Below are 53,202 nucleotides of genomic sequence, written 5' to 3'. Positions count from 1 at the left end.
CTTTTACTCCGCCGTTGACATTGCGTACCTCCATAATGGCGCGATTGATGACAAGTATGGGCCATTCCACCCCCGGATTGTCATTCTGGAATCTGTAGAACATCAAACAGTTGGGGAACGCGACGCTTAGACAGTTGTAATCTCTTCTGTTGTCTAACCGCATATCATCGTTAGCTGCGGCCGCGACTTGTCCACTGTCAATCTGTGCTCGCGGCACTAGCCCATTCGCCATGATGCTTGGTAGGTTCTCTGCTCTAGTGAAATGAAGAAGATATGGGATGCTGCGCTCAACCGCAAAATCCCGAATGTCCTGCCGCACCGTGAAGCTCCAACTTAGTCCGTTCATTGAAATGGGTAATTGCGCGACTTGAATGCTGCAATCCTCTCTGACCTGCTTACATTTTTTTCATGCCCAAGGGGCTTATTCATGACTTAGAGGCGGTGTGGGGAGGGAGGTGATATGGGGTGGCTAAACATCTTTTTCGCGCTCTTGGCACTTCCTGTGACCTGTGGGTGTGCGTTTGCACATCCGGGTGGGTTGAATGCCGAAGGTTGCCACAACAACCGCAAAACTGGCGACTACCATTGCCATCGTTCTACCGGCTCTAGTCAGCAACAGAATCCGCCTAACAAGCCGCAATCGCTTTTTGGGCAACAACGACAATCAGGGGCTTATCGGAACTGTACGGAGGCCAGGGCTGCTGGCGCAGCGCCAGTCTATATCGGGCAACCAGGCTATGGACCACATCTAGACCGTGATGGCGATGGTATCGGTTGCGAACCTTACCGTGGACGATAGAGCACGGGATTTTTAGGCAGGCGTTAAGGGGAACTGATGCGGGAACTATTTAGCGAGGTGCTGGCGCTTCAACTAGAGTACTCTTCGGAAAATACGCCAGCGATGGCGCGGAGGGGCGACCTCATACGAAATATCATACCAACGGAAATGCGCGATTGGGCAGCTGCTGCGCCAGGCGCTCTCTTACCGTTCCGAGGTAGGCTTAATGTTCAAGGTCGCGATGGCACCGGCTTGAAGACATTTGTTCCATGGGTCCGTATCCATTCGCCAGAGTTATCGCCGTCTGCCCAAAGCGGCTGGTATGTCGTTTATCTGTTCCGAGAAGATGGTTCAGGAGTGACGCTGGGCATTAGTCACGGTTCTACCCGGTTTGACGGTGGGGACTTCAAGCCTCGTAGTGCAACCGAGGCAGCTTCGTTAATGCGCTGGGGGAGAGGTCTTCTAGGTGATGAGGCATCCTTGCTCGGGTTTAACGAGGGCGTAGACCTTGGTTCTGCCCAAAAGCTCTCTAGGGCATATGAAGCCACAACAGCATTCTCAAAACTGTATCCAACTAACGACTTGCCCAGTGATGAGACGTTGCAGCGCGATGCGGAGAATGCCGTAGGACTGCTAGGGCAGATTTATCGGGCGATAGAACTTGGGCGTTCGCCCGAAGCTGACCCGCCGGAAATTGCAGAGGCAAGGGAGGCAATCACTACCATTGCGCGACCAAAGTCGCCCTCTGCAAGGTTAAGTGGGCAAGGATTCGGGCTAACGGCAGCGCAGAAGCAAGCCGTCGAAGCACGGGCCATGGCAATGGCCTATTCCTGGTTACAAGCAAATGGCTTTGATAACATTAAGGATGTGCATCAAACGCATTCCTGCGATTACCTCGCTAGGCGCGACAATGTGGAGCACTGCATCGAGGTCAAGGGAACCACTGCGGCGCTGGGTAAGGTGCTGCTTACAGCCAACGAAGTCGAACTACACCGGAAAAGCTACCCCCATAACGTTTTGATTGTTGTGCACGATATTAACTTGCTCGACTTGCGAACGATTGCCGATGGGGGGGTGGTCACAGCTTTTGAGCAATGGAGCGTTGCAGAGGCGCAGTTGGTACCGCTTAGCTACAGCTGCATTCTTTCAATCTTAGAATAAGCCACTACGTCGGGCCTTGCCTACCGAAACTCGCGCGTTCATTCGCGAAGTGCCTTCTGCGCGGAAAACAGTGTCGCCATGGTGTGTTGAACAGCACGGACTTGGATTCGTCTTCTATGTTCGTCCCCCTAGGCCGTTGGTTCATGCCAAAGCGATGGGGTGATCAAAACCCTAGATATGGTCCGACATGCCAAAAGTTATCCACAGCCTGAATTGCTACGTTCAGGTGCTACGTTGCTATTGGAGGAATGACATTAATCCATTGATTTTCAATGGAAAAAAGAAGTTGGTCGGGGAGACAGGATTCGAACCTGCGACATCCTGCTCCCAAAGCAGGCGCGCTACCGGACTGCGCCACTCCCCGACCTCTCGGGCGTCGATATCAGGCGATGGTGGGCCCGGCAGGATTCGAACCCGCGACCTAGCCGTTATGAGCGGCCAGCTCTAACCGCTGAGCTACAGGCCCCAAATCGCCGACCCAGCTTCAATCGACATAGCCGGGCTGAGGCGCGTTAGCTTGCATCATCGAACTACGCAAGCTCCACGCTCGACATGATTTGTGCAACACTTGTCGGCTTGACGCCTCGATGGTCGAGATGGGCGAAAAGCGTGCGCCACCAGGCGTAAAGGGCGTCGAGATCCTCGTCCGTGCGCACGTAGGGGGTATGGCCCGGCGCCAAGGAAGGGCTGTGGAACGAAAAGACGAGGACAGGCAGGCCTTCGTCGATGGCGATGTCGACGCCGCGCAGGGCCTCGTCGGCCGTCACGCCCTCCGGCGTGAGCGGGATGCGCTCCAGCAGTCCGGTGCGGGCCAGCACGCCGCGTGCGGTCGGCGTGCGCCAGAGCTGCGGATAGATTACGTTACCGAGCTGGCGCAGCGGGCCCCAGTAGACGGTCGTGAGAGGCAGTTCGAGCAGGCGACGTTCCCGATCGACCCAATAGGGTTTGAGGGGATGGCTGCGATAGTTCGGCCCGCCATTGCCGCTGTAATCGAAATGCGAGCGCACCGATGTGTCGATAGCGATGCCGAACTCAGTCAGGATCTCGCTGGTGCGCGGACCCAGGCCGTAGCGTCCGGCGCGATAGATCTGCGGGGCCGTACCGAACACGGTCTCGATCTTCTCGCGCAGTTGCAGGAATTTCTGGCGCTCGAGTTCGAAGTCAAGATTCCCTGCGTAGCTGTTGAATTCGCTGATTTCTTCTTCGAAGGGCGGATTGACCCAAGGATGAAGCTGTACGCCCACTTCGGCGCGGCCCGAACTGACGGCTTCGCCAAGGACCTGACCGGTGAGAGCCGCATTGGCGACCGGGTAATCGATCAGGTAGGTCGGCACGACGCCGAAACCTTCGCAGAACTGCTGGAACTTGCGCAGGGCTGGAACCGTCGCGACGCCATGGCGATCGCGGTTGAGGGGCGCATCCCAGTCGAACTCTTCCTCGGTATCCACGGTGACGATGAACCGCTGTCCGAAATCGCTGGAAAATGTTGCAAGGTCAGCCGCTGTGGGCGGTTCAAGCAGGTTTGACGCCGGCAAAAAGAATTCCCCCTCGATCCGCCTGCGCCTGCCAGTCGTCGCAGGTGTCAGCGCGAATGATTGACTGCGGTGCTATGGCTAGCCGCAGCAGCGGTCAACCCGGGCAGGGTTAAATGGAGGTCATTGCCTTCCCGCCGCAAAGCACCGCCCACTGCCACTGCTTCGGCTGCGGCCAGCCGCAGGGTGAAGCCCAGGCCGAACATGCCGGCAGAGAGCGTCTGTCCGCGCTCGCCGGGGGGCGTATCGAACAGGTCGTCATTGTCGCGCGCGGCGAGCGCGGCCGGCAGGGCGATGCGCATAACCACGCAGTCCCCGGCTTCGCGCGAACAGGCCAGTTCGAGGATTTCGTCTGGTGCGGTCGATCCGGCCAGGGCGGCGAGCAGGCGCCAGACGAGACGTTCGGCCTCGATGCGGTCGACCTGGATCGGATAAGTGTTCAAGTCGATGTCGACCGGCAGGGCAAAGCCGCTGCGGCGCGGATCGGTCCATGTCCGCAGCCGGGCAACGGTCTGGTTCAGGATTTCGCTGATGTCGCAGTCGCCGGTTTCGACCTGCATGGCGCCCGATTCCAGCTTTACCAGCCGGTCGAGTTCCTCGAACCCGGCAAGAATGTGCGCGCAGTCGCCGGCGATGGCGGCGGCGAGGGCGCGATATTCGTGCGGCGCTGGGCCGTAGAGCTGCTGCTGGATGATTTCTGCAGCCACCTGGATGGCATTGGCCGGAGTGCGCAGCTCGTGCAGGATCTGGCGCATGCGATCGGCTTCGCTCAGGTTGCCGCCCGAACGTGCCTCGTGTGGCCGGGGACGGGCAGGGCGTCGCAGCCTTCCGAGGTAGCCGAGGAAGCGGCCGGTCTGTTCATCGAAACTGGCAATCGCATCGACCTGCCATTCGCCGGCGACGCGCGGCGCACCTGCGATCCGCACATGCGCGGCGCGCAAGGGCAGACGGTGGCGAATCGTCGTGGCCATGTCCTGGTCGGGCAGGGTTTGTCGTTCTGTCACTTCGTGCGCGGATAGGCTGAGGCCGACCAGCGACGGCGCATAGGCGCTGTCCGCCCAGGTGATGCGGCCTTCCTGATCGGTTTCGAAATCGACCGTAACGGGCAGGCGCGGCGCGGTTGTAGCCAGATCGCCTAGCGGCAGGCGCGGATCGTCGTTCGCCACTTCGAAAGTGGAGTGCGATTGCCGGGCCCTGCGGAACTCTTCGATGCGCCGGACGATGGCGCCGATTCCTGCCTCGGAATTGCGCGGCCGTTCGGCCTGGACGGCTGCGGCAGCGCGGGCCCATTCCGCCGCATGGTCCGGCGTGATCGGGGAAACGGATGGAGTGGGGGCAGGCTGTACGCCCGGAGTCGGTGCCGCAGGTTCGGGCGAGGCTGTCGCTTGCGCCTCTAGTGCGGATTCGTCTGCAAGGTCGAGGATGTCCTCAAGGCTGGGAGCGCTCGGTTCGACTTCCTGGGGTGCCGGATTGGATGCCGGAGGCAGGCCGCGATCGCGTATGCCGAGCCTTTCGAGCAGCGCTTCGACTTTCGGTTCCAGGTCGCGGCGGTGGCGCAGGATGCCGCGCGCGCGGACCGGCAGTTCGGGTATGAGCTTGAGCCATTCGTCCTGCTGCAGCCGCGCGCCGGTGATCGCGGCGGTGGCGACGTCAGGTTCGTCGGCGGCAAGAATCGCGAGCAGTCGCGAATTGGTAATGGGCTGCAGCGGTTGGCGCAGCAGGCGGGCGCGGTCGGCCGCGGGAATGTGGGCGGCCAGTTCCTCGACACGGGCCAGTCCGGCCTCGAGCATGTCCGACTGGGCATCGCAGGGAAGGCGGCCGAGCAGATCGACGAGTTGCCTGTACTGGATACGCGCGAGTGCGTCGCCGGAGGCGGGCAGGCGCATAACCGTAGCAAGGCGATCGTCGAAATGCATTCAATCTCCAGGAGCGTCCCGTCCGCTTAGAGGGAGACAGGTTAACCACGTCCTTCCACTTGGGTGCCAATTTGACCCGAAAAATATCCTAGCAAAGTGACGAAATAGCGGAAGCGGGCAGTTTCGGGGCGTTGCAAAGCGGGACGATTACGCTATGGGATAATAATATTACAGCGTGGCCGCATTTTCGATGTGGAAATTGCAATCAGGGGTGGCTGCAGGAGTGCGGCTGACAGGAAGGTCCAAATGTTTAATCTCGATGAAATCGACCGTCGGCTGCTCGCGGAACTGCAGGACGAAGGACGCATCACCAACGTCGAGCTTGCCCAGCGCGTCGGGCTGACCGCGCCGCCGTGCCTGCGCCGCGTCCGCAGCCTTGAAGAAGCCGGGATTATCCAAGGCTATCACGCCGATCTCGACGCCTCCAAGCTGGGCTTCACGATCACCGTCTTCGCGCTGGTGAGCCTGAAAAGCCAGGCCGAAGAGGCGCTGCGGGCCTTCGAGGAACACATGCAGGGCCTGCCCGAAGTGCGCGAGTGCCACATGCTCAACGGCGAGATCGACTTCATCCTCAAGATCGTCAGCCGTGACCTGCAGAGCTTTCAGGAATTCCTGACCTCCAAGCTCACGCCCGCGCCGAACGTCGACAGCGTGAAGACCTCGCTGACGATCCGCACTTCGAAGAACCAGCCCGGCGTCCCGCTGGGCGGCTGAAGGGCTACTGGGTCGCGAGCTTCTCGACGCTTTCGGGTATCGAGAACCAGTCGTGCGCGCTGTCGCACCAGTAATGCAGCGAGGGCTCCAGCCCTTCGCTGCTGTCCAGCGTCCCGGCCTTGATGAAGATGATGCCCTGTTCGCGCGCTGCAGGAGTGTCGGTCAGTACCGGTGAGCCGCAGCGCGGACAGAATTGGCGATAGACGGTCTGGCCCGTCGTGCCGCTATCTTCGTATGTCGACAGTTCACCGGTCAGGTGCAGTCCCCCGCGCGGTGCGACGCCCACGAGCGAGAAGGCACTGCCCGCCTGTTTCTGGCAATGGGTGCAGTGGCATACGACGAGCGCGGCGAGGGGCCAGTCCACCTTGTAGCGCACGCTGCCGCACAGGCAGCCGCCTTCGCGTGTTTCCGACATCTGCGGCAATTCCTTTCCCGGTTTCGGCGCGCAGGCTGCCGGGGCTGGGGACTATTGCCAACTCTCGCAAGTCAGAGTGAGGCGGCAGCTTCCAGGGCCAGCAGGTAGCTCTTCGCGCCGAAACCCGCGATGGTGCCCTTGGCGGCCATGCCGACCCAGGACTTGTGGCGAAATTCTTCGCGCGTGTGCGGGTTGGAAAGGTGCACTTCGATGACAGGCGTCTCGATGGCGCGGATCGCGTCGTGCAAAGCGACGGAGGTGTGCGTGTAGGCCCCTGCATTCAGCAGCACCGCATGCGCACCGTCAGCCTGAGCCTCGTGCAGCCAGTCGACGAGATGGCCTTCATGGTTCGACTGGCGCATCTCGATCCCGCAATCGAGTTGGCCTCCGCGTTCGACGAGCATCGCAGCAATGTCGTCCAGCGTCTGGGACCCGTAAATCCCGGGTTCGCGCTTGCCGAGCAGGTTTAGGTTGGGTCCGTTGAGAACATAAACCAGCTTCGAAGCCATCTTGCGCCATTCCTTTGCCTGCGGCCCCTCGCGCATGCAGCGCAGGTGCCATGTCTTTCGGCGAACAGCCTTAGCGACTGGTCATGACCATGCAAGCCGGCGCGGCGATCGTATGTTTCAGGCGTCGATGGCAGGCAGGCCCGGATCGGGGGGAGGGGCGTCGTCGGCCGGTGCCGAATCGGCATCGGGCGCATCCTCGACATAGCCCTCGTCGCCTTCGGAACCTGAGTAGAAGTCGGAAAGGGCTGCCTGACGCGCCTGGTCGCGTGCAGCCGCGGCCTCGCGTTCGGCGGCCGCGCGCGCCTCGGCTTGTTGCTGCGCCTGGGCCTTGGCTTTGGCGAGTTGCTGTTCGAGTTGCGCCTCCCGGCCCGATCCGCATGCGGACAGGGCGAAGGCAGGCGCGATCAACGCAAGTATGCGCAAGATAGGGCGACCCACGACTCTGTTTTCCTTGCTGCGTGTGAAATGAAGCAGGCTTCGCTCGGCCTTTAGAACGGTAAGGCTTAGAAAAGTTTTACCGCGAAAATCCGCGGCCCCCTGAAGGCGCGCAGCGGTTAACGGTCGCTTCCTTTCGCCTTGCCCCACTGGCGCATGGCCGAATAGCCGAGGTAGCCGGTGCCGAAGAGCGCGTAGAGCGGTTCGGGAATGCCGCGCAGGTAGGCGGTCATGCCGGTCGCAATGGCCTGGGCGGTAGCGGGGCTGAAAGCCCCGATCAGGCCCATCGGTAGGGCCCAGAGAATCATGGCGTACATGACGTAGAGAAAGCTCGGGCGGGCGCGGCTCGTCCAGGGGTCGGCCGATCCGGCTTCGGTGACGACGGCTGAGAGGCTGGCCCGAAGTTTCTCGATTTCCTGCGAATTCTCGAGTCGAAGCAGTTCCAGCTTGGCCCGGTCGCGCGCGTCCGGATCGGGGATGACCTTGTCGATGATGTGCGAAATCGGGCTGATCAGCGTATCGAGCAGCGGCATGGATCACTCCTGCAATGCAATTGGCGATCGCAGATAGATAACCAAACCGGTTCGTGTAGGAAAATGGCAGGTTTGAAGCGCGGTACACGCGGGGCATCGCGGCCGTTTGCGCCGCGATGCTTCCATTTTCCGAATGTCCTGGAAAATTTTGGTCGGGACGAGAGGATTCGAACCTCCGACCCCCACACCCCCAGTGTGATGCGCTACCAGGCTGCGCTACGTCCCGACCGAGGGGTGCGCCTATAGGCACCTCATTCACGGAGCGCAAGCGCGAAGAACATACTTTTGCGCATGGGTTGAACGCTTTCCCGTCGCACCTATGTTTCGCCCCGTCCCGGCACCGTGTCGAGGCCGCGCGTTGCCAGTGCTTCGCTTTATTGCTAACCGCCCGCGCACTTGGATTTTCCGTGAAGTGGATTTTCCCGGGCAGGAGCGCATCAGTCTGGATGACTGCAAGCGAGTCGCTCGAGGGACCACACAAGAAGGCGCATCTGTTTCATGCATAGTTCGATTCTTCCCATGCTCGCCGCCGCTGCACCTGCCGGTGCGCCGCCCGCCTGGGTGCAGTACCTGCCGTTCGTGGCGATGGCCGTGATTTTCTGGTTCCTCATCCTGCGTCCGCAGATGAAGCAACAGAAGGAACACAAGGCCAAGCTTTCGGGTCTGAAGAAGGGCGACGAAGTGCTGACCGGCGGCGGTTTCATCGGCAAGGTCATCAAGGTCGACGAGAACTACGCCGAAGTCGAGATCGCACAGGGCGTACGTGCCAAGACACTCAAGTCGACGATCGTCGACGTGATTCCGCCCGCAGGCAGCAAGCCCGCGAACGACTGAGTCGATTCTGCCCGGGCCATGTGAGGCCCGAAACACATCCGGGATGCGTCTATTCCGGCGCGCCCTCTCGGAGAGAAGCCCAAGGCAATGCTCGAATTTCCTACCTGGAAGAAGCTCTGGTACTGGGGCCTGACACTTGTCATCGCCGCAGCCGCGCTGCCTTCACTGTTTTCCGTTTCCGGTCTTCCCTGGCCCAGCGCCCTTCCCGATCCCGAAGTCAATCTCGGGCTCGACCTTGCCGGCGGCAGTCATATTCTGCTCGAGGCCGACAAGAGCCAGGTCGCGCAACAGCGACTGGAGAACATGGAGGAATCGGTTCGCGGACGCCTGCGTCTCGCCAATCCGCGCATTGCCATCGGCGATATCTCCAGCAGCAATGGCCGCCTGAGCTTCATGCTCAAGGATCCCACGCAGGTCGACGCCGCGCGTGACGAGATCCTCGCGCTCACCTCGGGCGCCGGCCTCACCGGCCAGCGCGACTGGGACATCAAGGTCGAGGACGGCAACCGCTTCGTGTTGACGCCGACTCGCGAAGGCCTCGATCAGGCCGTGTCCGATGCAATGGACTCGGCCATCGAGGTCGTACGCAAGCGCATCGACGCGCTCGGTACGCGTGAACCCACTATCATCCGCCAGGGCGAGGAGCGTATCGTCGTCCAGGTTCCCGGTCTCGACGATCCCGACGCGCTCAAGAGCCTGATCGGCCAGACCGCCAAGCTTGAGTTCAAGCTGGTCGACGAGACGGCTGCACCCAACGACATCCAGCAGGGCATTGTCCCGCCGGGCGACGAGCTGGTGCCATGGGCCGATCCCAATTCGCCCGGTTCGGGCGGCGTCCCGATGCTTGCGGTCAAGCGCCTTGGTGGCATCAAGGGCGATCAGCTGACCAATGCCAAGCAGGGCTTCGATCCGAAGACCAATGCACCGGTCGTCTCGATCACCTTCGACCAGACCGGCGGCGCCAAGTTCGCCAAGCTGACCAGCGAGAACGTGAACAAGCGCTTTGCGATCATTCTTGACGGCAAGGTGCTTTCGGCTCCGAACATCAATGAACCGATCCTCGGCGGTAGCGCGCAGATTTCGGGCAGCTTCTCGGTCCAGTCGGCCACGCAGCTCGCCATCGCGCTGCGCTCGGGCGCGCTTCCGGTCGACCTGACGGTCGTTGAGGAACGCACCGTCGGCCCCGACCTCGGTGCCGACTCTATCAAGAAGGGCCTGATCGCCATGGGCGTGGGCTCGCTGCTCGTCGTCCTGCTGATGATCGTGACTTACGGCCGTTTCGGCATCTACGCGACGATCGCGCTGATCTTCAACGTGCTGATGATCCTGGGCGTCATGGCGGTCATGGGCACCACCCTGACATTGCCGGGTATCGCCGGTTTCGTGTTGACGATCGGTGCGGCCGTGGACGCCAACGTGCTGATCTATGAACGCATGCGTGAAGAGCGCAAGAAGGGCCGTCGCGTCCTTGCCGCGGTCGAGAACGGCTACAAGGAAGCAAGCCGCGCGATCTACGACGCCAACGTCACCAACGCGATCGCCGGTGCGCTGCTCTTCGCCTTCGGATCGGGGCCGGTCCGCGGCTTCGCCGTCGTTCTGATCATCGGCCTGTTCACCTCGGTGTTCACCGGCGTGACGCTGACCCGCATGTGGGTCGCCTCGTGGCTGCGCAAGGCGCGGCCTACCGAACTGCACGTGTAAGGGCCCGCTGCCATGCGCCTTCTGAAACTCGTTCCCGAGAACACCAACATCCACTTCCTGAAGTGGCGTGTTCCCTTCTACATCATGAGCATCATCCTCATCGCGGCGAGCTGGGGCCTGGTCATGACCAGAGGTCTCAACTACGGCGTCGATTTCGCCGGCGGTCTGGAAGTGCGCGCCACTTTCACGAAGGAGGCCGAAGCCCCGGTTGCGGAGGTGCGCCAGCAGATTTCCGCGCTCGGCTTCGAAGATCCGATCATTCAGCGTTTCGGCGATCCCAACTCGGTCTCGATCCGCGTGCGCCTTCCCGATGAAGCCGAAGGGAACCCCGGCGCGGCCGAGGCCATTTCCAACCGGATCGTCGGCGCGCTGCAGACGAACCATCCGGATGTACGGATTGACGGTAACGATACCGTTTCGGGCAAGGTCTCCGGCGAATTTCGCCAGATGGCGTTCTACGCATTGTTGGCCGCAATGCTGGCGATCTCGATCTACATCTGGGTCCGCTTCGAATGGCAGTTCGGTGTCGGGGCGCTCTTTGCGCTGTTCCACGACGTGTCGCTGACACTCGGCATGTTCGCGCTGTTCCAGCTTGAATTCAGCCTGCAGATCATTGCCGCGATCCTCGCCATCATCGGTTACTCGCTGAACGACACCATCGTCGTCTACGACCGTATCCGCGAGGACCTGAAGAAGTATCGCAAGATGCCGCTTCCGGAACTGCTCGACATGTCGGTCAACGAAACGCTGGCGCGTACGGTGATGACCTCGGCCACGCTGCTGGTCGCGCTGATCCCGCTTCTGCTCTTCGGTCCGGAAAGCCTCTTCGGCCTGACCGCGGCTATCGTGCTGGGCATTTTCGTGGGCACCTACAGCTCGATCTACATGGCCGCGCCGATCCTGATCTGGCTTGGCGTGAGCGGCGACAGCTTCGTGCCGACCGAGTCCGCAATCGAACGGCAGGAACGCAAGGCCCGAGAGGGCGTCGGACGCCCTTGAGCTGATCTTGAAACCCTAACGAAAAGGGGCGGTCCGGAAGCCTGAAAGTGCGCCGGACCGCCCCTTTTTTGTGTGCGGCTCCCTGGTCTCAGGCCGGAACGCTGACCTTCCGGTCTTCGAGCACACCCTTCCAGAAGCGCACGATATTCTCGGCGTTCACGCCCCAGCTGAAGCGGCTCACATTGGCGGCAACATCGGACTGGCTGGGCGGATCGGCAAGGATCTCGGAGATTGCTTGGGCGATCGATTCGGGATTGCGCTCTACAAGCCGTCCGGCGCTCGAATCCTTAACGACTTCGCCGGCCCCACCGATGTCGGGGATGACGATGGGGGTGCCGCAGGCCAGCCCCTCTATCCAGACATTGGCAAGCCCTTCACTGGTCGAGGGCAGGACCAGCACATCTGCTGCGCACAGCAGGTTGGGCAGGACTTCGTGGTTGACGAGGCCAAGGAAGTGGACCCGATCGCTGACGCCAAGGCGCGTGGCGAGGGCCTCGAGCTGCGGCATGTCCTCGCCACTGCCGGCAAGCGCCAGTCGCGCTTCGGGCAGATGGGTGAGGGCCTCGATCACGAGGCTCTGGCCCTTGCGTTCGATCAGCGCGCCGGGGGTCACCAGCAGCGGGCCCTGCGACCAGATTCCGAGGTTGGGCATCGCCGAGACCAGTGCGCGCGCCGCGCCGCGCTCCACCGGGTGGAACAATTCGCGGTCGAGGCCGGTGTAGTGCACGTCGATCCGTTCGGCAGGCATGCCCAGTTCGATCATGTCCTCGCGCAGGGCCTGCGAGACTGCGAGAAGTCCGGAAGCCTGTTGGGCCGCCGCCTTCATCTGTTCCAGCGCGCGCGGTCGCTGCCCCCAGTAATGGATGTCTGCACCGCGCGACTTGATCGTCAGGGGCAGGCCCAGTTCGCGCGCCACGATGGCCGCGGCAGGTCCGTCCGGGAAGAAGAACTGGGCATCGACGAGGTCGAAGGGTTTCTCTTCGTGCAGGCGGCGGACCAGCGGCAGAATGGCGCCCGCGATCCTGCCGGGATTGCTGTCGCCGCCGATCTTGGGGATCGTCGTGAAGCGCGGATAATGGACTTTCAGGCCCACCACGTCGCTGACTTCGGGGATGCTCTTGAGCCGGGCGTAGGGCTCGCGAAGCGATAGCGGCCAGGGCGGAATGCCGATCGGGCTGATCATCGTCAGGTCGGTCTCGCCGCGCGCGACGACCGCCCGCATCTGGTTGCCGACGAAAACGCCGAAGGAAGGCTTCACCGGGTTCGGGAAGAGCGTGGCGATGGAGAGAATTCGCATAACGGCAGCCTTAGGGTGCGCGGTTCAAAGCTTACGTACCAGCATTTCGGCAACGGCCAGCCACGCGGGATGTTCCACGATGATCTGCCTTTGACCAGTTGCAGGAGGCAGGAGGGCAATGCGTTCGCCGTCGCGATCGATCAGGCGGCCGAAGGCGAAACGGCCGCCGGGGCGGGGGGCAAGCACGTCGCGGTTCATCAGTCTTGGGGCTTCTTCGGGCGGGTGCTGGCGCAGCCAGACCTGGTCTGCGGCGCGATACTCGCCGCAGGAGGCTTCCACGTCGAGCACCAGCCACGGGGCATCGCCCGCAAGGTCGCTGGGCGTGACCGCTTCGAGCGGCGTCCGGGCAGGCTCGGTGCCGTCCGGGCCGAGTACGGCCACGATGCGCGCCGGTTCGCTGGCTTCGCTGCGCAGCAGGACTTCGGGCTCCACCGCGAGCGCGGCGGCGATCCGGTTCATCCATGCGAGCGAGAGGTTGCGCATGCCGGTTTCAAGTCGCCCGATCGTCTGCGCCGTCGTCGGCGGAGAACAGGCTGCCGCGACATCGGCAAGCGTGAGGCCCTTTTGCAGACGGATGTCACGGATGCGATTGATCATGGCCTGTCCTGTGTAACCGATTTGGTTTCCACTTTCCTACAGGCATGCCGATTCGGCAAGGAGGCGTCAGAACCCCCACAAAACCGGAGGCAGGCATGAAGCAGGTACTCGTCGAACGTGAACTGAGCAGCGAAGGGCCTGTGCGCAGGAGAGGCGCCAAGGCCAGTGCAGCGCGGGCTACGCGCAGCGTGGCCGTCAATCTCGCCGAATCGCCATTGAGCTGGCTTCACGCTCGCGGCCATCTGGATGACCGTCGCTTCGCCGCTGGCGAGCGGCTGAGGACGGACTGGGAGCAAGCGCAACTCGCACCGCGCATGACGATGCGATGGGATCCTGTGCGGGTAACGGGAGGGCGCGATGCGGATTTGACACCCGCAGAGCGGCAGGTTGCGGCCAAGGCGCGCTTCGACGGCGCCATCGAGGCGGCAGGAACCGGTCTGTCCGATGTGCTCTGGCGGGTGGTGTGCGCCGGGGAAGGGCTCCCCACCGCAGAAAAGGCATTGGGCTGGCCGGCGCGCAGCGGCAAGCTCGTGCTGGGACTGGCGCTGGACCGTGTTGCGGCATTCTACCGCATTTCTTGACCTGACCCGTCAGCCTTCGACCTGTTCGGCCAGTTCCAGCCAGCGCTCCTCGGCCGCTTCCTTGTCCTGCCGGGCGTTTTCGATGGCGGCGGAAAGGGCAGCGAACTTCTTGGGGTCGCGGGTGTAAAGATCGGGATCGGCCATGGCCGCTTCGTCGCGGGCGATAGCCGCTTCCAGTTCCTCGATCCGACTGGGCAGAAGTTCGTAGTCGCGCTGGTCCTTGTAGGACAGCTTGGTCTTCTTCGGCGGCGGAGGCGGGGGCGGGGCAGCGCTTTCGGCCTTGGCCTTCGCCTTGACAGGGGCCGTGCGCTGCTTGCGCTTGGCTTCCCAATCGGCGTAGCCGCCGGCGATAACGTCAATATGGCCGGTGCCGTCCAGTCCGAGCGTGAGGTTGACGGTGCGGTCAAGGAAGTCGCGGTCGTGGCTGACGATCAGGACCGTGCCGTCGTAGTCCGAGATGACTTCCTGCAGCAGGTCCAGGGTTTCGAGGTCGAGGTCGTTGGTCGGCTCATCGAGCACGAGAAGGTTCGACGGCCGGGCGAATTCGCGGGCAAGCAGCAGGCGGGACTGTTCACCGCCCGAAAGCGTGCCCACCCGGGCGTCGATAAGGCCGGGGTCGAACAGGAAGTCCTTGAGATAGCCCTGCACGTGCTTGCGCACGCCGCGCACGTCGACCCAGTCGCTGCCTTCGGCGATCACGTCGCGCAGCTTCATGTCCGGCTTGAGCAGGCTGCGCTGCTGGTCGATGACGATGGAGGTCAGGGTATTCGCCAGGGTCACCGAGCCTTCATCGGGCGCAAGTTCGCCCGTCAGGATCTTCAGCAGGGTCGACTTGCCCGATCCGTTGGCGCCGACGATGCCGATGCGGTCGCCGCGCTGGATGCGCAGCGAGAAGTTCCTGATCACGGTGCGCTCGTTATCTTCGATGCCGAAGCGCTTGGTCACGTGCTCGGCGACGATCACCGACTTGGTCTTGCTGCCGTCGCCCGCGACCGCGAGCTTGGCGGTGCCGGTGGGCGAGAGCATTGCGGCGCGTTCGGCCCGCATCTCCCAGAGCTTGGCAAGACGGCCCTGGTTGCGCTTGCGCCGCGCGGTGACGCCGCGTTCGAGCCAGTGCGCCTCGATCTTGAGCTTGGCGTCCAGCTTTTCGGCTGCACGCGTCTCTTCCTTCTGGACTTCCTCTTCCCAGGCTTCGAAGCCGCCGAAGCCGACTTCCTTGCGGCGCAGCGATCCGCGGTCGAGCCAGATCGTCGCATTGGTCAGGCGGGTCAGGAAGGTGCGGTCGTGACTGATGACCACGAAGGCGCCGTTGTAGCGCTGCAGCCAGGATTCCAGCCATTCGATCGCGGCAAGATCGAGGTGGTTGGTCGGCTCGTCCAGCAGCAGCAGGTCGGGCTCGGAGGCCAGCGCCCGGCACAGGGCGGCACGGCGGCGCTCGCCGCCCGATGCGCTGGCGGCCTCGCGCGATAGGTCGATGCCGAGTTGGTCGGCAATGGCTTCCACCTCGTGGCGCTGCGGGGCATCGTCGCCGCTGATCGCGAAGTCCAGCAGGGTGTCGAAGCCGGTGAAGAACGGGTCCTGCTCCAGCGTGACGACACGGGTGCCGGGCTGGATCGAGCGCTTGCCCTTGTCCGCTTCCACCTGGCCGGCGATGAGCCGGAGCAGCGTGGTCTTGCCCGCGCCGTTGCGCCCGATCAGCGCCAGCCGGTCCCGCGGGCCGATATTGATGTCGAGGTCCTGGAAGAGCCAGCCGGAGCCCTGGATCAGGCCAAGGCCTTCCCAGCTGAGAATTGGTGCGATTGCCATGGCCGGCGCCCTACAGCGAGCGGCGGGGGGCTGGCAAGCATCGTGGGATATCCGCAACAGTGAAACCTTGCTGCCACCTTCCTGCCGCATTCAGGACTTGTTCAATGCCGGAAGCTTAGGCACCCAAGCAGGATGACAAAGCTTCTTGCCTCTTTACTGTCGGTTGCGGCCATCGGCCTTATCGCGAATGCCGTGCCGGTTCACGCCGAACCGGGTGCCGAACAGGGGCAGGTTCGCAAGGAACGCAAGGCCGGCAATGTGCGTTCTCTTCGCGAGATCGAGCAGCAGGTGCTTCCGAAAATGTCCGGAATGCAGTACCTCGGACCGGAATATGATCCTGCGGCAATGGCTTATCGCCTGAAATTCATTCAGGACGGGAAAGTCTATTTTGTCGATGTCGATGCCCGCACGGGCCGCGTCATCGGCCGGTCGCGCTGAGGATACGAACCAGTGCTTCGCTTGACGCTCGCGGGCTTACGCCCCATCTCGTCGGTGATTTCCAAGGGAGACCAGATTTGCGCATCCTGATCGTCGAGGATGAACCTACGCTCGGCAACCAGCTCAAGACCACGCTCGAGCAGAACGGCTATGCCGTCGACCTGTCTGCCGATGGGGAGGACGGCCATTTCCTTGGGTCGACCGAGGATTACGATGCCGTGATTCTCGACCTCGGCCTGCCTGAGATCGACGGACTTACCGTGCTTGGCATGTGGCGCAGGGAAGGGCGAAATTTCCCGGTTCTTGTGTTGACCGCCCGTGATTCCTGGTCCGACAAGGTGGCAGGCCTCGATGCCGGCGCGGACGACTATCTCGCCAAGCCGTTCCAGACCGAGGAACTGATCGCCCGCCTGCGCGCGCTCATCCGCCGTGCATCGGGCAATACCTCGAGCGAACTGATGGCGGGCGATGTCCGTCTCGACACGCGTTCGGGCCGCGTCACGCTGGCCGGCGAACCGGTCAAGCTGACCGCGCAGGAATACAAGCTGCTGTCCTACCTGATGCACCACAAGGGCAAGGTGGTCAGCCGCACAGAATTGATCGAGCACATCTACGATCAGGATTTCGATCGCGATTCCAACACGATCGAAGTCTTCGTCACGCGCATCCGCAAGAAGCTGGGTGCCGATGTCATCACCACGATCCGTGGCCTCGGGTACAGCCTCGACGATCCCGCGGACGCGCCGCGAAACTGAGGAGCCGATGGACGCTCCGCGAGCAGACGGGGCAGGGAGCGAGGCAACTGTCGCCGAGACGGTGAAGGCCCGCCATACCGGCTCGCTCGCGCGGCGCATGATGCTGATTGCGGCAGGGTGGATCTCGATCCTCCTGCTGTTCGGCGGCCTTGCCCTCGATCGCACGCTGACCTCGTTGGTCACCCGCAATTTCGACGAACAGCTCGGTTACATGCTTACCGGCATGATCGGTTCGGCCGAGATCGGCCCGGATGGCGAGGTTTTCTTCATCCGACCGCTGGGCGACCAGCGGTTCCTCGAGCCGAACAGCGGCCTGTACTGGCAGATTCGCGCCAAGGGGCACGAGGATTTCCCCTCGCGCTCGCTGTGGGATCGCAGCCTCGACGTTCCCGAGGACAACTTCGACGCAAAGCCGCACGTTTACGATAGCGACCAGTTCCCCGGCGAGCCGCTGAGGATCATGGAGCGCTCGATCATCCTGCCGGGCAGCAACACCCAATGGATGTTCACTGTCGCGGCCAGTCGCGAGGATCTCGACGAACAGATCAAGATGATCCGCTCGATCCTCGTCTACAGCTTCGTCGCGCTCGGCTTCGGCCTGTTGCTCATGGCGGGGATGCAGACCTGGTACGGCCTGTTCCCGCTGCGCCACGTGCGCCGCGCGATCCAGAAGCTGCGAACGACGGGCGCCAGTCGCGTGACCGACCCGCTTCCGCAGGAAGTCGAGCCACTGGTGGACGAACTCAACGCCCTGCTTTCGCATACCGAGCTGCAGGCCGAGGAAGCGCGCCGCCATGCAGGGAACCTTGCCCATGCGCTCAAGACGCCGCTGACCGTGATCATGAACGCGGCCACGGCCAAGTCGCCCGACCTGTCCGACACGGTCATCCGCGAGGCGGCCGTGATGCGGCGGCAGGTCGATCACCACCTGGCCCGGGCGCGGGCCGTCGGGCGCCGCGCGGCCGGCATGTCGCGTGCGAGCGTGTGGCCGAGCCTCGAGGCGGTGCTGCGTGCCGTCCAGCGGCTCTACGATGACACGCGATTCGACCTAGACGGCAACCACGCCGTGACCGTTGCACTGGAAAAGCAGGATCTCGAGGAGATCCTCGGCAACCTGATCGAGAATGCGGCCAAGTATGGCGGTGGCAGCGTCTTCGTCACGGTCGACACCGGGCAGGACCCGCAGTTCTGCGAGATCTGGGTCGAGGACGATGGCATGGGCATTCCGGCCGCCGAGCGCACCCGCATCTTCGATCGCGGCGCCCGGCTCGATACCGGCAAGCCCGGTACCGGGCTGGGTCTTGCCATTGTTCGCGACGTGGTGGAAATCTATGGCGGAAGGGTCGAACTCGACGAGAGCGAGGATCTGGGCGGCCTGTTGGTCAAGTTGAAGCTGCCGCGCACGGCGACCTGAAGGAATTTGCGTTCGGAAGCTGGGGATGCGCGCCAGAAGCGCGGTTGCAGCGCCGGCCCTGCCGCTTCATTGGCGGCGATCGAAAATCAAGGAGTACCCATGACCGATACGATCAAACTTTCGCTCACGCAGGACGAAGTCGAAATCCTCGTCGATGCCCTCGAGGCCGACATGGAAGGCTATGTCGAGGCGGCGAAGGAAGCGCGCGGCAACGGCAATCGCGATGACGTGAAGACTTTCACCGATGCCGCCACGCGCATTCAGATCCTGATGAGCAAGCTTCAGGACTACGTGGAAGAATAATAGAGCGAAAGGCCGGCTCAGCCGGCCTTTGCCTGCTCGTGATGGCGGATCACTTCGTCGATGATGAACCGCAGGAATTTCTCGCCGAAATCGGGATCGAGATTGGCGTCCTCGGCCAGCTTGCGCAGACGCGCGATCTGCCGTTCCTCGCGTCCGGGATCGGAAGCGGGAAGGTCTCTTTCGGCCTTGTAGGCGCCGACGGCCTGGGTGATCCGGAACCGTTCGGCGAGCATGTGAATCAGTGCGGCATCGATATTGTCGATGCTGGAACGGTAGCCGGCGAGCACCGGATCGGTGACGGGAGTGTCCTGGGTCATGGTGGAGCCCCGCTAGCACGGCTCCTTGACCTGTGCCAGCCCGTGCAAATGGGCCGCACTTGGCTTTCCCACTTGCGTTCAAGGCTCTGAACGCGCAATGCGCGGGGCGATGACTGCACAAGTGATTAACCTGCGTTCACGTGAGACGCAGCCGTCCCTGGCTCCCATGCTCGCCCTGACTGCGGCAGGCATGAACAGCGTCAATTCCGTCATTCTCGACCGCATGCAAAGCGAGATCCCGCTGATCCCCGCGCTGGCCGGGCATCTGATCTCGGGCGGCGGCAAGCGCATGCGCCCGATGCTGACGGTCGCGGCGGCTGAGCTGTGCGGCTACCAGGGCAATCGCCACCACAAGCTGGCGGCGGCAGTCGAATTCATCCACACCGCGACCCTGCTGCACGACGACGTCGTTGACGGTTCGGACCTGCGGCGCGGCAAGGCGGCGGCCAACATCGTCTTCGGCAATCCGGCGACGGTCCTGGTCGGCGACTTCCTGTTTACGCGCGCTTTCGAACTCATGGTCGAGGACGGCAGCCTGCGCGTCCTCAAGATCCTCTCGAAGGCCAGCTCGATCATCGCCGAGGGCGAGGTCGACCAGTTGACCGCCCAGCGCAAGATCGAGACGAGCGAGGAGCATTACCTCCAGATCATCGGTTCGAAGACCGCGGCACTGTTTGCCGCCGCGACCCGGATCGCCGCCGTCGTGGCGGAGAAGAGCGAAGCCGAGGAGCAGGCGCTCGACGCGTATGGACGCAATCTCGGGATTGCCTTCCAGCTCGTCGACGATGCCATCGACTACGATTCCGAAGCGGCCGAATCGGGCAAGGACAAGGGCGATGACTTCCGTGAGGGCAAGATGACCCTTCCGGTCATCCTCGCCTATGCCCGCGGCAGTGAGGAAGAGCGCAAGTTCTGGCAGGAGGCCATCGCCGGCTTCCGGACCGAGGACGAGGACCTTGCTCATGCGGTCGAACTGATCAACCGCCACAAGTGCGTCGAGGCGACCCGTGAGCGGGCGCGTCATTTCGCCCAGCGCGCCATCGATTCGATTGCAGGCTTCCCCAGCGGCGAAGCGCGCAATGCGATGGCCGAGGCTGTCGAGTTCGCGGTGGCGCGTCGCTACTGACGTGGCAAAGCCACGGTTCGTCAGATTGCGGGCGCCTGCAACAAAGCTGTAATTGCGATGCGCGGTTTCGGCCCCTATTGAGGCCGGCCATGCGCTCCGAGCTCAATCGGGCTGTCACCGGCTATCAGCCCGGTTCGCCCCAACAACGTATCGTTTCTTCCCTGCTATCCGCGGGCGTGATCCTGCTCGTCCTGCTTCTGGCGATCTACCAGAGCGGCGTGGTGAGCCTTCCAGAGAAGCGCAACAATCCGGTCACCTTCGATGTCACCGGGCAGGAGAAGGACAAGGGCGAGAAGGCGGACGACAAGCCCAAGGCCGAGGAAAAGAAAGAAGAAAAGAAAAAGGTCGAGCCGGTCCAGAAGGAAGAGGTGAAGAAGCCTCCAGTCATTACCCCGCCGGTCGAGAAACCGGTGGTGAAGAAGCCTGCCTTTACCTTCCTCAAGCTCTCGCGCGAGGATTTCGCTTCGGCAGACATCGGTCAGATGAAGGCACCCGCGCCGACGACCAGCAGCGAATCGGGTAGTGGATCGGGTTCGAGCTATGGTCCCGGAGAAGGGCCGGGCGGGGCGATTCTCTATCGCGCGCAGTGGTACCGCGAGCCGAGCGGCGCCGAACTTGGCGGGTACATTCCCGCCAATGCCCCGCGCACGGGCTGGGGCGAGATCGCCTGCCAGACGATCGAGAATTACAAGGTCGAGAACTGCCAGATCCTCGGAGAATCGCCGCTCGGCTCAGGCTATGGGCGCGCGGTACAGAACGCGGCGTGGCAGTTCCAGGTCGTCCCGCCGCGGATCAACGGCAAGCCGCAACTCGGAACCTGGGTGCGCATCCGGATCGATTACGGGACGAAAATGGCCGGTTGAGGCTTCAGATCGGTCAGGCCGCGCGAATCGACTGCGGCCGCACCTCGTCGATATGCGCGATCAGATCTTCGAGGGGCATGGGCCGGGCAATGAAGAAGCCCTGCGCCAGCGCGAAGCCAGCCACCCTTGCGCTCAAAAGCTGGTTTTCGGTCTCGATGCCTTCGATTACGCAGTCCAGCGAGAGGGCGCGGGCCAGGCTGCGGATCGCCTCGATCAGGCGGCGGCCTTTCGTTTCGTCCAGTCTCGCCGCAAAGCTGCGGTCGATCTTGACCATGTCCAGCGGCAATTGATGGAGCGATGAGAGGCTGGAGTAGCCGGTGCCGAAATCGTCCAGCGCAATGCGCACGCCGTTGCGACGCAGGCGCTTCAGGGCGCTGCGGGCATTGTCGAGTTCGGTGATCAGTGAGCTTTCGGTGATCTCGAACAGCAGGCGGCGCGGGGAATGGGTCATTGCCCTGATCCGCTCCAGCAGGGCGTCGATGGTTTCCGCATCGCCGACGTCCTTGCCTGAAAGATTGAACGTAAGCCCCATGTCTTCGGGGATCCGATCGAGCGAGGCGAGCGCCTTGTCGAAGAGGGCGAGCGTCACCTGCCGTGCACGACCGACGCGCTCGGCCGAAGCGATCAGCATTTCGGGCGGCACCCGGCCGATGGTCGGAGAATTCCACCGCGCAAGGCATTCGACGCCTTTGGGAATCATCGTTTCGGTGTTGATGATCGGTTGGAAGACGACGGACAACTCGCTCAGGAGATCGGCGGCCTGCAACGCGGAATCGAGGGCCTGTTCAGACCGGACCAGTTTTTCCAGTTCCGACGTGAAGCGCACGCACTGCCCGCGCTTGTTCTTCTTGGCGTGATAGAGCGCGAAGTCGGCGTGGTCGTAAAGGATGCTCGCGGATTTGGCCGCTGCCGGATAGGGGGCGATACCGGCGGAACATCCGACGGAGACGATCACGTCGCCCAGTCTGGCAGGCTGCCGGATTGCGGTGAACAGCGCATGGGTGACGGCCTCGGCCTGTTCGAGCCCACCGGCCGAGATGATACCGAATTCGTCGCCCCCCAATCGGGCAATGACGACATCGGCCGGGCACAGCGTCATCATCCGCTCGCCCAGAAGCTGCAGCAGCCGGTCGCCTTGCCCATGGCCGTGAGTATCGTTGATCGGCTTGAAACGGTCGAGGTCGATGAGCCCGACACAAAACCGGTCCTGCGGCTGCGCGCATTCCAGCAGCCCTTCCAGCGTCGCGAAGAAATAGCGGCGGTTGGGCAGTCCGGTGAGGGCATCGGTCATGGCCAGCCGGGCATTTTCCTCGCCAAGGGCCTGTGCCTGGCGCCTCTCGCTGCTGAGGTCCCTTTGCGTGCTTTCCAGATGGACGAAGGAAGCATAGGAATCACGCAGGATTTTCAGCACGACCAGGGACACCAGCGCGATATTGACGGCGATGGCAACCATCACCGCGCTGCCTGACAGCCAACTGTAGACCAGAAAGCTGCCCAGTACGGAGACATTCAGCAATGTCGCCGCCATCGGCAGGAAGCTCAGGCAAAAGGTGCAGCCCAGCACGGTTATGGCGATGAAGATCGCGAAGTGGCCGCGCTCGTAAGGACCGCCGTACTGGACCAGGACCGTCGCCCAGGCAAGGCAGGCCATGGCCAGCAGCAGGGATATGAAGAGGGTTGCCCGCAGGCGTTGCCGTGCGCGCTCGGGATCCAGATCGCTTGCCGACAGCGGGCGCATCCAGGTGAGCATGCGGATGATGCTGAATGCGACAAGCCCTGCCGGAACCGAGAGCGTCAGGTACTCGGGCGCGAGGTCGCGATGCGTGAAGGCGAAAATGGCGGAGTTGACGGCGACAAGGCCATACAACGGCGGAACCTGTTCGCGCAGGCGAAGATACTGCGCCACCGGCAGGGGATGTTGCCCTGGCCTGTAAGATCGGGGCTTTGTGCGCGTTTCGTCTGACAACTGATTAGGCTCCTGACGAATTCAGGTATCGAATAATGGTTTACGTTTGGTACATGCGATACGCGCGCCAGGACGGATGACCCTGAACGGGTTCTGGTGAGGCCTTCCTTCGGCCCGGCACTCCATCTAAGGGACCGGGCGTGACCAGTCTGCCGATCCATGCTGTCCTGCCGGACCTTCTTCAGGCTCTGAGCGAGCGCACCGCCTGTGTGCTGATCGCTCCGCCCGGCGCCGGCAAGACGACGGCCGTAGCGCCCGCCCTTCTGGGCGAATCCTGGTGCGACGGCACGATCATCCTGCTTTCGCCACGCCGCGTGGCGGCGCGCGCCGCTGCAGAGCGCATGGCCGACATGCTCGGCGAGAAGGCGGGTGAGACGATCGGTTACGTGACGCGCCTCGATACGAAGCGCTCCGGCAAGACGCGCGTCCTGGTGATGACCGAGGCGATCTTCGTTTCCTCGATCCTTTCCGACCCGGAACTGCCTGGGGTTAGCGCCGTCCTGTTCGACGAGGCGCACGAACGTCATCTCGACAGCGATCTCGGCCTAGCACTCGCGCTCGAGACCCGCGAAGTGCTGCGCGACGACCTGCGCGTGGTGGTCATGTCGGCGACGATCGACGGCACGCGGTTTGCGCGATTGCTCGGCAACGATGCGCCGGTGATCGAAAGCGAGGGCAAGTCGTGGCCTCTCGCGATCCGCTGGCTGGGCGCTTCGCCCGACCTGCGGATCGAGGACGCAGCGACATCGGCGATCCTGACTGCATGGCGCGAGGAGGAGGGTGACATCCTTGCGTTCCTCCCCGGCGTGCGCGAGATCGATCGGGCAGCAGAACGTCTCGCGGAGAAGCTGCCTGCCGCACTCGTTCTCCCTCTGCACGGGCAATGCGAGCCTGCCGCGCAGCGCGCTGCCATTCGCCGCGATCCGCAGGGGCGCCGCCGTGTCGTGCTATCGACCGCGATTGCCGAGACCTCGCTCACGCTCGACGGCGTTTCGATAGTGGTCGACTGCGGCCTGTCCCGCCGTGCGGAATTCGACAAGGCTGCGGGTGTGACCCGGCTCGTGACGCATCGGGCGAGCCGGGCTTCGGCGGCCCAGCGCGCTGGCCGTGCGGCGCGTCAGCAGCCCGGAACCGCCTATCGCCTTTGGGAAGAAGCAGGCCACGCGGGCCGTCCGGAATTCGATCCGCCGGAAATGCTGACCAGCGATCTGGCGCCGCTGACGCTTTCGCTGGCGCAGTGGGGAGCGGGCGATCCGGCGGCCATGGCCTGGCTCGATCCTCCTCCGGCCGCGGCGCTCGATGCCGCGCGCAGCCAGCTTGCCGCTCTCGGGGCGCTTGATGGGGAAGGGCGGATCACTCCTTTCGGCCGCGACATGGCCAGCCTGCCGCTCGACCCGGCTCAGGCGGCCATGGTTCTGGGTGCAGGGGCGTTCGGCGCAGAGACGGTGGCGGCCCGGCTCGCCTTGCTCCTGCAGGAGCGCGGTCTCGGCGGCCGCAGCGAGGACCTGGCACAACGACTTGCGCGATGGGAGGCAGACCGCTCGCCGCGCGCACAAGCCTCTCGCAAGCTGGCCGATGGCTGGGCCCGCCGCGCTTCGGCGCTGATCGAGGCACGGCCCGAAGGCATGGATGTAGACAAGACAGGCGCGGATGTGCCGGTCGGCGTGCTTCTTGCGCTGGGACGGCCCGACATGGTCGCGCGCCGCCGCGATGCATCGGGCGAGACCTGGCTGTCCGCAGGCGGCAGGGGCTACATCCTCGACCCGACATCGCCGCTCGCCTCGCGAGACTGGATGGTGATCGGCGATGCTCAGGGGCAGGCGAAAGGTGCGCGCATCCTGTCCGGAGCTTCGCTCGAAGCGTCCGAAGTAGATGCCTGGCTGACAGAACGGATCGAGCGGCGTTCGATCTTGCGCTGGAACGATGCCGAGGGCCGGGTGGAAGCCCGGCAGGAGCGGCGGATTGGCGCGATCACTCTCGCAAGTGGCCCCGATCCGTCCCCCGATCCCGATGCCATTGCGGCATTCCTGCTCGATCGCGTGCGCGACAAGGGGCTGGCTCTGGTTCCGTTCGGCAAGAGCAGCCAGTCGCTGCTGCGTCGCGCCCGTTTCGCCGGGCTGAAGGCGCTGGGCGAAGAGGCGATGCTTGCCGACCTCGAGACATGGCTTGGGCCTCTGGTCGTTCGTCGTCTCGACTCTATAGACAAGGGCGCCCTGCACTCGGCCTTGCTGGGTCGCCTGACCTGGGATGACCAGCAGGTGCTCGAAAGGCTGGCCCCGGCAGAGTTTCGCAGTCCCGCCGGTTCGAGCCACGCGATCGACTACGAGGACGAGGGCGGGCCGAGCGTTGAAGTGCGCGTGCAGGGACTGTTCGGTCTCGATAGCCATCCGACTTTCGGTCAGCCGCCGCAGCCCCTGTTGCTCAAGCTGACTTCGCCTGCCGGTCGCCCCATCCAGACCACGCGCGATCTTCCCGGCTTCTGGCGTGGATCGTGGCGCGACGTGCAGCGCGACATGAAGGGTCGCTATCCCAAGCATCGCTGGCCGGATGAGCCCTGGGCCGAAGACCCCAGTCTCAAGACCCGCAATGCCTTCGAGGCTTCGCGCCGACGCTGAGATTCGTACGCGGTGTTCGCGCGATCACGCCCACAATCTCCCGGGACAATTGCCTGAGGTGTGATTCCGGCTTGATTTCCGGCGCGATTCGGAGGCAAAGCGAGCGCCATGAGTGCACGTATCTATCAGCGCCCGAAAAATGCCATGCAGTCCGGCAAGGCACTGCTGGATCAGTGGATCCTCGATTTCGTTCCGGCCGAGGCAAAGAAGCCCGATCCCCTGATGGGTTGGGCCGGTTCCGGTGACATGAATCAGCAGGTCCAGCTCAAGTTCCCCACTTGTGAGGAAGCCAAGAGCTACGCCGATCGGTACGGCATCGACGCGGTGGTCCATTCCACCCCGCCGCGCCGCCTGAAGATTCAGGCCTACGCCGACAATTTCCGTTGATCTGAAATAGTTGCAACCGGGTCTTGCAATCCGGACAAACGCCAGCCATATGGCGCTCCGGGAGTCGGGTGGACGTTTGCGTTCGCGAACCTGGTCAGGTCCGGAAGGAAGCAGCCAAAACGGATTGCGACGGGTCGCTCGGCTCCTTTACCCCACATCGTCGCCTCCCCTTACGCGCTTCAAGCTGCGGGGAAATGCGCCTTCCAAGCGCACCGGCAACTTGGCCGGGGACAGACTGTGGAGCTTTCTCCTTTCCCCCTGACAACCGGCTCTCCAGCGCCTAGTTTGGATGGTGATGGACGATTCACGCGACATGTTCGGCGATGCGCCCCCCTGGCTCAATGAGGAAGAGGAGGAGACTCCCCCTTCGGCGGCCGAGCTGGAAGCGGCGGGGCAAGCCTCTATGTTCGGCGATCCCGAACCGGCATCGCCCCCGCCTTCGGCATCGCCTTCGCCGACCGCTGCCGAAGTGCCGGCGCCAGAACCCGAATCGCAGGCGCTGTTCGAACCCGTAGCTGAGCCTGCACCTGCGCCCGAAGTCGCCGCTCCCGAGCCGAAAGCACAGGCACCTGAACTCGCGCCCAAGCCCGCACCGGCAAGCCCGCCTGCCGGAACTTCCGCGCAGCCCTATCGCGTGCTGGCCCGCAAGTACCGTCCGCAGACGTTCGACGAACTGATCGGGCAGGAGGCGATGGTCCAAACCCTCGCCAATGCGATCAAGCGCGACCGGCTGGCCCATGCCTTCCTGATGACCGGCGTGCGCGGTGTCGGCAAGACCTCGACCGCGCGGCTCATCGCCAAGGCGCTCAACTGCATCGGCCCGGACGGGCAGGGCGGTCCGACGATCAATCCCTGCGGTCAGTGCGAACCGTGCGTGGCAATCGCCGAAGGGCGCCATATCGACGTGATCGAGATGGACGCCGCCTCGCACACCGGTGTCGACGACGTGCGCGAAATCATCGAGGCGGTGCGCTACGCGGCCGTTTCCGCGCGCTACAAGATCTACATCATCGACGAAGTCCACATGCTGTCGCGCAATGCATTCAATGCCTTGCTCAAGACGCTTGAGGAGCCGCCGGCCCACGTGAAGTTTCTCTTCGCGACCACGGAAGTGGACAAGCTGCCGGTCACGGTCCTTTCGCGCTGCCAGCGATTCGACTTGCGCCGCATTCCGACGCCGATGCTCGCGGAGCACTTCGCCAACGTCTGCGGCAAGGAAGGCGTGGAGGCCGAGGAAGAAGCCCTGTCGATGGTGGCCGCCGCTGCCGAAGGGTCGGTGCGCGACGGCCTCTCGATTCTCGACCAGGCCATCGCCCATGCCGATCTCGACGGCGAGGGGCAGGTGCGGGCCGAGAAGGTCCGCGACATGCTGGGCCTTTCCGACAAGTCGGTGCAGCGCAAGCTGCTGGGCGCGATCCTGGACGGCGAGGGCGCGGCTCTGCTGGAGCTGATCGCAAGGCAATTCTCGCTGGGGATCGAGCCGATCGCGATGATGCGGGGCCTCATGGACCTCACCCATCGCATCGCTGTCGCCCAGGTGGCCGGTGAGGTGGTCGATGCCCATGCCGCCGAGGAACGCGACGCGATCGAGGCCTGGGCCAAGGCGCTCAAGGCAGGGCAGGTTCACCGTCTCTGGCAGCTCATGCTCAAGGGGCATGACGAAGTGAAGTCGGCGCCCGATCCGCTGGTGGCGGCGCAAATGGCACTGCTGCGGATCATGCATGCCTCGGACATGCCCGACCCCGGCTCGCTGGTGCGCAAGCTGGAAGAGATTGCAGCGCGTGCGCCGGCAGTGGCGCCTGTTGCTGGCGAAGGCGGATCGAGCGCGGGCGGCCCGGCCGCAAGCGCAACGGCTCCTGCTGCCATCGCGCCGCGCTGGGAAGCGCTGGTCGACGATGTCGAGCACATGGGCGAACTTTCTATCGCCAACACCATGCGCATGCAGGTCCGCGTCGTCGAGCTGGGACCGGGACTTTTGCGCTATTCGCAGCCGCCCGGCTTTAGCGAGGATATTGCCGGTCTCATGCGCGGGGCGCTGGCCAAGGCGACCGGCGAACGCTGGCAGGTCGAGAAAGTGGAAGGCCAGGGCGCGCCGACGATCGTAGAGCAGGCCGAGACGCAGCGGGCAGCCGAAGGCGAAGCCGTACGCAATGCCCCGCTCGTGGCTGCTACGATAGCTGCCTTTCCCGACGCCGAATTGATACAGGATGACCGTCCGGCCGCGATTGGCGGCGGCGGTCGACAGTGGAGACGTTGAGATGAAGTCCATGGAAGAGATGATCCAGGCTGCCCAGCAGGCTGCCGAGACCATCCAGAAGCAGATGAACGAGACCCAGGCGAAGCTGGATCAGATGGAAGTCGAAGGTCTTTCCGGCGGCGGTCTCGTCAAGATCCGTTGCTCGGCCAAGGGGCGCGTCATCGGCGTCTCGATCGACGACAGCCTGATGCAGCCGACCGAAAAGCAGATGCTCGAGGACTTGATCGCCGCCGCTTACAACGACGCGCGCGTCAAGGCGGACTCGGTTGCGAACGAGGAACTGGCCAAGGCGCAGCAGGGCATGGGCCTGCCGCCTGGTTTCAAGATGCCGTTCTGAAGCGAATGAGAATTCGGCTGCGAAATGCCCTCCTTCGGGAGGCGTTTCGTCATGCATTGCAGAGCCCCGGCGCCAATCGCGCCGGGGTTTTGCTTATAGGGATAATTGCTTGGGAGAATGCCAGCACTTCCACAGTCTTTGGTAATCTATGCATTGCGTAGTGGACAGAACTCCCCATATCGTCCCGGATTGACGGGAGGTCTGACCGAGATCGTCCCGCTCGCGATGAAATGGATATGACTGTGAACCTGCTTCCACTCCTTCCCCTGCGTGACATCGTCGTCTTCCCCGGCATGGTTGTGCCGCTTTTCGTCGGTCGCGAGAAATCCGTGGCCGCGCTGGAAGCAGCCATGGCCGGCGAGAAGGACATCTTCCTGCTCGCGCAGCTCGACCCCGGCTGCGACGATCCCGATCGCGACGATCTCTATGACACCGGCGTGATCGCCAGCGTGCTGCAGCTGCTCAAGCTGCCGGACGGAACCGTGCGCGTGCTCGTCGAAGGACAGGAGCGCGCCCGCATTGAATCGCTGCGTGCCGAAGAGACCGCCGAAGGCGAAATGCTTGTTGCAGAGGTCGAGAAGATCGAGGCCAGCGAGTCCGAGGGCACCGAAGTCGAAGCGATGATGCGCTCGGTGGTGGAGCAGTTCAACGAGTACGCCAAGCTCAACAAGAAGCTCTCGCAGGACGCGGGCGACCAGTTCGGCGAGATCGACGATGCAGGCAAGCTGGCCGACACCGTCGCCGCCCAGCTGTCGGCGAAGGTTTCGGACAAGCAGGCCGTGCTCTCCGAGGCCGATCCGCTCAAGCGCCTCGAGATGGTCTATTCCTTCATGGAAGGCGAACTTGGCGTCCTGCAGGTCGAGCGCAAGATCCGTGGCCGCGTGAAGCGGCAGATGGAGAAGACGCAGCGCGAGTACTACCTCAACGAACAGCTCAAGGCGATCCAGTCCGAGCTGGGTGGCGGCGACGGCGAGGAAGCCAACGAACTGCAGGAACTGCAGGACAGGATCGAGAAGACCAAGCTGTCCAAGGAAGCGCGCGAAAAGGCGATGGGCGAGCTCAAGAAGCTCAAGTCCATGCAGCCGATGAGCGCCGAGGCGACGGTCATCCGCAATTACCTCGATGTCCTGCTCGGCCTGCCCTGGGGCAAGAAAGCGAAGCTCAAGCGCGACATTTCCGAGGCCCAGACGATCCTCGATGCCGATCACTACGCGCTCGACAAGGTCAAGGACCGTATCATCGAGTATCTCGCCGTTCAGGCGCGCACCAACAAGCTCAAGGGGCCGATCCTGTGCCTCGTGGGGCCTCCGGGCGTCGGCAAGACCTCGCTCGGAAAGTCGATTGCCAAGGCGACCGGGCGCGAGTTCATCCGTCAGTCGCTGGGCGGCGTTCGCGACGAGGCAGAGATTCGCGGTCACCGCCGCACCTACATCGGCTCGCTGCCGGGCAAGATCATTACCAACCTCAAGAAGGCCGGCAAGTCGAACCCGCTGTTCCTGCTCGACGAGATCGACAAGCTGGGTCAGGACTTCCGCGGCGATCCTGCCTCGGCCCTGCTCGAAGTGCTCGATCCCGAACAGAACGCCAAGTTCCAGGATCACTACCTTGAACTGGACTTCGACCTGTCGGACGTGATGTTCGTGTGCACCGCGAACAGCCTCAACCTGCCGCAGGCGCTGCTCGACCGCATGGAGATCATCCGCCTCGAAGGTTACACCGAGGACGAGAAGGTCGAGATCGCCGAGCGTCACCTGATCCGCAAGCAGGTGGAAGTCCACGGCCTCAAGGACGAGGAATTCACGCTGACCCAGGAAGGCCTGCGTGACCTGATCCGCTACTACACCCGTGAGGCGGGCGTGCGCACGCTGGAGCGCGAGATTGCGCGTCTTGCACGCAAGTCGCTGCGCCAGATCCTCGAAGGCAAGGCCAAGAGCGTGACGATCACGCCTGAAAACCTTGCCGACTATGCCGGCGTGCGCAAGTTCCGCCACGGCGTGGGCGAGGAAGAGAATCAGGTCGGCGCCGTCACCGGCCTCGCCTGGACCGAAGTCGGCGGCGAACTGCTGACGATCGAAAGCGTCACCGTCCCGGGCAAGGGCGCCATCAAGGCGACCGGCAAGCTGGGCGAAGTGATGAACGAATCGATCCAGACGGCCTTCAGCTTCGTGAAGGCACGTTCGCCCGCCTACGGCATCAAGCCGTCGGTCTTCCAGAAGAAGGACATCCACATCCACCTTCCCGAAGGTGCGGTGCCCAAGGACGGTCCTTCGGCCGGCATCGGGATGGTCACGTCGATCGTCTCGACCCTGACCGGGGTGCCGGTGCGCAAGGATATCGCCATGACCGGCGAAGTTACCCTGCGCGGCCGCGTCCTGCCGATCGGTGGCCTCAAGGAAAAGCTCCTGGCGGCGCTGCGCGGCGGAATTACCACCGTTCTGATCCCGGAAGAGAACCGCAAGGATCTCGCCGAAATCCCTGAGAACGTGAAGGAAGACCTGGAAATCATCCCGGTCTCTCATGTGGATGAAGTGCTCTCGCAAGCGCTTACGGAGGCGCTGGAAGAAATCGAGTGGACCGAGGCCGACGAATTGGCCGCGGCCCCCGCGCACAGCTCCTCTCCGTCGGCAACCGCACACTGAAGTTGAAACGGGCGCCTGCAAGTCCGGAAGGGAAGGCAGGCACCCGTCGGTAACTTTCAGTCCCGTTTGCCTGCCTGAAAGAAATGCCAGTGCGCTGCGGCCTTGTGTCGCGCGCGGACTGGCGCTAACGCGCCGCCTTCGTGCACGCACGAACGCCGGGCGCGAATTGAAACTGGAAAGGTCTTGAAATGGGTTACCGGGTAGCCGTTGTCGGTGCGACCGGAAATGTCGGCCGCGAAATGCTCAACATCCTCGCCGAGCGCGAGTTTCCCTGCGACGAGATCGCAGCGGTTGCTTCGCCGCGCTCCACCGGCATGGAGATTGAATTTGGCGAGACCGGCAAAAAACTCAAAGTAAAGAACATCGAGCACTTCGATTTCACCGGTTGGGACATTGCGCTCTTCGCCGCGGGATCGGGGCCGACCAAGATCTATGCGCCCAAGGCTGCCAGCCAGGGCTGCGTCGTGATCGACAACTCGTCGCTCTATCGCATGGAGCCCGACGTTCCGCTGATCGTGCCTGAAGTGAACCCGGACGCCATCGACGGCTACACCAAGCGCAACATCATCGCGAACCCGAACTGCTCGACTGCGCAGATGGTTGTCGCGCTCAAGCCGCTTCACGATGCCGCCAAGATCAAGCGCGTCGTCGTCTCGACCTACCAGTCGGTTTCCGGCGCGGGCAAGGCGGGCATGGACGAGCTGTTCGAGCAGAGCCGTGCGATCTTCGTGGGCGACCAGGTCGAACCCAAGAAGTTCACCAAGCAGATCGCCTTCAACGTGATCCCGCACATCGACGTCTTCCTCGACGACGGCTCCACCAAGGAAGAGTGGAAGATGGTCGTCGAGACCAAGAAGATCCTCGATCCGGCGGTGAAGGTTCAGGCCACCTGCGTGCGCGTGCCGGTCTTCGTCGGTCACGCCGAATCGATCGCGCTCGAATTCGAGAACGAGATTTCGGCCGAGCAGGCCCAGAACATCCTGCGCGAAGCGCCGGGCATCATGCTCGTCGACAAGCGTGAAGACGGTGGATACGTCTCGCCGATCGAATGCGTCGGCGACAGCGCGACCTACATCAGCCGCGTCCGCGAAGACCCGACGGTCGAGAACGGTCTGGCCCTGTGGTGCGTTTCGGACAACCTGCGCAAGGGCGCAGCCCTGAACGCAGTTCAGATCGCCGAGCTGCTTGGCCGCCGTCATCTGAAAAAGGGCTGAGTTATGATAGGTTTCCTTCCATGGACCCGAAGGAAACCTATTCGCCACTGAATTGCCCCAAGCCTGTCGCCGAGGGCATCTGGATTTTTGACGGCCCGATGATCCGCATGGATCTCGGGCCGTTCAAGATTCCGTTCCCCACGCGCATGACGGTCGTGCGGCTGGGCGATGGAACCTTGTGGATACATTCACCGATTGCGCCGGACGAGGACCTGTTTTCGGCCGTCGATGCCCTGGGGTCGGTGCGACACGTGATTGCGCCGAATTCCATCCATTATTGGTACATGGCCGACTGGCTCGAGCGCTATCCCGGTGCCCGCAGCTATGCCGTCCCCGATCTGGCCACAACGGCCAAGCGCCCCTTCCGGATCGATCATCCGCTGATGGATGGTGCGCGTTTCGCATGGGAAAGCGAAATCGACTGGATCCTGGTGCCGGGCACAAAGGTTAGCGAAGCCGTGTTCCATGTCCCTTCCGCAAGGACGGTGATCCTTGTCGACCTGATCGAGAATTTCGAGGCGACAAAGCTCTCCAGCCCCTTGATGCGCTTCATGCTGAAGCTCGTCGGCGGCCTCGATCCCAATGGCATGGCGCCACTCGACCTGCGCATGACATTCCGGCCCAAGCGCAAGCAGGTGCGAGAGCGGTTGCAGGGCGTGGTGGATTGGCAGCCCGAGAAAGTGATCATGGCCCATGGCCGCATCTACGATCGGGACGGCGCCCAGGAACTGCGCCGCGCCTTTCGATGGGCGATCTGAAAAAGCCTCAGGGGCTCCCCGATTTGATCTTGCGCATGGCGACCGATGCCTTCGGCGGCAAGGATGCAAATCGAAAGGGGCCCGATGATGTCGAAGAGCAATTTCAAGGACTGGCCGAACATGGCCAAAAATCTCAATCCGGCGGTAGGTGAACTCAGGCGCGCGGCGCCAGGACCGATGCAGGCCTTCGCGGACATGGGCAAGGCGGCGCTTCAGCCGGGAGCTCTCGATACAAAGACCAAGGAACTGATTGCCCTGGCGATCTCGGTCGCGGTGCGCTGCGATCCTTGCGTGACCTACCATGCGTCTGCGGCGCAGCGCGCGGGCGCCGGGCGCGATGAAGTGGCCGAGGCGATGGGGCTGGCTGTCTATATGGGGGCGGGTCCTTCCGCGATGTATGCCGCGCAGGCGCTCGAGGCTTTCGACCAATGGCAGGAAAAGGCAGAGGGCTGACCCTTTTGCGCGCGGGGCGACTGGTCTAGCTTCAGGGCATGACCAGAACCATGACCGGCGGCTGCCAGTGCGGTCGCATTCGCTATTCCGCGCAGATCGAGAACGACGAGGCATACCTGTGCCATTGCCGCATGTGCCAGAAGGCGACCGGCGGGTTTGCCGCTGCCTTCGTGCAACTGGCGACGGCCGGTGTCGTCTGGGATCATGAGCCGGAGTGGTACGCCAGTTCCCCGGTGGCACGGCGCCCGTTCTGTTCGCATTGCGGCACGCCGCTGGGCTTCGACTTCATCGAATCGAGCGGGAACATGGACCTGACGCTGGGCAGCTTCGACGAGCCGGGATATTTCCGTCCGGTCGCTCATGCCGGCTGCGAAAGCTTGCATGAAAGCTGGCTCGATACCAAGGACCTGCCACGGCATTACAGCGCGACGACGGAAAGCGTCGCGTCGCGCTGGAAGGCCGCAGGTCTGGAGGTTCCCGAGTGAGCGAATTGCGCAAGGATTACATCGAAGGTTTCGGCGGCACGCGTCTGGCGGTTCATACCATCGGGCAGGGGCGCCCGCTGGTGCTGGTCCACGGCCTGTTCTCCAGTGCCGAGGTCAACTGGATCAAGTACGGCAATGCGCAAATCCTCGCCGATGCCGGCTTTGAGGTAATCATGCCCGACCTGCGCGCGCACGGCGAAAGCGAGGCACCGCACGATCCGCAGGCCTATCCCGAAGACGTACTGGTCGAGGACCTGACGCTGCTGGTCGCCGAACTCGGCCTGTCGGACTACGACCTTGGCGGCTTCTCGCTCGGCGCGCGCACTTCGGTGCGCGGCGTGCTGGCGGGTCTTTCGCCGCGCAATCTGATCCTTGGCGGCATGGGCCTGTCCGGATTGTCGGGTTGGGCGCGGCGCAGCGCGCATTTCGTCGATGCCATCGACCGTTTCGGTTCGATCGAGCGGGGAGACCCGGCCTTTATCGCGCAGGCCTTCATGAAGTCGATGAAGATCGACCGGATCGCCGCGCGTCTGTTGCTCGGATCGGTCGACGATACTTCTGCCGATGCGATCGCCCGGATCACGATGCCCACGCTGTGCGTATGCGGAAAGGACGACGGCGACAACGGATCGGCGCAGGAACTGGCCGAGGCGCTGCCGCAGGGGCGCTATGTCGAGATGCCGGGCAATCACATGTCCTCGGTCACCTTCAAGGACATGGGCCGCGCCATGGCTGAATTCCTCGCCGCGTGAGCACGCCTGTCCTGACCCGCTAGGCCAATTCTGGGGGTGATTTTCCTGCTCGGTTGAACTTGTGTCGGGCGCGGCTAGTCTTGCCCCATCGCAAAATACCGAGAGGCAAAATCCCCCCATGAAATTTGCATCTACCGCATTGGCTGCGCTGGCCGTCAGTCTGGCCGTTCCGGCCGTGGCAAAGGACGCTGCAGCCGATTATCCGATGACGCCCGATGGCGCCGCCCGGTTCGTCGCGGCTGCCGAAAAGGACCTGTTCGACGCTTCGGTCGACAATGCCCGAATCAACTGGGTCAATTATACCTACATCACCGAGGATACCGACGCGCTCGTTGCCCAGTCGAACGCGGCGATCACCGAAAAGCAGGTCGATTATGCGGTCGAGGCTGCGAAGTACGCCAGGGTGCAGGGTCTCGACGCCGATGTCGCGCGCAAGCTGGGCGTCCTGCGCCAGGGCATTGTCCTGCCCGCACCGACCACGCCGGGCGCTGCCGACGAACTGAGCGCGATAACCACGCGCCTGTCCTCGACTTACGGCAAGGGGAAGGGCGCGCTCGACGGCAAGCCGATCAACGGTTCGGACATCGAGGCCGAGATGGGCAACCTCGACCATACCCCGGCCGAATATGCCGAGATGTGGGAGAGCTGGCACGACAATGTCGGCAAGCCGATGAAGGACGACTACGCGAAGATGGTGACCATCGCCAACGAAGGGGCGAAGGAGCTTGGCTATTCCGACGTCGGCGCGATGTGGCGTTCGGGCTACGACATGACGCCGCAGCAGTTTTCGGCCGAAACCGAACGGCTGTGGCAGGAAGTGAAGCCGCTTTACCTCGCGTTGCACACTTACGTGCGCCACAGGCTCAACGCCAAGTACGGCGACCGGGTCCAGCCCGACACCGGGCCGATCCGTGCCGACCTGCTGGGCAACATGTGGGCGCAGGAATGGGGCAACATCTATCCGCTGGTGGCACCGCAGGGCGCAGGCGACCTGGGCTACGACATCGGCGACCTGCTCAAGGCCAAGGGCAAGACTCCGCTCGACATGGTGAAGACGGGAGAGGGCTTCTATTCCTCGCTCGGCTTTGCGCCGCTGCCGGACACGTTCTGGACCCGCTCGATGATCACCAAGCCGCGCGACCGCGAAGTGATCTGCCACGCTTCGGCATGGGACGTCGACAACAAGGACGACATCCGCATCAAGATGTGCACCAAGGTGAACTCGGACGACTTCGTCACGATCCACCACGAACTGGGGCACAATTACTACCAGCGGGCCTATAACAAGCAGCCCTATCTCTACCTCAACGGCGCCAACGACGGCTTCCACGAGGCAATCGGAGACTTCATCGCGCTCTCGATCACGCCGCAGTACCTCGTCGACATCGGCCTGCTCGACAAGAGCAAGGTCCCGAGTGCGGACAAGGACATCGGCCTGTTGCTGCGTCAGGCGATGGACAAGGTGGCCTTCCTGCCCTTCGGCCTGCTGATCGACCGCTGGCGCTGGGGCGTCTTCGACGGTTCGATCCGGCCCGCAGATTACAACAAGGCATGGACCGACATGCGGCTCGAGTATCAGGGTATCAAGCCGCCTGTGGATCGCCCAGCCGATGCCTTCGATCCCGGCGCGAAGTACCATATCCCGGGCAATACGCCCTACACGCGTTACTTCCTTGCCCGCATCCTCCAGTTCCAGTTCTATCAGGCGGCGTGCCAGCAGGCAGGCTGGAAGGGGCCGCTGCATCGCTGCAGCTTCTACGGCAACAAGAAGGTTGGCGAGAACCTCGACCGCATGCTGGAGATGGGCATGTCCAAGCCCTGGCCCGAGGCGCTCAAGGCTTTCACCGGTTCGAGCAAGATGAGCGCGAAGCCGATGCTTGAGTATTTCGCTCCGCTCAAGAAGTGGCTGGACGAGCAGAACAAGGGCCAGAAGCAGGGTTGGTAAGTTCTGAGCCGCTCCGACAGCATTGCTGCCGGGGCGGCATTCCCCATGATCCGGATCAGCGGAATGGCGGTTCGTTAAAGGCGCGCAACTTGCGGCTGTGAAGGCGGTCGCCTTCCGAGCGCAGCAGGTCGCAGGCCTCAAGGCCGATCTTGAGGTGACCGGCGATGGCTTCCTCGTAGAAGCGGTTGGCCTGTCCCGGCAGTTTCAGTTCGCCGTGCAACGGCTTGTCGGACACGCACAGCAACGTGCCGTAAGGGACGCGGAAGCGGTAGCCTTGCGCACTGATCGTGGCGCTTTCCATGTCGATGCCGATGGCCCGCGAAAGGCTGAAACGATGCGCCGATGCGGCGTAGCGCAGTTCCCAGTTGCGATCGTCGGTCGTGACGATGGTGCCGGTGCGCATGCGCTTCTTCAGGTTCGATCCGCCTTCGCCGCTGACCGTCTCGGCTGCCGTGGCCAGCGCCTGCTGGACTTCGGCAATGGCCGGGAGGGGAATCTCGGGCGGCAGTACCGGGTCGAGCACGTGATCGTCGCGCAAGTAGGCATGGGCCAGCACGTAGTCGCCGATGCGCTGGCTTTCGCGCAGGCCGCCGCAGTGGCCGATCATCAGCCAGGCTTCGGGGCGCAGTACGGCCAGGTGGTCGGTGATCGTCTTGGCGTTCGAAGGGCCGACGCCGATGTTGACGAGCGTGATGCCCGAGCGGTCCTCGCGGATCAGGTGATAGGCCGGCATCTGGTGGCGACGCCATGCCGTGTCCGACAGGCGCTGGCGGGCATTGTCCACCGCCGCGTCAAGATAGAGCCCGCCGGCTCCCGAAAGGGCGACATAGCCGTCGCTCCCGATCATCCGACCTGCCCAGTCAACGAATTCATCGACATAGCGGTGGTAGTTGGTGAAGAGGATGAAGCGCTGGCAGTGCTCCGGGCTGGTGCCGGTATAGTGTGCCAGGCGTGCCAGGCTGAAGTCTGTGCGCAGACCGTCGAACAGCGCGAGCGGAAGCGGATCCTCGGGCGCGAAGAAGTCGATGCCGTCGGCGATCTCGTCACCGATCATCGCCAGATCGGTGCTCGGGAAGTGGCAGGCCAGTTCCTGCGGCGTGACCTGCCCGACCGACATCCCGTCGAGGACATAAGGGAAAGGGATTTCCTGTGCCGAGCGCGAGACTTCGACCTCGATCTCGTACTCGCCGTCCAGCAGTGAGAGCTGTGTCGAAAGATAGTCGCGGAACAGGTGGGGCCGGGTGATCGTGGTAACGTAAGTGCCGGGCTGTGCAAGACGGCCGAACGCCCGTGAATAGACGGCGCCGCGTTCCTTGCCGCCATAGGTGATCCGCAGTTCCGGATAGCACCATTGCCGGTCGGCACGGCGCTCCGGCGGGGGCAGGGTTCCGGTCTTGACGAAGGCTTCGATGTCGGATCGGAGGCAGGCGATGGCGGCCTCGTAAGTGCGATTCAGGTGTTCAAGGGTCTGTTTTATCTTGTCCATTGCCCAAAATTACGCCGTTGGTGTTGCAGCACAAGGGCACTTGGACAGGTCCGCCATGCGTAATGGCTGCGCGCAAAAGGAAAGGCCCCCGCTTCGTTGCCGAAGCGAGGGCCTTCAAACCTTGTGACGCGTAGTCGTCGAAGGTCAGGCTCAGGCCTGCTCTTCGCCTTCTGCCGCAGCCGCCTCTTCGGCTTCCTCGGTCACGATCTCGCCGGGCTCGGCATTCGGATCGTAAGCCTCGGTGAAGCCTGCGGTGTCCTGTTCGAACATCGCAGCCATGACGTCGACGCCCTGCGACTGCAGTTCGGCTTCGTCCGGCGAGCGGGCAACGTTCACCTTGACGTTGACAGCGACTTCCGGGTGCAGGCTGACGCGAACGTCGAAGATGCCGAGCGTCTTGATCGGGCGTTCGAGCACGATCATCTGCTTGCTGACTTCGGCGCCGTCGGCGTTGAGGGCTTCGACGATGTCACGCACCGAGACCGAACCGTAGAGCTGGCCCGAGTTCGACGAGGCGCGGATCAGGACGACCTGCTTGCCTTCGACGTTCGACGAGTGCTGTTCGGCGGCCGAACGCTTTTCGGCGTTCTCGGCTTCGATCTTCGCGCGGTTGGCTTCGAAGACCTTCTTGTTGGCGTCGTTGGCGCGCAGCGCCTTCTTGTTCGGCAGCAGGTAGTTGCGCGCGAAGCCGTCCTTGACGGAAACGACGTCGCCGATGTTGCCGAGCTTTTCGACGCGTTCGAGGAGGATGATATCCATGGGGCTAACCTCCCTTACTTGACGATGAAGGGCAGCAGGCCGATGTGCCGGGCGCGCTTGATCGCCTGGCTCAGTTCACGCTGCTTCTTGGCGGAAACCGCAGTGATGCGGCTCGGAACGATCTTGCCACGCTCGGACATGAAGCCCTGGAGCAGACGGACGTCCTTGTAATCGATCTTCGGCGCGTTCTTGCCCGAGAAGGGGCAGGACTTGCGGCGACGGAAAAATGCACGTGCCATGGATCAGTTCCCCTCGCGTTCGCGGCGGCGACGGTTGTCGCGGTCCGACTTGCGCATCATGACCGACGGACCAGCTTCATGCTCGTCGACGCGGATGGTCATGTAGCGGATGACGTCTTCGTTGATGGCGGTCTGACGCTCGAGCTCGGCGACGGTGTCGCCGTTGGCTTCGATGTTCAGCATCACGAAGTGAGCCTTGCGGTTACGCTTGATCTTGTACGCGAGGTTCTTGAGGCCCCAGGTCTCGGTCTTGGTGACCTTGCCCTGGTTCGACTCGACGATCTCGGTAGCGGCGGCGGCCAGCGCATCAACCTGCGACTGGCTGAGATCCTGGCGCGCCAGGAAAATGTGCTCGTAAAGCGGCACAGCAGCGTCCTTTATCTGTCCTAACCGATCGCTGGCTTGTCCGCGGGATTGCGGGGCCCCTCCGGCTTTCTTCAAACTTCCACGCGATCCTTGGCGGAATGGCGCGGAAGCGGGGCCCTTAGCCGATCTGCGGGCAATTGCAAGCGCAATAGGCAAAATCCGCCTCATCATGCCGGCGTCTTCGCGGCAATGCCGGTCGGCTCAGCTCATTGCCAGCACGAGGTTCCTGACCTGGGGATAGACCTGCCGTTCCCAGCGCGAACCGGAAAAGATGCCGTAGTGGCCGACGCCGGGCTGCAGGTGATGGCGCTTGAGGTGCGGGCGTAGGCTGGAGCACAGGAAATGCGCGGCGGCGGTCTGGCCGACGGCGCAGATGTCGTCACGCTCTCCCTCCACGGTCAGCAGGGCGGTCTTGCGGATGGCTGAACAGTCGACGAGGCGGCCGCGGTGTTCCAGTTCACCTTTCGCGAGCAGGGCTCGCTGGAAGACCTTGTCGATGGTTTCGAGATAGAATTCGGCGGTGAGATCCAGCACGGCGAGATATTCGTCGTAGAATTCGGCGATCTTGTCCGCTTCCAACTGCTCCAGGTCGGCGATGTGCTGGTAGAGCTTGCGGAACTGTCCGAAGTGGCGGTCCTGGTTCATCGCCATGAACGCCGAGAGCTGGACGAAGCCGGGATAGACCTTGCGCCCGGCACCCTTGTAGCGCCACGGGACCGGGTAGATCAGGTTGTCCTCGAACCAGGAATAGGGGTGGCCGGTCGCCAGTTCGTTGACGACCGTCGGCGATTCGCGGGTGTCGATCGGGCCGCCCATCAGCGACATCGAGCGGGGCTGGCAGGGGTCGTCGTTTTGGGCCATCACCGCCACGGCGGCGAGAACCGGGACGCAGGGCTGGCAGACGGCAAGGACATGCGCGCCCTGGCCCAGTTCCTGAAGGAAGCGAATCACGTAGTCGACATATTCGTCGAAGCCGAACGCGCCATCGCTTACCGGAACGTCGCGGGCATTCTTCCAGTCGGTGATGTAGACGTCGTGATCGCGCAGCAGGGTTTCGATCGTGCTGCGCAGAAGCGTAGCGAAGTGGCCGGACAGCGGCGCGACGACGAGGATCTTGGGTTGCGGCGCGACGACTTCGTCCTTGGCGAAGTGCAGCAGGTTTCCGAAGGGCAAGTCCAGAGCCACTTCCTCGCGCACGGACACCTCGCGATTGCCGGAGATAATTCGGCTGATGCCGTAAGGCGGTCGATGATGGGTAATCGCGGTCGTGTTGAACACTTCCGCAAGTGCGAAGAGGCGCCGCGTCATCGGTTCGGCTGACGCATGTCCGAGGAACCTGTTGCGGAAGCTGGTGGCCAGCAGCGAACCCATGCGCGCCGGTGCAAGAATGTCGCAATACGCCTGGTAAGCATGGTAAAGCATTGCTTGCGTCTACCCCCTTTAGCGATGCCCGGACCCTTTCTGGCTCCGGAATCGCATTCGCGCTGGATTCATGCTGCGCTGCATCATAAACATATGCAAGCGAAAGCAGGCATTGGAGGCGGCGACCATGAACGAGACAGCCCCGACGACAGCGAAACTCACTATCTCCAGCAAGACCTATTCGGCATGGTCGTTGCGCGGTTGGCTTCTTTGCCGACTGGCCGGTCTGGAGGTGGAGGAACGCAAGGTCGCAAACGATGCGGCGAACCGCGCGGAACTGCTGCTTCTGTCACCCTCGGTGCTGGTGCCCCGGCTCAATTACAATGGTGCAAGTGTCTGGGATACCCTGGCAATTGCCGAGTTCCTGAACGAGCAGTTCCCCGACGCGGGGCTCTTGCCGGAGGACCCGATCGCAAGAGCCCTGTGTCGCTCGATCTCGGGTGAAATCCATTCGGGGTTCAGCAATCTTCGCTCTGCCTTGCCGATGAACCTGAAGGTCAGGCACGAGAGCTTCCCGGTGTTTTCGGGGGCGAGGCCGGACATCGAGCGAATCGAATCGATCTGGCTGGATTGCCTAGAACGTTTCGGCGGTCCGTTCCTGTTCGGCGAGCATCCGACCATGGCCGATGCGATGTACGCGCCCGTCGCGACACGCTTCATCACTTATGCCGTCCCGCTCGCGCCCGAGTGCGAGGCTTACTGCCGCACGATCGCGGAGTGGGCGCCCATGCAGGAATGGATCGCGGCAGCGAAGGCCGAGCCGGAGGAAATGGAAGAACTCGAAGTCGAGTTCTGAGGCCGCAGGCAGTACGCGCGGATTGCACCGGCACTGCGCCCTTCAAATGCCAATTGGCCCGACGGACGTCATTTCCGCCGGGCCTCTTGGGGACCGTGAATATGGTCTTGTTCTTAGCCCTTGAGCAGCGACATCACGCTCTGCTGGGCCTGGTTGGCCTGGGCGATCATCGCGGTCGAAGCCTGCGAGAGGATCTGCGCCTTGGCCATCGCGGTGGTTTCGGCCGAGTAGTCGGCGTCTTCGATCCGCGAACGGGCGTCGGAGAGGTTGGTGACGTTGGCGGTCATCGTGTTGACAGCCGATTCAAGGCGGTTCTGCGAGGCACCGAGGTTGGCGCGGTAGGTCGAGACTTCGTCCATCGCGGTGTCGAGGCTTGCGAGTTCGGTGCCGGCCAGCGTGGTCACGTTGACGGTGAGGGCGGCGGTCATGCCGGCGCCGGCGTTGACGTTGCCGAACGTCAGGTTGATCGTGTCAGTGGCATTGGCGCCGGTCTGGATCGTGACTACACCGGCGGTTCCTGCGGTGCCGTCGAACAGCTTGTTGCCGTTGAATTCGGTGTTGGTCAGGACTCCGGTAATCTGGCCCTGAAGCTGCGTGACTTCGGTCTGGATGCGGGTGCGGTCGTCGGCCGAATAGGTTCCGTTCGAAGACTGGACCGTCAGTTCGCGGACACGCTGCAGCATGTTGGTGACTTCTGAAAGAGCGCCGTCAGCGGTCTGTGCCATCGAGATGCCGTCGTTCGCGTTGCGGATGCCCTGGTTCATGCCCTTGATCTGCGACGTCATCGAGGTGGAGATCGCGAGGCCGGCGGCGTCGTCCTTGGCGGAATTGATGCGCTTGCCGGTCGACAGGCGTTCCATGGCGGTGCCGAGCATCTTGTTGGCGGAATTCGAGGCATTGGTAGCGCGAATGGCGCTGATATTGGTGTTGATGACAGACATGACGTTTTCCCCAGATTGTGTCGTATCGGGTCCGCCTCAGTGGCGCTCCCTGGACATGGGGAAGGACGGTCGTTTCCATTGGACATTAAGGGGGCGTGGCAAGATTTCTGTCACAAGCGCAGTCCCCGAGCGCGACCGGGTCTTCAAAAAGCCCATGGTTCCGTGGCTTGCGCGCCTTTTTCTTGATCCTTGCAGCTTCTGCGGACATGCACGCGTTCTCATGCTGGAAGCAGCGACACGAAGGAAATAATCCAAGATGGCTACTGGCCTGGTTGCCCTGCTCGACGATGTATCGGTCATTGCCCGCGCTGCGGCAGCCTCGCTCGACGATGTCGGGGCAGGGGTCGCCAAGGCCGGCAGCAAGGCGGCGGGCGTCGTCATCGACGATGCGGCCGTGACGCCGGGCTATGTCACCGAGTTCACGCCTGACCGGGAATTGCCGATCATCTGGCAGATCACCAAAGGCAGCCTGCGCAACAAGCTGTTGATCCTGCTGCCGATCGCACTGCTGCTCAGTGCGTTCCTGCCGTGGGCGATCACGCCGATCCTGATGTTGGGTGGTCTCTACCTCTCCTTCGAAGGTGCCGAGAAGGTAATCGAGAAGCTGGGCGGGATGCAGTATGGCGAGACGCTGGAGACCCCGGTCGAGGATATCGCAGCCTTCGAAAAGGCGCGTGTCTCCGGCGCGATCCGCACCGACCTGATCCTGTCGGCAGAGATCATGGCCATTGCTCTCTCGGAAGTGGCGGACAACACGTTTCTCACCCGCGCAGCCGCGCTGGCGGTCGTGGGCGTGGTGATCACGGCTGTCGTCTATGGTGCCGTCGCCCTGATCGTGAAGATGGATGACATCGGCCTGCACCTCGCGCGCAAGGACAGCAGCGCGGCGCAGGGCGTCGGAAGCGTGCTCCTCAAGGCCATGCCCAAGGTACTGGCTTTGCTCAGCACGGTAGGGACGCTGGCAATGTTGTGGGTCGGCGGAGGAATCGTTCTGCATGGCCTCGAAGAACTCGGCCTTGGTTATCCCGCGCATCTGGCTCACGGGCTGCAGCACAGCGTCCAGGCCGCGAGCGGTGCGCTCGGTGGGGCACTGGGCTGGGTCAGCTATGCCCTAGCGTCATCGGTGGTCGGCCTTGTCCTCGGCACGGTGATTGCCGTGGTCCTGCACCTGATCGCAAAGGCGCGCGGTACCGCGCACTGACTTGCGACGCCGCTTGCCCCTGTCAGGGCAGGCGGTTGAGAATGTCGCGCGCGAAAGCGGTCAGGGTATCGTCGCGCGCGCCCATCACGACGATGCGGTCGCCCGGGCGGGCCATTCCGACGATGCGATCCGCACAATCGCTGCGGGCCGGGACGTGCTCTGCCTTTCCGCCGGCTTCGCCGATCAGCCGCACGATGCGCTCGCTGCCCTGCGAGCGGTCGACGGTTCCGCCGAAATAGACCGGATCGCACAGGATCGTCACGTCGTCAGGGCCCAGCTTGGCCGCGAGCACTTCAGCCAGTTCCGCGCCCATCTGGCGCAAGGGGCCGTAGCCATGCGGCTGGAAGAAGGCGATTACACGGCCCGTGTGCGCCTTGAGCGTTGCCAGCGTGGCCGAAACCTTGTCCGGATTGTGCCCGAAGTCGTCGATAACGGTGATCCCGGAAGGGGAGGTACCGACGATGTCGAACCGGCGCGCCAGCCCCTCGAACGATCCGAGTGCTGCCACGGCCTGTGCCATCGGCACCCCGCAGGCATTCGCAGCGGCTATCGCGGCCAGCGCGTTGTAGAGATTGTGGCGTCCCGGCACCTTGAGCCTGAGCGCATGGGCAGACCCGTCGCGGCGGTCGGTGATCGTGGCGGAAAGCGCGGTCGCATCCTCGACGATGCCTTCTGCAAAGATCTGCGCTTCAGGTGAGGTGATCCCGAAGGTCACCGACTGGCGGGCCCGTGGTGCCAGCGCGGCAGTCTCGGCATCGTCGAGATTGATCGCGGCGGTCTCGGCATGGGCAAGGAAATCGCCGAAGAGCTGGCGCAGCTCATCGAGGCTCTTGTGGTCGAGGCTGACATTGCCGAGCACCGCGACCTTGGGCCGATATAGTGCGATCGAGCCGTCGCTTTCGTCGACTTCGGAGACGAAGACATCGCCCTGACCCACCCGGGCGCTGGCAAAGGGCGCGTCGGGCGAGGCGAAGTTCTTCATGACCGCGCCGTTCATGATCGTCGGGTCTCTGCCGGCTTCGGTCAGGATCCACCCGGTCATGCCGGTGACGGTCGACTTGCCGCTGGTCCCCCCGATTGCGATTCCCGCCGGAGCGGCGTTGAACAACGTCGCCAGCAGTTCGGCCCGGCTCATGCGCGCGCAGCCCAGTTCTTTGGATCGCACGACTTCGGGAACGGTATCCTCGACCGCGGCGGAGGCAACGAGAGTCTGCGTGCTGGATCGCATGCCGCTGCCGTCCTGCGGGAACAGGATGAAGCCCAGTTCTTCCAGCCACGCGAATTTCTCCGGCGTGCGTCCCTGGTCTCGGCTGCGGTCCGAGCCTTCGACCTCGGCGCCAAGACCCTTGAGAATCAGGGCCAGCGGAAGCATGCCCGACCCGCCGATGCCGCAGAAAAACCAGGGATGGGCCGTGAGGGCGTTCGTGTCTGTCATGTGCGCTTCGGTATGCGGCCTTGCCCGTCCTGACAACCTCGATAGGAAGGGGACATGACCCGCATCGCAGTTTGTGCACCGTCCACCCCGATCACCCACGAGGACGCAGAACGCGTCGCGGCTCTGGCTGCCGTGGAATTCCCCGATGTGGAACTGCATGTGCACCCGCAGTGCTTCGAAGTCGAAGGCCATTTCGCCGGCAGCGACTCGCGGCGTCTCGATGTCCTGGTGGAATGCGCGAACGATCCGGGATTCGATGCCGTCTGGTTCGCGCGCGGCGGATACGGGGCGTGCCGGATTGCCGAAGATGCGATCGCCCGCTTCACCCATGTCGCCGAGGCCAAGACCTGGTTGGGATATTCCGATGCCGGCTACCTGCTGGGCGCGCTCTATCGCGAGAAGATAGGGAGGCCCGTGCACGCGCCGATGCTTGCCGACATCCGGCGGGAAGGGGGCGAGGATGCGGTCCGCCGCACGCTCGGCTTCCTGGAGGGAAACGCATCGGGGCTCGAACCTTCGCTGGAGAGCCATCCGACCGTAGCCTTCAATCTCATGACTTTATCCATGCTGTGCGGCACGCGGCTGATGCCGGGCTTGGCCCGCCATATCGTGATGGTCGAGGAGGTTTCCGAGTATCTCTATGCCGTCGACCGGCTGTTCTTTCACCTCACGGCGCATATGGGCGGCATCGCGGGCCTTCGCCTCGGGCGGGTAAGCGACGTTCCCGAGAACGACCGGCCCTTCGGTTGCGATGCAGAGGCGATTGCCCGGCACTGGTGCGAACGCCATGCGATCCCGTTCCTGGGAGCGGCCGACATCGGACACGACGCAGCCAATAAGATAGTTCCCTTCGGTTGAAGAGAAGCGCAGCATCGCTCCCGACAAGAATACCGAGGAGAGACGATGCCGAATCTTCCGATCCGCCAGATCGCCTATTTCGTGCCCGATATCCGCGCCGCCGCCCTGGCACACAGCCAGACCTTCGGTTCCGGGCCCTACTTCGTTGCCGATCACATCCCGCTGACCCGGGCCGTACACCGCGGTGTCGAGCGCGAGCTCGATCATTCCAGTGCCTACGGCCAGTGGGGCGAAGTGATGATCGAGTTCTGCCAGCAGAACAATCCGGGGCCTTCGGCCTTTCACGACGTCTATCCCGAAGGGTCGGGACAGGGCGGCATGCACCACGTCGCGCTGTTCGTGGACGACGTTGCGCAGGCGGCGGCCGAATTTCAGGCGCAGGGCCATGAAATCGCCCTCGACGCCGCGATGACCGATGGCTTCCGCTATGTCTTCGTCGATACCGTCGAGCGTTATGGCCACATGCTCGAACTTTATCAGCCGGTAGCGTCGCTTACGGGTTTCTATGACTACGTTCGCAAGTGCGCCGGAGACATGGCGAAGGGCGTGATCCGCGAGATTTCCTTCAACTGATGTGAGCCACAAGGGGGTTGCCCTCAGGGCCCTGTGACAATAAGCGCTGCCGCTTTCCTCGTCAGGACAGCTTCCACGCAGGAGCCTTGGCCGCAAACCCGCGAGGATGGAGGACACTGAAGATGCGTGCTTTTGTTTTTCCGGGGCAGGGCAGCCAGAAAGTCGGCATGGGCGCAGAGCTCGCCGAAGCCAGCGCGATTGCCCGCGAGGTTTTCGAAGAAGTCGACGACGCGCTCGGCCAGGGCCTGTTCAAGATCATGACGCAGGGCCCCGAAGAGGAACTGACCCTCACCGAAAATGCCCAGCCGGCGATCATGGCCAATGCCATTGCCGTGCTGCGCGTGCTGGAAAAGGAAGGCGGGATCACGCTGGCGGACAAGGCGGACTTCGTCGCCGGTCACTCGCTCGGTGAATATACCGCGCTCTGCGCTGCCGGGGCGTTCAGCCTTGCCGACACCGCGCGCCTGCTCAAGCTGCGCGGACAGTCGATGCAGGCTGCCGTGCCGGTCGGCGTGGGCGCCATGGCCGCGCTGCTTGGCGCTGACATCGAGAAGGCGACCGCACTGGCCGAAGCCGCTGCCGAAGGCGAAGTCTGCGCCGTTGCCAACGACAACGATCCGACCCAGGTCGTGATCTCGGGCCACAAGGGTGCGATCGAGCGCGCTATCGGCCTCGTCAAGGATTTCGGCATCAAGCGCGGTATCGCGCTGCCGGTTTCCGCGCCGTTCCACTGTCCGCTGATGCAGCCGGCTGCCGATGCCATGGCCGAAGCCCTGGAAAAGACCGCGCCGGGCACCCTGCAGGTCGCGCTCTTCGCCAACGTCACGGCCGGTGTCGTCACCGATCCCGCTGAAGTGCGCCGCCTGCTCGTCGAGCAGGTCACCGGTCGCGTGCGCTGGCGCGAAAGCGCGATTGCGATGAAGGAAGCCGGCGTCGAGAATTTCGTCGAAATCGGCGGCAAGGTCGTCGGCCCGATGATCAAGCGTTCGGCCGGTGAAGTCGAAGTTGCTTCGGCCACCTCGATGGCCGAGATCGAAGAACTGGCAAAGGTATTGTGAAATCGTCGTCCCGGGCTTGACCCGGGACCGCTGGCGGTTCGAAGAGACTACGGTCTGCCGAATGCGCCGGCGATGCCGGTCCCGCGCCCGAACGCAGGGGCGGGACGACGTATCAAGGAGTTTCATCAATGTTCGATCTTCACGGTATGACTGCTCTTGTAACCGGCGCCTCGGGGGGCATCGGTTCCTCGATCGCCCGCGCGCTGGCCTCGCAGGGCGCCCGCCTCGTGATTTCCGGCTCCAATGCCGAAAAGCTGCGCGTTTTCCGCGATGAGCTGGACGAGCATACCCCGCAGCACCTGCAGGAAGTCGACCACGTCGCCATCGCCTGCAACCTGTCGAACCCCGAAGACGTCGAGAAGCTGGTTCCGGCCGCGCTCGACACGCTCGGCAAGATCGACATCCTCGTCAACAATGCGGGCATTACGCGCGACAATCTCGCGATGCGTATGAAGGACGAGGAGTGGGATGCGGTGATCAAGGTCAACCTCGAATCCACCTTCCGCCTGATGCGCGCGGTGACCAAGCCGATGATGAAGGCCCGCTTCGGCCGCATCATCAACGTCACTTCGGTCGTCGGCACCACCGGCAATCCGGGGCAGATGAACTATTGCGCGGCGAAGGGCGGCATCACCGCCATGTCGAAGAGCCTCGCGCAGGAACTTGCCAGCCGCAACGTGACCGTGAACTGCATCGCGCCGGGCTTCATCCGCACCGCAATGACCGACGTTCTGCCCGATGCGCAGAAGGAAGCGCTCAACGCAAAGATCCCGATGGGCCGCATGGGCGAGGGCGACGACATTGCCGCCGCGACCGTGTTCCTGGCTTCGAAGGAAGCGGGCTACGTCACCGGCCAGACACTGCACGTCAACGGCGGCATGGTGATGGTCTGATGAATGATCGGGCGATGAAGGGGGCGTGTCAGACTTCCCCGTCGTCGCCCACGATCCTGGCCTCGAGCTGACCGGCCAGGGCGCGCGCGGCGACCAGCAGCGGGTCGTCGCTGCTTTCCGGTGCGGTGAAGTGGATCGACCCGTGCGGCGACCACCACAGGACCCGCAGCCAGCGGTTGCAGTCCTTGCGGAAGATCTCGGCATCCCCGCCCCGGTTGGGGATGGTCACGTTTTCCTTGGTCAGTGGATTGCGCACAGAGGCATCGCCCACGCACAGGCGCACGCCATCGACATTGTCGATGGCCTCGGTCCATTCCTTCAGAGTGATCGGGTGCGCTTCCCCGTCTGGTGCCTCGCGTTCGATGCGCAGGAAGTTGGCCAAGTCACTCCTTTCCCGGTTGCCCGGTTCGCTCTCGATGCGGTGTGAGTGGTACATGTGACCTATTGGATGCCGGGGCAACCCCGTCCTGCATCGGGACCAGGGATCGGAGTAAAGCGGCCAAGGTCCGAAAATCGCGGGAAAACTCCGCATTTATCCCCAGATTCGCCGGAATGCCCGCACTTGATGCTTGCCGCTTCGCTGCGGTGCGTTAGAGATATTCGTCCTGAAATTCGGGATCACCCGATCCCTAGGCCTAGCAAGGGGGACCTGAGGCTATCATGAAGGCCACGATCGAACGTTCCACGCTCCTGCGTTGCCTGTCCCACGTGCAGTCAGTCGTTGAGCGGCGCAATACCATTCCCATTCTCTCGAACGTGCTGATCGAGGCAGCCGCGGGTGGTTCACTGCGGATCATGGCGACCGACCTGGACATCCAGGTGGTTGAGAACCTGAACGCGGTCTCGGTCGACACGCCGGGAGCGATCACGGTTTCTGCGCACCTTCTTTTCGACATCGCGCGCAAGCTGCCCGAAGGCAGCCAGGTGAGCCTCGACGCTGCCGACAACCGCATGGTGGTGAAGGCCGGGCGCAGCCGCTTCCAGTTGCCGACCCTGCCGCGCGACGACTTCCCGGTCATCGCCGAAGGCGAATTGCCGACGAGCTTCGAGATCCCTGCGGCAACGCTGGCGCAGATGATCGACCGGACCCGTTTCGCGATCTCGACCGAGGAAACGCGCTACTACCTGAACGGCATCTTCCTGCATGTCTCGGATGAGGAACTGAAGGCCGCGGCAACCGACGGTCACCGTCTCGCCCGCTTCACGATCAAGCGTCCCGACGGCGCAGAGGGCATGCCTGACGTGATCGTGCCGCGCAAATGCGTGGCCGAACTGCGCAAGCTGCTGGAAGAGGCGCTGGACACCAATGTCCTGATCGACCTTTCGGCCTCGAAGATCCGCTTCACGCTGGGCGGTGAGAACGGCGTCGTCCTGACCAGCAAGCTGATCGACGGCACTTTCCCGGACTACACGCGGGTCATCCCGACCGGGAACGACAAGCTGCTCCGGGTCGATCCGCGCACCTTCTTCGAAGGCGTGGACCGCGTGGCAACCATTGCCACCGAAAAGACCCGAGCGGTGAAGATGGCTCTGGAACCCGATCGCGTGACGCTTTCGGTGACCTCGCCCGACAACGGCACCGCGGCCGAAGAAGTGCCGGCCGAATACGCGTCGGAAGGCTTCGAGATCGGCTTCAACGCCAATTACCTCAAGGACATCCTCGGCCAGATCGAAGGTGACAGCGTCGAAATGCATCTGGCCGATGCCGGTGCGCCGACGCTGATCCGTCAGGACGAAAAGAGCCCGGCGCTCTACGTCCTGATGCCGATGCGTGTCTGACCGCAGGGTTCATGAACAAGACAAGAGGGCCGGAGCGAAAGCTTCCGGCCCTTTTCCTTTTCGGGCATTTGACAGGATCGCTCTCGGGCCACAGCCACCCTGCGACACGGTAGCTGGAGATGAATGGGGAAGATGGGGAGGGAAGCGAAGCCCGGTGAAGCGATCGACCGGCGGGCATGGCGTCTCATTCCGGTCGTGCTCCTGTTCGTTATCTGTGCAATCACAGTCTTTCGTTCCACTGCGAGTGCAGCGCTGCTGCCGGGCCTCGATCGGGGCGCAACCTCCAGTCCGACGCCACCTGCGACAGCGGTTCGGATGAGCGGATCGCGAGGCGTATCGAAAGGATTTCGCGGCCGTGCCGCCCCCGGTGACGCCCGAGCACGCCGCGCCGGACGACGAGATCGGCGAGATGATTGCAAAGAAGCGCAGTGCCGGGCGCGAGGCGGAAAAGGACCTGCGCGATTCGATGAGGCCCGTGGAATAGCTCCACGGATCTCCTGCGCATTAGAACCTACGGCTTGCTGGCTGCTGCGATCATCTTCTCGACCGCTACGAACTTCTCGCGCGGTGAACCGTCGCGGGCATTGGCGACTTCGGCCTCGTCGATCTTCTGCCAGTCGGTGAACTTCATGTAATTGATGCCGCGCTGGGCAGCGAGCGCGTCGAAACCGGGACGCCCTGCCTTGCCGGTGCCTTCGCCGATGTCCTCGGCGACTTTCTCGATGATGGCAAAGCCGTCGGGGCGATTGGTGCCGATCGTCCCGGTCGGCCCGCGCCGCGCCCAGCCTACGCAGTAGAGGCCGGGGGAAATCCGTCCCTCCTCGTTCGCGAAGCGACCGTTGCGCTCATCGAAGGGTACGTCTGGGATCTTGGAGGTCTGGTAGCCGATGCAGGCGACTACCAGTCCGGCAGGAATGCGATAGGTTTCGCCGGTTCCGATGGCCTTGTCGCCATCGAGGCGGGTGCGCTCCACCTCGATCTCCTCGGCGCGTTCGGTCCCGATGATCGCCTTGGGCGAGGCGAAGAAGTCGAACTCGACACGCACCTGATCGGGCTTGCACTCCCCCTGGTCGGTGCCGGCGAAGCTGCGCAGGTGCCCCACCGACTTGCGCTGGCCGGGCTCGAGGGTGGCGTCCTCGCTCTCGTCGGGAAGGTCGGCGGCTTCGACCCGCGGGCATGCCCGTTCGAGGTGGCCCAACTCGCCCAGTTCCTTGGGCGTCATCGCGATTTGGTGCGGTCCGCGCCGACCGAGAATGACGATGCGTCGGATCTTCGAGGCGTCGAGCGCAGTCAGGGCATGGGAGACGATGTCGCTTCCCGCGAACTCCGCCTGCGACTTGGCGAGAATGCGCGCAACGTCGAGCGCGACATTGCCGTTGCCGATGATGACGGCGGTGTCGTGCGATAGGGCGGGGTCGAGATCGGCAAAGTCGGGGTGGCCGTTGTACCAGCCGACGAAAGAGGCGCTGCCGAAGACGTTGGGCAGGTTTTCGCCCTCGATTCCCAGCTTGCGGTCATTGGGTGCGCCAGTGGCGAGGATGACTGCGTCGTAAAGCGCCTGCAGTTCGCTGATCGTCAGATCGCGTCCGATCATCACGTTGCCGACGAAGCGCACGTTGTCGGTCAGCGCTGTCGCCTCGTAGCGGCGCGATACGCCCTTGATCGACTGGTGATCGGGCGCAACGCCGCTGCGGATCAGACCGAAAGGAACGGGCAGGGTGTCGAAAATGTCGACCCTGACGTCTTCTCCCCACTGCTTGAGCGCCGCTTCCGCTGTGTAGTAGCCGGCAGGCCCGGAACCGACGATCGCAATATGCCGCATGAATGAGTCTCCCAGGGTGTGCGGAAGCTGTCCCGCTGCTTTGTGCCGAAGCAAGCATGCCCGGGGGGCAATCGGCAAGAGAAATCGCCAAGAAACCCCGCTTTTGAGCGCCTGATTTGCCGCAATAATGCAACGGTTTGGCCGGTGGGTCGGACCTGCGCCTACGGGTGATGACTTAACCGTTTCGCAATGCCCCTCACGGCATAGACTCATCATGGCATCCAAGGGGCTTCCGACATCGCTGGAAAAGGTGCGGTCCAGTGCGCGCGCGGTGCGTTCGCAGGGCGCCGATGGCGGATTCGCGAAGCGACCCGATTCGCCGCAGCCGGTCGAAAAGACGGAAGCAGGCAACTTCGCGCTATTCCGATCCGACTTGCCGAGCAGCGATCCCCTGCATTTCTTCATCGCGGCCCGCTGGGAGCTGATGGGCCCGGTCATGCTGATGATGATGGTGGCGATGGGGCTGCTGTCAGCCAGCTACCCCGGCCTGTTGCCATCTGCGTGTGGCCTTGTAGCCATACTGCTCTGCCTAGCCTCGCCGATCTTCGCGCGCTGGGAGCAGGCCCTGCATCACACGGCCTGGCAGCGTTACCCGCTGATGCTCCTCGCCGTGGCCGCGCCCATGGGCATCTTCGGTTTCGGAACGGTCCGCTGGAGCCAGTACAGTCCGGACTTCGATCTGGCGCTCATGGTCAATTCGTTCGTCATTCTCATGCTTGTGGCGGGGGGGGGGGCGGCGGGG

At 63.3% G+C, this 53,202-nt stretch carries 53 protein-coding genes, 3 tRNA genes, 1 other RNA gene and 1 pseudogene; 34 read left to right on the top strand and 24 right to left on the bottom strand.

The features are described 5' to 3' along the window. Positions 1-319, bottom strand: a 319-nt coding sequence (locus SPHV1_RS24605; protein ID WP_197277757.1) for a DarT ssDNA thymidine ADP-ribosyltransferase family protein, incomplete at its 3' end; no start/stop codon positions are given. 141 nt (positions 320-460) lie between these two features. Here SPHV1_RS24605 and SPHV1_RS24600 point away from each other — a divergent pair. Continuing rightward, entirely contained in the window at positions 461-799 is a 339-nt protein-coding gene (locus SPHV1_RS24600; protein WP_082431086.1) for an excalibur calcium-binding domain-containing protein, read from the top strand. A 36-nt stretch (positions 800-835) separates the two neighbouring features. After that, on the top strand, positions 836-1,939 hold the full coding sequence (locus SPHV1_RS24595) for an MrcB family domain-containing protein (protein ID WP_082431085.1): 1,104 nt from the start codon (positions 836-838) through the stop codon (positions 1,937-1,939). 287 nt (positions 1,940-2,226) lie between these two features. Here the strand turns inward: SPHV1_RS24595 and SPHV1_RS20355 are convergent. The 4 genes from SPHV1_RS20355 to SPHV1_RS20340 all read right to left on the bottom strand — a co-directional run bounded on the left by SPHV1_RS20355 (position 2,227) and on the right by SPHV1_RS20340 (position 5,387). Next, positions 2,227-2,303: transfer RNA gene (locus SPHV1_RS20355), tRNA-Pro, on the bottom strand. 26 nt (positions 2,304-2,329) lie between these two features. Next, positions 2,330-2,405: transfer RNA gene (locus tag SPHV1_RS20350), tRNA-Ile, on the bottom strand. 64 nt (positions 2,406-2,469) lie between these two features. Then, positions 2,470-3,474, bottom strand: a complete 1,005-nt coding sequence (locus SPHV1_RS20345; protein ID WP_054947819.1) for a polysaccharide deacetylase family protein — start codon at positions 3,472-3,474, stop codon at positions 2,470-2,472. A 47-nt stretch (positions 3,475-3,521) separates the two neighbouring features. After that, complete coding sequence (locus SPHV1_RS20340; RefSeq protein ID WP_054947818.1) at positions 3,522-5,387, bottom strand: HAMP domain-containing sensor histidine kinase; 1,866 nt, start codon at positions 5,385-5,387, stop codon at positions 3,522-3,524. 246 nt (positions 5,388-5,633) lie between these two features. On the opposite strand from SPHV1_RS20340, the gene SPHV1_RS20335 reads away from it, so the two are divergent. Next, entirely contained in the window at positions 5,634-6,101 is a 468-nt protein-coding gene (locus tag SPHV1_RS20335) for an Lrp/AsnC family transcriptional regulator (RefSeq protein WP_013833269.1), read from the top strand. Positions 6,102-6,105: 4 nt separating this feature from the next. Here SPHV1_RS20335 and SPHV1_RS20330 read toward each other — a convergent pair whose 3' ends face one another. From SPHV1_RS20330 to SPHV1_RS20310, 5 genes are all read right to left on the bottom strand, one after another. Further along, the gene (locus SPHV1_RS20330) at positions 6,106-6,516 is read right to left on the bottom strand and encodes a GFA family protein (RefSeq protein WP_054947817.1); all 411 of its coding nucleotides are present in this window, start codon (positions 6,514-6,516) and stop codon (positions 6,106-6,108) included. A gap of 71 nt (positions 6,517-6,587) precedes the next feature. Beyond that, positions 6,588-7,025, bottom strand: a complete 438-nt coding sequence (aroQ, locus tag SPHV1_RS20325; protein ID WP_054947829.1) for a type II 3-dehydroquinate dehydratase — start codon at positions 7,023-7,025, stop codon at positions 6,588-6,590. A gap of 117 nt (positions 7,026-7,142) precedes the next feature. Then, the gene (locus tag SPHV1_RS20320; protein ID WP_054947816.1) at positions 7,143-7,463 is read right to left on the bottom strand and encodes a hypothetical protein; all 321 of its coding nucleotides are present in this window, start codon (positions 7,461-7,463) and stop codon (positions 7,143-7,145) included. A gap of 116 nt (positions 7,464-7,579) precedes the next feature. Then, positions 7,580-7,993, bottom strand: a complete 414-nt coding sequence (locus SPHV1_RS20315) for a holin family protein (protein WP_054947815.1) — start codon at positions 7,991-7,993, stop codon at positions 7,580-7,582. Positions 7,994-8,142: 149 nt separating this feature from the next. Next, positions 8,143-8,219, bottom strand: a tRNA-Pro gene (locus SPHV1_RS20310). A gap of 272 nt (positions 8,220-8,491) precedes the next feature. On the opposite strand from SPHV1_RS20310, the gene yajC reads away from it, so the two are divergent. The 3 genes from yajC to secF all read left to right on the top strand — a co-directional run bounded on the left by yajC (position 8,492) and on the right by secF (position 11,527). Further along, the gene (yajC, locus tag SPHV1_RS20305) at positions 8,492-8,827 is read left to right on the top strand and encodes a preprotein translocase subunit YajC (protein ID WP_054947814.1); all 336 of its coding nucleotides are present in this window, start codon (positions 8,492-8,494) and stop codon (positions 8,825-8,827) included. An 87-nt stretch (positions 8,828-8,914) separates the two neighbouring features. Next, positions 8,915-10,528, top strand: a complete 1,614-nt coding sequence (gene secD, locus SPHV1_RS20300) for a protein translocase subunit SecD (RefSeq protein WP_054947813.1) — start codon at positions 8,915-8,917, stop codon at positions 10,526-10,528. A gap of 12 nt (positions 10,529-10,540) precedes the next feature. Then, complete coding sequence (secF, locus tag SPHV1_RS20295; RefSeq protein ID WP_054947812.1) at positions 10,541-11,527, top strand: protein translocase subunit SecF; 987 nt, start codon at positions 10,541-10,543, stop codon at positions 11,525-11,527. A gap of 88 nt (positions 11,528-11,615) precedes the next feature. Here the strand turns inward: secF and SPHV1_RS20290 are convergent, their stop codons facing one another. Both SPHV1_RS20290 and SPHV1_RS20285 read right to left on the bottom strand, forming a co-directional pair. Then, a complete protein-coding gene (locus SPHV1_RS20290) occupies positions 11,616-12,824 on the bottom strand; it encodes a glycosyltransferase (protein ID WP_054947811.1) in 1,209 nt (402 codons plus the stop codon). Between the two features lie 24 nt (positions 12,825-12,848). Next, on the bottom strand, positions 12,849-13,421 hold the full coding sequence (locus SPHV1_RS20285) for a helix-turn-helix domain-containing protein (RefSeq protein WP_054947810.1): 573 nt from the start codon (positions 13,419-13,421) through the stop codon (positions 12,849-12,851). A gap of 95 nt (positions 13,422-13,516) precedes the next feature. Between SPHV1_RS20285 and SPHV1_RS20280 the strand changes: the two genes are divergently transcribed. Beyond that, positions 13,517-14,002: a DUF6456 domain-containing protein gene (locus SPHV1_RS20280; RefSeq protein ID WP_054947809.1), complete on the top strand. Its 486-nt coding sequence runs from the start codon at positions 13,517-13,519 to the stop codon at positions 14,000-14,002. A 9-nt stretch (positions 14,003-14,011) separates the two neighbouring features. On the opposite strand, the gene SPHV1_RS20275 is transcribed toward SPHV1_RS20280, so the two are convergent. Beyond that, positions 14,012-15,808 (bottom strand): ABC-F family ATP-binding cassette domain-containing protein, encoded by a 1,797-nt coding sequence (locus tag SPHV1_RS20275; protein WP_054947808.1) that lies wholly within the window; start codon positions 15,806-15,808, stop codon positions 14,012-14,014. A gap of 132 nt (positions 15,809-15,940) precedes the next feature. Between SPHV1_RS20275 and SPHV1_RS20270 the strand changes: the two genes are divergently transcribed. From SPHV1_RS20270 to SPHV1_RS20255, 4 genes are all read left to right on the top strand, one after another. After that, complete coding sequence (locus tag SPHV1_RS20270) at positions 15,941-16,246, top strand: PepSY domain-containing protein (RefSeq protein WP_054947807.1); 306 nt, start codon at positions 15,941-15,943, stop codon at positions 16,244-16,246. Between the two features lie 77 nt (positions 16,247-16,323). After that, positions 16,324-17,001 carry a response regulator transcription factor gene (locus SPHV1_RS20265; protein ID WP_054947806.1) on the top strand — a complete coding sequence of 226 codons (678 nt, stop codon included), beginning with the start codon at positions 16,324-16,326 and terminating at the stop codon, positions 16,999-17,001. A gap of 7 nt (positions 17,002-17,008) precedes the next feature. Beyond that, complete coding sequence (locus SPHV1_RS20260; protein WP_369817961.1) at positions 17,009-18,415, top strand: sensor histidine kinase; 1,407 nt, start codon at positions 17,009-17,011, stop codon at positions 18,413-18,415. Positions 18,416-18,514: 99 nt separating this feature from the next. After that, positions 18,515-18,718, top strand: a complete 204-nt coding sequence (locus SPHV1_RS20255) for a hypothetical protein (RefSeq protein ID WP_054947805.1) — start codon at positions 18,515-18,517, stop codon at positions 18,716-18,718. 17 nt (positions 18,719-18,735) lie between these two features. On the opposite strand, the gene SPHV1_RS20250 is transcribed toward SPHV1_RS20255, so the two are convergent. Beyond that, positions 18,736-19,035 carry a chorismate mutase gene (locus SPHV1_RS20250; RefSeq protein ID WP_054947804.1) on the bottom strand — a complete coding sequence of 100 codons (300 nt, stop codon included), beginning with the start codon at positions 19,033-19,035 and terminating at the stop codon, positions 18,736-18,738. 109 nt (positions 19,036-19,144) lie between these two features. On the opposite strand from SPHV1_RS20250, the gene SPHV1_RS20245 reads away from it, so the two are divergent. Further along, the gene (locus SPHV1_RS20245; RefSeq protein ID WP_054947827.1) at positions 19,145-20,161 is read left to right on the top strand and encodes a polyprenyl synthetase family protein; all 1,017 of its coding nucleotides are present in this window, start codon (positions 19,145-19,147) and stop codon (positions 20,159-20,161) included. An 89-nt stretch (positions 20,162-20,250) separates the two neighbouring features. After that, complete coding sequence (locus SPHV1_RS20240; RefSeq protein ID WP_079729394.1) at positions 20,251-21,024, top strand: hypothetical protein; 774 nt, start codon at positions 20,251-20,253, stop codon at positions 21,022-21,024. A 13-nt stretch (positions 21,025-21,037) separates the two neighbouring features. Here the strand turns inward: SPHV1_RS20240 and SPHV1_RS20235 are convergent, their stop codons facing one another. Continuing rightward, on the bottom strand, positions 21,038-22,930 hold the full coding sequence (locus tag SPHV1_RS20235; protein WP_054947803.1) for a bifunctional diguanylate cyclase/phosphodiesterase: 1,893 nt from the start codon (positions 22,928-22,930) through the stop codon (positions 21,038-21,040). A gap of 200 nt (positions 22,931-23,130) precedes the next feature. Between SPHV1_RS20235 and hrpB the strand changes: the two genes are divergently transcribed. The 12 genes from hrpB to SPHV1_RS20180 all read left to right on the top strand — a co-directional run bounded on the left by hrpB (position 23,131) and on the right by SPHV1_RS20180 (position 36,832). After that, the gene (hrpB, locus tag SPHV1_RS20230; RefSeq protein ID WP_054947802.1) at positions 23,131-25,605 is read left to right on the top strand and encodes an ATP-dependent helicase HrpB; all 2,475 of its coding nucleotides are present in this window, start codon (positions 23,131-23,133) and stop codon (positions 25,603-25,605) included. A 108-nt stretch (positions 25,606-25,713) separates the two neighbouring features. Then, positions 25,714-25,992, top strand: a complete 279-nt coding sequence (locus SPHV1_RS20225; RefSeq protein WP_054947801.1) for an ETC complex I subunit — start codon at positions 25,714-25,716, stop codon at positions 25,990-25,992. A 57-nt stretch (positions 25,993-26,049) separates the two neighbouring features. Continuing rightward, positions 26,050-26,144, top strand: an RNA gene (gene ffs, locus SPHV1_RS24590) — signal recognition particle sRNA small type. A gap of 143 nt (positions 26,145-26,287) precedes the next feature. Continuing rightward, complete coding sequence (locus SPHV1_RS20220; RefSeq protein ID WP_197277756.1) at positions 26,288-28,249, top strand: DNA polymerase III subunit gamma/tau; 1,962 nt, start codon at positions 26,288-26,290, stop codon at positions 28,247-28,249. A gap of 1 nt (position 28,250) precedes the next feature. Next, the gene (locus SPHV1_RS20215; RefSeq protein ID WP_054947800.1) at positions 28,251-28,586 is read left to right on the top strand and encodes a YbaB/EbfC family nucleoid-associated protein; all 336 of its coding nucleotides are present in this window, start codon (positions 28,251-28,253) and stop codon (positions 28,584-28,586) included. Between the two features lie 236 nt (positions 28,587-28,822). Then, positions 28,823-31,225 carry an endopeptidase La gene (gene lon, locus SPHV1_RS20210; protein WP_231634779.1) on the top strand — a complete coding sequence of 801 codons (2,403 nt, stop codon included), beginning with the start codon at positions 28,823-28,825 and terminating at the stop codon, positions 31,223-31,225. A 188-nt stretch (positions 31,226-31,413) separates the two neighbouring features. Further along, positions 31,414-32,439 (top strand): aspartate-semialdehyde dehydrogenase, encoded by a 1,026-nt coding sequence (locus SPHV1_RS20205; RefSeq protein ID WP_054947798.1) that lies wholly within the window; start codon positions 31,414-31,416, stop codon positions 32,437-32,439. A gap of 20 nt (positions 32,440-32,459) precedes the next feature. Next, positions 32,460-33,197 carry a DUF4336 domain-containing protein gene (locus SPHV1_RS20200; RefSeq protein WP_054947797.1) on the top strand — a complete coding sequence of 246 codons (738 nt, stop codon included), beginning with the start codon at positions 32,460-32,462 and terminating at the stop codon, positions 33,195-33,197. Between the two features lie 87 nt (positions 33,198-33,284). After that, positions 33,285-33,650: a carboxymuconolactone decarboxylase family protein gene (locus SPHV1_RS20195; RefSeq protein WP_054947824.1), complete on the top strand. Its 366-nt coding sequence runs from the start codon at positions 33,285-33,287 to the stop codon at positions 33,648-33,650. A 38-nt stretch (positions 33,651-33,688) separates the two neighbouring features. After that, the gene (locus SPHV1_RS20190) at positions 33,689-34,135 is read left to right on the top strand and encodes a GFA family protein (RefSeq protein WP_054947796.1); all 447 of its coding nucleotides are present in this window, start codon (positions 33,689-33,691) and stop codon (positions 34,133-34,135) included. After that, positions 34,132-34,887, top strand: coding sequence for an alpha/beta fold hydrolase (locus tag SPHV1_RS20185; RefSeq protein WP_054947795.1), 756 nt, complete (start codon positions 34,132-34,134; stop codon positions 34,885-34,887). Before SPHV1_RS20190 ends, SPHV1_RS20185 begins: the two co-directional genes overlap by 4 nt. 118 nt (positions 34,888-35,005) lie before the next feature. Next, on the top strand, positions 35,006-36,832 hold the full coding sequence (locus SPHV1_RS20180; protein ID WP_054947794.1) for a M2 family metallopeptidase: 1,827 nt from the start codon (positions 35,006-35,008) through the stop codon (positions 36,830-36,832). A 55-nt stretch (positions 36,833-36,887) separates the two neighbouring features. Here the strand turns inward: SPHV1_RS20180 and SPHV1_RS20175 are convergent, their stop codons facing one another. The 5 genes from SPHV1_RS20175 to SPHV1_RS20155 all read right to left on the bottom strand — a co-directional run bounded on the left by SPHV1_RS20175 (position 36,888) and on the right by SPHV1_RS20155 (position 41,104). Further along, positions 36,888-38,318 carry an AMP nucleosidase gene (locus SPHV1_RS20175; protein WP_054947793.1) on the bottom strand — a complete coding sequence of 477 codons (1,431 nt, stop codon included), beginning with the start codon at positions 38,316-38,318 and terminating at the stop codon, positions 36,888-36,890. 150 nt (positions 38,319-38,468) lie between these two features. Further along, the gene (rplI, locus tag SPHV1_RS20170) at positions 38,469-39,077 is read right to left on the bottom strand and encodes a 50S ribosomal protein L9 (RefSeq protein WP_054947792.1); all 609 of its coding nucleotides are present in this window, start codon (positions 39,075-39,077) and stop codon (positions 38,469-38,471) included. A 14-nt stretch (positions 39,078-39,091) separates the two neighbouring features. Further along, on the bottom strand, positions 39,092-39,316 hold the full coding sequence (gene rpsR, locus SPHV1_RS20165; protein ID WP_039284546.1) for a 30S ribosomal protein S18: 225 nt from the start codon (positions 39,314-39,316) through the stop codon (positions 39,092-39,094). A 3-nt stretch (positions 39,317-39,319) separates the two neighbouring features. Next, complete coding sequence (gene rpsF, locus SPHV1_RS20160) at positions 39,320-39,682, bottom strand: 30S ribosomal protein S6 (protein ID WP_007011157.1); 363 nt, start codon at positions 39,680-39,682, stop codon at positions 39,320-39,322. Between the two features lie 201 nt (positions 39,683-39,883). Continuing rightward, positions 39,884-41,104 (bottom strand): polyhydroxyalkanoate depolymerase, encoded by a 1,221-nt coding sequence (locus tag SPHV1_RS20155; RefSeq protein WP_054947791.1) that lies wholly within the window; start codon positions 41,102-41,104, stop codon positions 39,884-39,886. A gap of 127 nt (positions 41,105-41,231) precedes the next feature. Here SPHV1_RS20155 and SPHV1_RS20150 point away from each other — a divergent pair, with 127 nt between their 5' ends. Continuing rightward, complete coding sequence (locus SPHV1_RS20150; protein ID WP_054947823.1) at positions 41,232-41,900, top strand: glutathione S-transferase; 669 nt, start codon at positions 41,232-41,234, stop codon at positions 41,898-41,900. Between the two features lie 113 nt (positions 41,901-42,013). Here SPHV1_RS20150 and SPHV1_RS20145 read toward each other — a convergent pair whose 3' ends face one another. Then, entirely contained in the window at positions 42,014-42,841 is an 828-nt protein-coding gene (locus tag SPHV1_RS20145) for a flagellin (protein ID WP_054947790.1), read from the bottom strand. A 256-nt stretch (positions 42,842-43,097) separates the two neighbouring features. On the opposite strand from SPHV1_RS20145, the gene SPHV1_RS20140 reads away from it, so the two are divergent. Further along, positions 43,098-44,042: a DUF808 domain-containing protein gene (locus SPHV1_RS20140; RefSeq protein WP_054947789.1), complete on the top strand. Its 945-nt coding sequence runs from the start codon at positions 43,098-43,100 to the stop codon at positions 44,040-44,042. A 22-nt stretch (positions 44,043-44,064) separates the two neighbouring features. On the opposite strand, the gene SPHV1_RS20135 is transcribed toward SPHV1_RS20140, so the two are convergent. After that, positions 44,065-45,477, bottom strand: coding sequence for a Mur ligase family protein (locus tag SPHV1_RS20135; protein ID WP_054947788.1), 1,413 nt, complete (start codon positions 45,475-45,477; stop codon positions 44,065-44,067). Positions 45,478-45,531: 54 nt separating this feature from the next. Between SPHV1_RS20135 and SPHV1_RS20130 the strand changes: the two genes are divergently transcribed. The 4 genes from SPHV1_RS20130 to fabG all read left to right on the top strand — a co-directional run bounded on the left by SPHV1_RS20130 (position 45,532) and on the right by fabG (position 48,859). Further along, positions 45,532-46,335: an LD-carboxypeptidase gene (locus SPHV1_RS20130; protein ID WP_054947787.1), complete on the top strand. Its 804-nt coding sequence runs from the start codon at positions 45,532-45,534 to the stop codon at positions 46,333-46,335. 45 nt (positions 46,336-46,380) lie between these two features. Beyond that, a complete protein-coding gene (locus tag SPHV1_RS20125; RefSeq protein ID WP_054947786.1) occupies positions 46,381-46,908 on the top strand; it encodes a VOC family protein in 528 nt (175 codons plus the stop codon). Between the two features lie 122 nt (positions 46,909-47,030). Next, positions 47,031-47,966, top strand: coding sequence for an ACP S-malonyltransferase (gene fabD / locus SPHV1_RS20120; RefSeq protein ID WP_054947785.1), 936 nt, complete (start codon positions 47,031-47,033; stop codon positions 47,964-47,966). A 128-nt stretch (positions 47,967-48,094) separates the two neighbouring features. Further along, positions 48,095-48,859: a 3-oxoacyl-[acyl-carrier-protein] reductase gene (fabG, locus tag SPHV1_RS20115; protein WP_054947784.1), complete on the top strand. Its 765-nt coding sequence runs from the start codon at positions 48,095-48,097 to the stop codon at positions 48,857-48,859. A gap of 28 nt (positions 48,860-48,887) precedes the next feature. Here the strand turns inward: fabG and SPHV1_RS20110 are convergent, their stop codons facing one another. Further along, entirely contained in the window at positions 48,888-49,295 is a 408-nt protein-coding gene (locus SPHV1_RS20110) for a hypothetical protein (protein ID WP_231634778.1), read from the bottom strand. Positions 49,296-49,519: 224 nt separating this feature from the next. On the opposite strand from SPHV1_RS20110, the gene dnaN reads away from it, so the two are divergent. Both dnaN and SPHV1_RS26010 read left to right on the top strand, forming a co-directional pair. Continuing rightward, positions 49,520-50,638, top strand: coding sequence for a DNA polymerase III subunit beta (gene dnaN / locus SPHV1_RS20105; RefSeq protein WP_054947783.1), 1,119 nt, complete (start codon positions 49,520-49,522; stop codon positions 50,636-50,638). A 355-nt stretch (positions 50,639-50,993) separates the two neighbouring features. Then, a complete protein-coding gene (locus SPHV1_RS26010; protein WP_255352306.1) occupies positions 50,994-51,122 on the top strand; it encodes a hypothetical protein in 129 nt (42 codons plus the stop codon). 27 nt (positions 51,123-51,149) lie between these two features. Here SPHV1_RS26010 and SPHV1_RS20100 read toward each other — a convergent pair whose 3' ends face one another. Next, a complete protein-coding gene (locus tag SPHV1_RS20100; RefSeq protein WP_054947821.1) occupies positions 51,150-52,460 on the bottom strand; it encodes an FAD-dependent oxidoreductase in 1,311 nt (436 codons plus the stop codon). A gap of 214 nt (positions 52,461-52,674) precedes the next feature. Between SPHV1_RS20100 and SPHV1_RS20095 the strand changes: the two are divergent. Then, positions 52,675-53,202 (top strand): annotated as a pseudogene (locus tag SPHV1_RS20095) (diguanylate cyclase); the annotation flags it as partial.

Source organism: Novosphingobium sp. KN65.2, assembly GCF_001368935.1.
Taxonomy (GTDB): Bacteria; Pseudomonadota; Alphaproteobacteria; order Sphingomonadales; family Sphingomonadaceae; genus Novosphingobium; species Novosphingobium mathurense.
Note: the sequence above shows the minus strand (reverse complement) of the source record. Positions and strands in the feature narration are given on the sequence as shown.

Coding starts and splice junctions, on each gene's coding strand:
- SPHV1_RS24600 (WP_082431086.1), top strand. CDS start 461: ATGGGGTGGCTAAACATCTTTTTCGCGCTCTTGGCACTTCCTGTGACC.
- SPHV1_RS24595 (WP_082431085.1), top strand. CDS start 836: ATGCGGGAACTATTTAGCGAGGTGCTGGCGCTTCAACTAGAGTACTCT.
- SPHV1_RS20340 (WP_054947818.1), bottom strand. CDS start 5,387: ATGCATTTCGACGATCGCCTTGCTACGGTTATGCGCCTGCCCGCCTCC.
- SPHV1_RS20335 (WP_013833269.1), top strand. CDS start 5,634: ATGTTTAATCTCGATGAAATCGACCGTCGGCTGCTCGCGGAACTGCAG.
- SPHV1_RS20330 (WP_054947817.1), bottom strand. CDS start 6,516: ATGTCGGAAACACGCGAAGGCGGCTGCCTGTGCGGCAGCGTGCGCTAC.
- aroQ (WP_054947829.1), bottom strand. CDS start 7,025: ATGGCTTCGAAGCTGGTTTATGTTCTCAACGGACCCAACCTAAACCTG.
- SPHV1_RS20315 (WP_054947815.1), bottom strand. CDS start 7,993: ATGCCGCTGCTCGATACGCTGATCAGCCCGATTTCGCACATCATCGAC.
- yajC (WP_054947814.1), top strand. CDS start 8,492: ATGCATAGTTCGATTCTTCCCATGCTCGCCGCCGCTGCACCTGCCGGT.
- secD (WP_054947813.1), top strand. CDS start 8,915: ATGCTCGAATTTCCTACCTGGAAGAAGCTCTGGTACTGGGGCCTGACA.
- secF (WP_054947812.1), top strand. CDS start 10,541: ATGCGCCTTCTGAAACTCGTTCCCGAGAACACCAACATCCACTTCCTG.
- SPHV1_RS20290 (WP_054947811.1), bottom strand. CDS start 12,824: ATGCGAATTCTCTCCATCGCCACGCTCTTCCCGAACCCGGTGAAGCCT.
- SPHV1_RS20285 (WP_054947810.1), bottom strand. CDS start 13,421: ATGATCAATCGCATCCGTGACATCCGTCTGCAAAAGGGCCTCACGCTT.
- SPHV1_RS20280 (WP_054947809.1), top strand. CDS start 13,517: ATGAAGCAGGTACTCGTCGAACGTGAACTGAGCAGCGAAGGGCCTGTG.
- SPHV1_RS20275 (WP_054947808.1), bottom strand. CDS start 15,808: ATGGCAATCGCACCAATTCTCAGCTGGGAAGGCCTTGGCCTGATCCAG.
- SPHV1_RS20270 (WP_054947807.1), top strand. CDS start 15,941: ATGACAAAGCTTCTTGCCTCTTTACTGTCGGTTGCGGCCATCGGCCTT.
- SPHV1_RS20260 (WP_369817961.1), top strand. CDS start 17,009: ATGGACGCTCCGCGAGCAGACGGGGCAGGGAGCGAGGCAACTGTCGCC.
- SPHV1_RS20255 (WP_054947805.1), top strand. CDS start 18,515: ATGACCGATACGATCAAACTTTCGCTCACGCAGGACGAAGTCGAAATC.
- SPHV1_RS20250 (WP_054947804.1), bottom strand. CDS start 19,035: ATGACCCAGGACACTCCCGTCACCGATCCGGTGCTCGCCGGCTACCGT.
- SPHV1_RS20245 (WP_054947827.1), top strand. CDS start 19,145: ATGACTGCACAAGTGATTAACCTGCGTTCACGTGAGACGCAGCCGTCC.
- SPHV1_RS20240 (WP_079729394.1), top strand. CDS start 20,251: ATGCGCTCCGAGCTCAATCGGGCTGTCACCGGCTATCAGCCCGGTTCG.
- SPHV1_RS20225 (WP_054947801.1), top strand. CDS start 25,714: ATGAGTGCACGTATCTATCAGCGCCCGAAAAATGCCATGCAGTCCGGC.
- SPHV1_RS20220 (WP_197277756.1), top strand. CDS start 26,288: ATGGACGATTCACGCGACATGTTCGGCGATGCGCCCCCCTGGCTCAAT.
- SPHV1_RS20215 (WP_054947800.1), top strand. CDS start 28,251: ATGAAGTCCATGGAAGAGATGATCCAGGCTGCCCAGCAGGCTGCCGAG.
- lon (WP_231634779.1), top strand. CDS start 28,823: ATGACTGTGAACCTGCTTCCACTCCTTCCCCTGCGTGACATCGTCGTC.
- SPHV1_RS20205 (WP_054947798.1), top strand. CDS start 31,414: ATGGGTTACCGGGTAGCCGTTGTCGGTGCGACCGGAAATGTCGGCCGC.
- SPHV1_RS20200 (WP_054947797.1), top strand. CDS start 32,460: ATGGACCCGAAGGAAACCTATTCGCCACTGAATTGCCCCAAGCCTGTC.
- SPHV1_RS20195 (WP_054947824.1), top strand. CDS start 33,285: ATGTCGAAGAGCAATTTCAAGGACTGGCCGAACATGGCCAAAAATCTC.
- SPHV1_RS20190 (WP_054947796.1), top strand. CDS start 33,689: ATGACCAGAACCATGACCGGCGGCTGCCAGTGCGGTCGCATTCGCTAT.
- SPHV1_RS20180 (WP_054947794.1), top strand. CDS start 35,006: ATGAAATTTGCATCTACCGCATTGGCTGCGCTGGCCGTCAGTCTGGCC.
- SPHV1_RS20175 (WP_054947793.1), bottom strand. CDS start 38,318: ATGGACAAGATAAAACAGACCCTTGAACACCTGAATCGCACTTACGAG.
- rplI (WP_054947792.1), bottom strand. CDS start 39,077: ATGGATATCATCCTCCTCGAACGCGTCGAAAAGCTCGGCAACATCGGC.
- rpsR (WP_039284546.1), bottom strand. CDS start 39,316: ATGGCACGTGCATTTTTCCGTCGCCGCAAGTCCTGCCCCTTCTCGGGC.
- SPHV1_RS20155 (WP_054947791.1), bottom strand. CDS start 41,104: ATGCTTTACCATGCTTACCAGGCGTATTGCGACATTCTTGCACCGGCG.
- SPHV1_RS20150 (WP_054947823.1), top strand. CDS start 41,232: ATGAACGAGACAGCCCCGACGACAGCGAAACTCACTATCTCCAGCAAG.
- SPHV1_RS20145 (WP_054947790.1), bottom strand. CDS start 42,841: ATGTCTGTCATCAACACCAATATCAGCGCCATTCGCGCTACCAATGCC.
- SPHV1_RS20140 (WP_054947789.1), top strand. CDS start 43,098: ATGGCTACTGGCCTGGTTGCCCTGCTCGACGATGTATCGGTCATTGCC.
- SPHV1_RS20135 (WP_054947788.1), bottom strand. CDS start 45,477: ATGACAGACACGAACGCCCTCACGGCCCATCCCTGGTTTTTCTGCGGC.
- SPHV1_RS20130 (WP_054947787.1), top strand. CDS start 45,532: ATGACCCGCATCGCAGTTTGTGCACCGTCCACCCCGATCACCCACGAG.
- SPHV1_RS20125 (WP_054947786.1), top strand. CDS start 46,381: ATGCCGAATCTTCCGATCCGCCAGATCGCCTATTTCGTGCCCGATATC.
- fabD (WP_054947785.1), top strand. CDS start 47,031: ATGCGTGCTTTTGTTTTTCCGGGGCAGGGCAGCCAGAAAGTCGGCATG.
- fabG (WP_054947784.1), top strand. CDS start 48,095: ATGTTCGATCTTCACGGTATGACTGCTCTTGTAACCGGCGCCTCGGGG.
- SPHV1_RS20110 (WP_231634778.1), bottom strand. CDS start 49,295: ATGTACCACTCACACCGCATCGAGAGCGAACCGGGCAACCGGGAAAGG.
- dnaN (WP_054947783.1), top strand. CDS start 49,520: ATGAAGGCCACGATCGAACGTTCCACGCTCCTGCGTTGCCTGTCCCAC.
- SPHV1_RS20100 (WP_054947821.1), bottom strand. CDS start 52,460: ATGCGGCATATTGCGATCGTCGGTTCCGGGCCTGCCGGCTACTACACA.